The sequence below is a fragment of the Pseudomonas sp. 9.2(2024) genome (genome assembly GCF_039695385.1).
In the GTDB taxonomy this organism is placed as follows: domain Bacteria; phylum Pseudomonadota; class Gammaproteobacteria; order Pseudomonadales; family Pseudomonadaceae; genus Aquipseudomonas; species Aquipseudomonas paraglycinae.
Genome location: NZ_CP155585.1, coordinates 5,736,519 through 5,791,739, shown reverse-complemented (window position 1 = coordinate 5,791,739; position 55,221 = coordinate 5,736,519). Strand labels below are relative to the sequence as shown.

Annotated in this window: 57 protein-coding genes (1 of these 57 cut by a window edge); 30 read left to right on the top strand and 27 right to left on the bottom strand. The window is 61.9% G+C overall.

Annotation, left to right across the window (positions count from 1 at the left end):
- The 9 genes from secY to bfr form a co-directional block, all read left to right on the top strand.
- Positions 1-215, top strand: partial view of a preprotein translocase subunit SecY gene (gene secY, locus ABFB52_RS26190; protein ID WP_003228718.1) — the 3' portion only. Its footprint begins 1,114 nt before the window's first position; the window shows 215 of its 1,329 coding nt (coding positions 1,115-1,329); the start codon falls outside the window, past its left edge; the stop codon is at positions 213-215.
- A gap of 27 nt (positions 216-242) precedes the next feature.
- Complete coding sequence (gene rpmJ, locus ABFB52_RS26185; RefSeq protein WP_002555468.1) at positions 243-359, top strand: 50S ribosomal protein L36; 117 nt, start codon at positions 243-245, stop codon at positions 357-359.
- A 130-nt stretch (positions 360-489) separates the two neighbouring features.
- Positions 490-846: a 30S ribosomal protein S13 gene (rpsM, locus tag ABFB52_RS26180; protein ID WP_009045849.1), complete on the top strand. Its 357-nt coding sequence runs from the start codon at positions 490-492 to the stop codon at positions 844-846.
- Positions 847-876: 30 nt separating this feature from the next.
- A complete protein-coding gene (rpsK, locus tag ABFB52_RS26175) occupies positions 877-1,266 on the top strand; it encodes a 30S ribosomal protein S11 (RefSeq protein WP_002555466.1) in 390 nt (129 codons plus the stop codon).
- An 18-nt stretch (positions 1,267-1,284) separates the two neighbouring features.
- Positions 1,285-1,905, top strand: a complete 621-nt coding sequence (rpsD, locus tag ABFB52_RS26170; protein WP_003176404.1) for a 30S ribosomal protein S4 — start codon at positions 1,285-1,287, stop codon at positions 1,903-1,905.
- 22 nt (positions 1,906-1,927) lie between these two features.
- A complete protein-coding gene (gene rpoA / locus ABFB52_RS26165) occupies positions 1,928-2,929 on the top strand; it encodes a DNA-directed RNA polymerase subunit alpha (RefSeq protein ID WP_003186012.1) in 1,002 nt (333 codons plus the stop codon).
- A 42-nt stretch (positions 2,930-2,971) separates the two neighbouring features.
- A complete protein-coding gene (gene rplQ, locus ABFB52_RS26160; protein ID WP_007955635.1) occupies positions 2,972-3,358 on the top strand; it encodes a 50S ribosomal protein L17 in 387 nt (128 codons plus the stop codon).
- 238 nt (positions 3,359-3,596) lie between these two features.
- A complete protein-coding gene (locus tag ABFB52_RS26155; RefSeq protein ID WP_129972523.1) occupies positions 3,597-5,051 on the top strand; it encodes a catalase in 1,455 nt (484 codons plus the stop codon).
- A gap of 149 nt (positions 5,052-5,200) precedes the next feature.
- Entirely contained in the window at positions 5,201-5,668 is a 468-nt protein-coding gene (gene bfr, locus ABFB52_RS26150) for a bacterioferritin (protein ID WP_007955633.1), read from the top strand.
- 65 nt (positions 5,669-5,733) lie between these two features.
- Here the strand turns inward: bfr and uvrA are convergent, their stop codons facing one another.
- Positions 5,734-8,568: an excinuclease ABC subunit UvrA gene (gene uvrA / locus ABFB52_RS26145; protein ID WP_129972522.1), complete on the bottom strand. Its 2,835-nt coding sequence runs from the start codon at positions 8,566-8,568 to the stop codon at positions 5,734-5,736.
- Positions 8,569-8,759: 191 nt separating this feature from the next.
- Between uvrA and ABFB52_RS26140 the strand changes: the two genes are divergently transcribed.
- Complete coding sequence (locus ABFB52_RS26140) at positions 8,760-10,157, top strand: MFS transporter (protein WP_085747594.1); 1,398 nt, start codon at positions 8,760-8,762, stop codon at positions 10,155-10,157.
- Positions 10,158-10,166: 9 nt separating this feature from the next.
- Positions 10,167-10,685: a single-stranded DNA-binding protein gene (locus ABFB52_RS26135; RefSeq protein ID WP_003228709.1), complete on the top strand. Its 519-nt coding sequence runs from the start codon at positions 10,167-10,169 to the stop codon at positions 10,683-10,685.
- Positions 10,686-10,761: 76 nt separating this feature from the next.
- Here ABFB52_RS26135 and ABFB52_RS26130 read toward each other — a convergent pair whose 3' ends face one another.
- The 7 genes from ABFB52_RS26130 to ABFB52_RS26100 form a co-directional block, all read right to left on the bottom strand.
- Complete coding sequence (locus ABFB52_RS26130; protein ID WP_085747595.1) at positions 10,762-11,919, bottom strand: glutathionylspermidine synthase family protein; 1,158 nt, start codon at positions 11,917-11,919, stop codon at positions 10,762-10,764.
- A gap of 2 nt (positions 11,920-11,921) precedes the next feature.
- Entirely contained in the window at positions 11,922-12,614 is a 693-nt protein-coding gene (locus ABFB52_RS26125) for a DUF1190 domain-containing protein (protein WP_085609134.1), read from the bottom strand.
- Positions 12,615-12,631: 17 nt separating this feature from the next.
- The gene (locus ABFB52_RS26120) at positions 12,632-13,057 is read right to left on the bottom strand and encodes a DUF350 domain-containing protein (RefSeq protein WP_007955627.1); all 426 of its coding nucleotides are present in this window, start codon (positions 13,055-13,057) and stop codon (positions 12,632-12,634) included.
- A 13-nt stretch (positions 13,058-13,070) separates the two neighbouring features.
- Entirely contained in the window at positions 13,071-13,721 is a 651-nt protein-coding gene (locus ABFB52_RS26115; protein WP_085747596.1) for a DUF2491 family protein, read from the bottom strand.
- Positions 13,722-13,846: 125 nt separating this feature from the next.
- Positions 13,847-14,545 (bottom strand): PspA/IM30 family protein, encoded by a 699-nt coding sequence (locus ABFB52_RS26110; protein WP_085747597.1) that lies wholly within the window; start codon positions 14,543-14,545, stop codon positions 13,847-13,849.
- Positions 14,546-14,562: 17 nt separating this feature from the next.
- Complete coding sequence (locus tag ABFB52_RS26105; protein ID WP_085747598.1) at positions 14,563-15,231, bottom strand: YjfI family protein; 669 nt, start codon at positions 15,229-15,231, stop codon at positions 14,563-14,565.
- Between the two features lie 153 nt (positions 15,232-15,384).
- Positions 15,385-15,939 carry a cysteine hydrolase family protein gene (locus tag ABFB52_RS26100; RefSeq protein ID WP_085747599.1) on the bottom strand — a complete coding sequence of 185 codons (555 nt, stop codon included), beginning with the start codon at positions 15,937-15,939 and terminating at the stop codon, positions 15,385-15,387.
- A 101-nt stretch (positions 15,940-16,040) separates the two neighbouring features.
- On the opposite strand from ABFB52_RS26100, the gene ABFB52_RS26095 reads away from it, so the two are divergent.
- The 3 genes from ABFB52_RS26095 to ABFB52_RS26085 all read left to right on the top strand — a co-directional run bounded on the left by ABFB52_RS26095 (position 16,041) and on the right by ABFB52_RS26085 (position 19,069).
- A complete protein-coding gene (locus ABFB52_RS26095) occupies positions 16,041-17,036 on the top strand; it encodes a GlxA family transcriptional regulator (RefSeq protein WP_129972521.1) in 996 nt (331 codons plus the stop codon).
- A 178-nt stretch (positions 17,037-17,214) separates the two neighbouring features.
- Complete coding sequence (locus tag ABFB52_RS26090; protein ID WP_085747601.1) at positions 17,215-18,321, top strand: DUF3182 family protein; 1,107 nt, start codon at positions 17,215-17,217, stop codon at positions 18,319-18,321.
- Positions 18,311-19,069: an alpha/beta fold hydrolase gene (locus ABFB52_RS26085; protein WP_007955615.1), complete on the top strand. Its 759-nt coding sequence runs from the start codon at positions 18,311-18,313 to the stop codon at positions 19,067-19,069. Before ABFB52_RS26090 ends, ABFB52_RS26085 begins: the two co-directional genes overlap by 11 nt.
- Here the strand turns inward: ABFB52_RS26085 and ABFB52_RS26080 are convergent.
- The 5 genes from ABFB52_RS26080 to ABFB52_RS26060 all read right to left on the bottom strand — a co-directional run bounded on the left by ABFB52_RS26080 (position 19,057) and on the right by ABFB52_RS26060 (position 24,370).
- A complete protein-coding gene (locus ABFB52_RS26080) occupies positions 19,057-20,058 on the bottom strand; it encodes a lysylphosphatidylglycerol synthase domain-containing protein (protein ID WP_129972520.1) in 1,002 nt (333 codons plus the stop codon). The genes ABFB52_RS26085 and ABFB52_RS26080 overlap by 13 nt on opposite strands.
- On the bottom strand, positions 20,055-21,341 hold the full coding sequence (clsB, locus tag ABFB52_RS26075; RefSeq protein WP_129972519.1) for a cardiolipin synthase ClsB: 1,287 nt from the start codon (positions 21,339-21,341) through the stop codon (positions 20,055-20,057). Before clsB ends, ABFB52_RS26080 begins: the two co-directional genes overlap by 4 nt.
- Positions 21,338-22,135 carry an endonuclease/exonuclease/phosphatase family protein gene (locus ABFB52_RS26070; protein WP_102716678.1) on the bottom strand — a complete coding sequence of 266 codons (798 nt, stop codon included), beginning with the start codon at positions 22,133-22,135 and terminating at the stop codon, positions 21,338-21,340. The genes clsB and ABFB52_RS26070 overlap by 4 nt, the downstream gene beginning before the upstream one ends.
- On the bottom strand, positions 22,132-23,058 hold the full coding sequence (locus tag ABFB52_RS26065) for a DUF72 domain-containing protein (RefSeq protein ID WP_129972518.1): 927 nt from the start codon (positions 23,056-23,058) through the stop codon (positions 22,132-22,134). Before ABFB52_RS26065 ends, ABFB52_RS26070 begins: the two co-directional genes overlap by 4 nt.
- A gap of 100 nt (positions 23,059-23,158) precedes the next feature.
- Entirely contained in the window at positions 23,159-24,370 is a 1,212-nt protein-coding gene (locus ABFB52_RS26060; RefSeq protein ID WP_102716676.1) for an MFS transporter, read from the bottom strand.
- A gap of 393 nt (positions 24,371-24,763) precedes the next feature.
- Here ABFB52_RS26060 and ABFB52_RS26055 point away from each other — a divergent pair, with 393 nt between their 5' ends.
- Complete coding sequence (locus ABFB52_RS26055) at positions 24,764-26,869, top strand: mechanosensitive ion channel family protein (protein ID WP_129972517.1); 2,106 nt, start codon at positions 24,764-24,766, stop codon at positions 26,867-26,869.
- On the opposite strand, the gene ABFB52_RS26050 is transcribed toward ABFB52_RS26055, so the two are convergent.
- Entirely contained in the window at positions 26,863-31,158 is a 4,296-nt protein-coding gene (locus ABFB52_RS26050; RefSeq protein WP_129972516.1) for a DEAD/DEAH box helicase, read from the bottom strand. The two genes, ABFB52_RS26055 and ABFB52_RS26050, sit on opposite strands and share 7 nt — an antisense overlap.
- Positions 31,159-31,336: 178 nt before the next feature.
- Here ABFB52_RS26050 and ABFB52_RS26045 point away from each other — a divergent pair, with 178 nt between their 5' ends.
- Positions 31,337-32,221 (top strand): sugar nucleotide-binding protein, encoded by an 885-nt coding sequence (locus ABFB52_RS26045; protein ID WP_011336149.1) that lies wholly within the window; start codon positions 31,337-31,339, stop codon positions 32,219-32,221.
- Positions 32,214-33,143, top strand: coding sequence for an NAD-dependent epimerase/dehydratase family protein (locus tag ABFB52_RS26040; protein WP_129972515.1), 930 nt, complete (start codon positions 32,214-32,216; stop codon positions 33,141-33,143). The genes ABFB52_RS26045 and ABFB52_RS26040 overlap by 8 nt, the downstream gene beginning before the upstream one ends.
- Before the next feature lie 177 nt (positions 33,144-33,320).
- On the opposite strand, the gene ABFB52_RS26035 is transcribed toward ABFB52_RS26040, so the two are convergent.
- The 5 genes from ABFB52_RS26035 to ABFB52_RS26015 all read right to left on the bottom strand — a co-directional run bounded on the left by ABFB52_RS26035 (position 33,321) and on the right by ABFB52_RS26015 (position 37,296).
- Entirely contained in the window at positions 33,321-34,019 is a 699-nt protein-coding gene (locus ABFB52_RS26035) for an OmpW family outer membrane protein (protein WP_074691639.1), read from the bottom strand.
- Positions 34,020-34,177: 158 nt separating this feature from the next.
- A complete protein-coding gene (locus ABFB52_RS26030) occupies positions 34,178-34,696 on the bottom strand; it encodes a DUF3299 domain-containing protein (RefSeq protein ID WP_129972514.1) in 519 nt (172 codons plus the stop codon).
- 11 nt (positions 34,697-34,707) lie between these two features.
- The gene (locus ABFB52_RS26025; protein WP_074691637.1) at positions 34,708-35,973 is read right to left on the bottom strand and encodes an ABC transporter permease; all 1,266 of its coding nucleotides are present in this window, start codon (positions 35,971-35,973) and stop codon (positions 34,708-34,710) included.
- A gap of 1 nt (position 35,974) precedes the next feature.
- Positions 35,975-36,685: an ABC transporter ATP-binding protein gene (locus ABFB52_RS26020; protein WP_129972513.1), complete on the bottom strand. Its 711-nt coding sequence runs from the start codon at positions 36,683-36,685 to the stop codon at positions 35,975-35,977.
- Between the two features lie 14 nt (positions 36,686-36,699).
- On the bottom strand, positions 36,700-37,296 hold the full coding sequence (locus ABFB52_RS26015) for a DUF2796 domain-containing protein (RefSeq protein WP_129972512.1): 597 nt from the start codon (positions 37,294-37,296) through the stop codon (positions 36,700-36,702).
- A gap of 135 nt (positions 37,297-37,431) precedes the next feature.
- Between ABFB52_RS26015 and ABFB52_RS26010 the strand changes: the two genes are divergently transcribed.
- On the top strand, positions 37,432-37,791 hold the full coding sequence (locus ABFB52_RS26010; protein WP_102686395.1) for a hypothetical protein: 360 nt from the start codon (positions 37,432-37,434) through the stop codon (positions 37,789-37,791).
- A 4-nt stretch (positions 37,792-37,795) separates the two neighbouring features.
- On the opposite strand, the gene trxA is transcribed toward ABFB52_RS26010, so the two are convergent.
- The 3 genes from trxA to ABFB52_RS25995 are packed head-to-tail and all read right to left on the bottom strand — an operon-like array spanning position 37,796 to position 39,825.
- Entirely contained in the window at positions 37,796-38,668 is an 873-nt protein-coding gene (gene trxA, locus ABFB52_RS26005; protein WP_129972511.1) for a thioredoxin, read from the bottom strand.
- Between the two features lie 39 nt (positions 38,669-38,707).
- Entirely contained in the window at positions 38,708-39,364 is a 657-nt protein-coding gene (locus ABFB52_RS26000) for a 50S ribosomal protein L11 methyltransferase (protein ID WP_102686394.1), read from the bottom strand.
- Complete coding sequence (locus tag ABFB52_RS25995) at positions 39,361-39,825, bottom strand: YbaY family lipoprotein (RefSeq protein ID WP_007955577.1); 465 nt, start codon at positions 39,823-39,825, stop codon at positions 39,361-39,363. Before ABFB52_RS25995 ends, ABFB52_RS26000 begins: the two co-directional genes overlap by 4 nt.
- A 128-nt stretch (positions 39,826-39,953) precedes the next feature.
- Here ABFB52_RS25995 and nrdR point away from each other — a divergent pair, with 128 nt between their 5' ends.
- The 12 genes from nrdR to ABFB52_RS25935 all read left to right on the top strand — a co-directional run bounded on the left by nrdR (position 39,954) and on the right by ABFB52_RS25935 (position 48,660).
- Positions 39,954-40,418, top strand: a complete 465-nt coding sequence (gene nrdR, locus ABFB52_RS25990) for a transcriptional regulator NrdR (protein ID WP_003228656.1) — start codon at positions 39,954-39,956, stop codon at positions 40,416-40,418.
- The gene (gene ribD / locus ABFB52_RS25985) at positions 40,415-41,548 is read left to right on the top strand and encodes a bifunctional diaminohydroxyphosphoribosylaminopyrimidine deaminase/5-amino-6-(5-phosphoribosylamino)uracil reductase RibD (RefSeq protein WP_129972510.1); all 1,134 of its coding nucleotides are present in this window, start codon (positions 40,415-40,417) and stop codon (positions 41,546-41,548) included. Before nrdR ends, ribD begins: the two co-directional genes overlap by 4 nt.
- A gap of 47 nt (positions 41,549-41,595) precedes the next feature.
- Positions 41,596-42,273: a riboflavin synthase gene (locus ABFB52_RS25980; protein ID WP_085609113.1), complete on the top strand. Its 678-nt coding sequence runs from the start codon at positions 41,596-41,598 to the stop codon at positions 42,271-42,273.
- A gap of 16 nt (positions 42,274-42,289) precedes the next feature.
- Positions 42,290-43,381, top strand: a complete 1,092-nt coding sequence (gene ribBA / locus ABFB52_RS25975) for a bifunctional 3,4-dihydroxy-2-butanone-4-phosphate synthase/GTP cyclohydrolase II (protein WP_007955569.1) — start codon at positions 42,290-42,292, stop codon at positions 43,379-43,381.
- A gap of 91 nt (positions 43,382-43,472) precedes the next feature.
- Entirely contained in the window at positions 43,473-43,949 is a 477-nt protein-coding gene (gene ribE, locus ABFB52_RS25970; protein WP_003228649.1) for a 6,7-dimethyl-8-ribityllumazine synthase, read from the top strand.
- Complete coding sequence (gene nusB / locus ABFB52_RS25965) at positions 43,946-44,446, top strand: transcription antitermination factor NusB (RefSeq protein WP_024014489.1); 501 nt, start codon at positions 43,946-43,948, stop codon at positions 44,444-44,446. Before ribE ends, nusB begins: the two co-directional genes overlap by 4 nt.
- A 27-nt stretch (positions 44,447-44,473) precedes the next feature.
- Complete coding sequence (thiL, locus tag ABFB52_RS25960) at positions 44,474-45,439, top strand: thiamine-phosphate kinase (protein ID WP_129972509.1); 966 nt, start codon at positions 44,474-44,476, stop codon at positions 45,437-45,439.
- Positions 45,436-45,939 carry a phosphatidylglycerophosphatase A gene (locus ABFB52_RS25955; protein ID WP_085697647.1) on the top strand — a complete coding sequence of 168 codons (504 nt, stop codon included), beginning with the start codon at positions 45,436-45,438 and terminating at the stop codon, positions 45,937-45,939. The genes thiL and ABFB52_RS25955 overlap by 4 nt, the downstream gene beginning before the upstream one ends.
- 28 nt (positions 45,940-45,967) lie before the next feature.
- Positions 45,968-46,693 (top strand): transporter substrate-binding domain-containing protein, encoded by a 726-nt coding sequence (locus tag ABFB52_RS25950; RefSeq protein ID WP_085747617.1) that lies wholly within the window; start codon positions 45,968-45,970, stop codon positions 46,691-46,693.
- A gap of 133 nt (positions 46,694-46,826) precedes the next feature.
- Complete coding sequence (ribA, locus tag ABFB52_RS25945) at positions 46,827-47,444, top strand: GTP cyclohydrolase II (RefSeq protein WP_007955551.1); 618 nt, start codon at positions 46,827-46,829, stop codon at positions 47,442-47,444.
- A complete protein-coding gene (locus ABFB52_RS25940; RefSeq protein ID WP_129972508.1) occupies positions 47,441-47,860 on the top strand; it encodes an MFS transporter in 420 nt (139 codons plus the stop codon). The genes ribA and ABFB52_RS25940 overlap by 4 nt, the downstream gene beginning before the upstream one ends.
- Entirely contained in the window at positions 47,860-48,660 is an 801-nt protein-coding gene (locus tag ABFB52_RS25935) for a cobalamin-binding protein (RefSeq protein WP_129972507.1), read from the top strand. The genes ABFB52_RS25940 and ABFB52_RS25935 overlap by 1 nt, the downstream gene beginning before the upstream one ends.
- On the opposite strand, the gene ABFB52_RS25930 is transcribed toward ABFB52_RS25935, so the two are convergent.
- The 5 genes from ABFB52_RS25930 to ABFB52_RS25910 form a co-directional block, all read right to left on the bottom strand.
- Positions 48,657-50,474 carry a TonB-dependent receptor gene (locus tag ABFB52_RS25930; protein WP_129972506.1) on the bottom strand — a complete coding sequence of 606 codons (1,818 nt, stop codon included), beginning with the start codon at positions 50,472-50,474 and terminating at the stop codon, positions 48,657-48,659. The two genes, ABFB52_RS25935 and ABFB52_RS25930, sit on opposite strands and share 4 nt — an antisense overlap.
- Before the next feature lie 154 nt (positions 50,475-50,628).
- Positions 50,629-52,527, bottom strand: a complete 1,899-nt coding sequence (gene dxs, locus ABFB52_RS25925; RefSeq protein ID WP_129972505.1) for a 1-deoxy-D-xylulose-5-phosphate synthase — start codon at positions 52,525-52,527, stop codon at positions 50,629-50,631.
- 91 nt (positions 52,528-52,618) lie between these two features.
- Positions 52,619-53,506 carry a (2E,6E)-farnesyl diphosphate synthase gene (gene ispA, locus ABFB52_RS25920; protein WP_085747622.1) on the bottom strand — a complete coding sequence of 296 codons (888 nt, stop codon included), beginning with the start codon at positions 53,504-53,506 and terminating at the stop codon, positions 52,619-52,621.
- Positions 53,503-53,745 carry an exodeoxyribonuclease VII small subunit gene (locus tag ABFB52_RS25915; protein WP_007894317.1) on the bottom strand — a complete coding sequence of 81 codons (243 nt, stop codon included), beginning with the start codon at positions 53,743-53,745 and terminating at the stop codon, positions 53,503-53,505. The genes ispA and ABFB52_RS25915 overlap by 4 nt, the downstream gene beginning before the upstream one ends.
- A gap of 88 nt (positions 53,746-53,833) precedes the next feature.
- Entirely contained in the window at positions 53,834-54,979 is a 1,146-nt protein-coding gene (locus ABFB52_RS25910) for a Fic family protein (protein WP_085747623.1), read from the bottom strand.
- Between the last annotated feature and the right edge of the window lie 242 nt (positions 54,980-55,221).

Sequence of the window (55,221 nt, the reverse complement as noted above, 5' to 3'; positions counted from 1 at the left end):
GTGCTCTTTACATGACGGCCGTGTGCTTGTTGCCCCAGTTCCTGGTGGTTGCAGCAAACGTTCCGTTCTACCTTGGCGGGACCTCGTTGCTGATCGTGGTCGTGGTTGTGATGGACTTCATGTCCCAAGTACAATCGCACCTCGTTTCGCACCAGTACGAATCCCTGATGAAGAAAGCCAACCTGAAGGGTTACGGCAGCGGCATGTTGCGCTGAGTACCCATAAGGTTCGAGGAGTTGGTGATGAAAGTTCGTGCATCGGTGAAAAAGCTGTGCCGTAACTGCAAGATTATTCGCCGCGAAGGTGTTGTTCGAGTAATTTGCAGCGCGGAACCGCGTCACAAACAGCGCCAAGGCTGAGTGTGATTGTGCTTCAAGCCCGGTAGCTAGTGCGCTACCGGGTTGATTATTTGTTATTACAGCGATATTATCTCGCGCCCTATTTCTTGGCTTCCGGGGCGTAGGTAGCTGTCAATTGGAGTCCCACTGAATGGCCCGTATTGCAGGCGTTAACATTCCAGATAACAAGCATACTGTTATCTCGCTGACCTACATCTATGGTGTTGGTCGCACTACTGCACAGAAGATCTGTGCAGAGACTGGGGTAAACCCAGCCGCAAAGATCAAGGATCTGAGCGACGAGCAGATTGAACAGCTGCGTGGCGAAGTGGCGAAGTTCACCACTGAAGGTGACCTGCGTCGCGAAATCAACATGAAAATCAAGCGCTTGATGGACCTCGGTTGCTATCGCGGTCTGCGTCATCGTCGTGGTCTGCCAGTACGCGGTCAGCGTACCAAGACCAACGCGCGTACCCGTAAAGGTCCGCGTAAGCCGATCCGCAAGTAATCGCCCCAGCGAATCGACAGGAATTTAATCATGGCAAAACCTGCTGCTCGTCCTCGTAAAAAAGTTAAAAAGACAGTGGTTGATGGCATCGCCCACATCCATGCTTCTTTTAACAACACCATCGTGACCATCACCGACCGTCAAGGTAACGCTCTTTCCTGGGCTACCTCCGGTGGTTCGGGTTTCCGCGGTTCCCGCAAGTCCACCCCGTTCGCTGCTCAAGTAGCTGCTGAGCGTGCTGGTCAAGCTGCGCTGGAATACGGCCTGAAAAACCTCGACGTGAACGTCAAGGGTCCAGGTCCAGGTCGTGAATCCGCAGTCCGCGCTTTGAACGGCTGTGGCTACAAGATCGCCAGCATCACCGACGTGACGCCAATCCCGCACAACGGGTGCCGTCCGCCGAAGAAGCGCCGCGTGTAATCCAGGAGATTGTAAAGAATGGCTCGTTACATTGGTCCAAAATGCAAACTCGCTCGTCGCGAAGGCACCGATCTCTTCCTGAAGAGCGGCGTGCGCGCGATCGAATCGAAGTGCAACATTGAAGCAGCACCTGGTATCCACGGCCAACGCCGCGGTCGCCAGTCCGACTACGGCACCCAACTGCGTGAAAAGCAGAAGGTCCGTCGTATCTACGGCGTTCTCGAGCGTCAGTTCAGCGGCTACTACAAAGAAGCTGCTGGCAAGAAAGGTGCAACTGGTGAAAACCTGCTGCAACTGCTCGAATGCCGTCTGGACAACGTTGTATACCGTATGGGCTTTGGTTCGACTCGTGCCGAATCCCGTCAGCTGGTATCGCACAAGTCGATCAGCGTTAACGGTCAGACCGTAAACGTTCCGTCCTACCAGGTTCGTGCTGGTGACGTGGTTGCTGTTCGCGAGAAAGCAAAAAACCAACTTCGCATTGTCCAAGCTCTCGATCTGTGTGCCCAACGTGGCCGCGTAGAATGGGTAGAAGTAGACACTGAGAAGAAGTCGGGCGTTTTCAAGAACGTTCCTGCTCGCAGTGATCTGTCCGCCGACATCAACGAAAGCCTGATTGTCGAGCTCTACTCCAAGTAAGGGCTAGAAAATAGGTGCATCCATGCAGATTTCGGTAAATGAGTTCCTGACACCCCGCCACATTGATGTGCAGGTTGTCAGTCCAACCCGCGCCAAGATCACTCTCGAGCCTCTCGAGCGTGGTTTTGGCCACACCCTGGGCAACGCGCTGCGCCGCATCCTGTTGTCCTCAATGCCCGGCTGCGCAGTAGTCGAGGCCGAGATTGACGGTGTGCTCCACGAGTACAGCGCCATCGAAGGTGTACAGGAAGACGTAATTGAAATCCTGTTGAACCTTAAAGGTCTGGCCATCAAGCTGCACGGTCGTGACGAAGTTACGCTGACCTTGTCGAAGAAGGGTTCGGGGGTGGTTACCGCTGCCGATATTCAGCTGGATCATGATGTCGAGATCGTTAATCCCGATCACGTAATCGCTAACCTGGCGTCTAACGGCGCCCTGAACATGAAGCTCACCGTAGCTCGTGGTCGTGGTTATGAACCAGCAGACTCGCGTCAGAGCGATGAAGACGAAAGCCGCAGCATCGGTCGCTTGCAGCTTGACTCTTCGTTCAGCCCGGTTCGCCGTATCGCATACGTGGTGGAAAACGCCCGTGTCGAGCAGCGCACCAACCTGGACAAGCTGGTTATTGATCTGGAAACCAACGGTACTCTGGATCCTGAAGAGGCTATCCGCCGCGCTGCAACCATTCTGCAACAGCAGTTGGCTGCGTTCGTCGACCTCAAAGGTGACAGTGAGCCAGTGGTTGTCGAGCAGGAAGACGAGATCGATCCGATCCTGCTTCGCCCGGTTGACGATCTGGAACTGACTGTACGTTCGGCTAACTGCCTTAAGGCGGAAAACATCTACTACATCGGCGACCTGATTCAGCGTACCGAAGTAGAGCTGTTGAAGACTCCGAACCTGGGCAAGAAATCCTTGACTGAAATCAAGGACGTTCTGGCCTCCCGCGGTCTGTCCCTCGGCATGCGCCTCGACAACTGGCCGCCTGCAAGTCTTAAGAAGGACGACAAGGCGACTGCCTGATCGTCGTAATCACCGAACGTAGTGTTTGGTAAGGAATGAACCATGCGTCATCGTAAAAGTGGGCGTCACCTGAGCCGCACCAGCTCGCACCGCAAGGCCATGTTCCAGAACATGGCGGTGTCGCTGTTCGAGCACGAGCTGATCAAAACTACTCTGCCAAAAGCCAAAGAACTGCGCCGCGTTGCCGAGCCGCTGATCACTCTGGCCAAGACAGACAGCGTTGCTAACCGTCGTCTGGCTTTCGACCGTACTCGTTCGAAAGCTATCGTTGGTAAGCTCTTCAACGACCTGGGCAAGCGTTACGCTACCCGTGAGGGTGGCTACCTGCGCATCCTCAAGTGCGGTTTCCGCGCTGGCGACAACGCGCCTATGGCGTACGTCGAACTGGTTGATCGTGCTGTCGGCGGTGAAGCTGTATCCGCTGAGTAAGACATCAGTCTGAAACAAGGAACCGGGCCTAGTGCCCGGTTTTTTGTGCCTGTAAGAAATGCGCTATTCGTACAAGCTTCTACTTTGTTTGGTTCTGCACTATATGCCAGGATTTATCGTTAGTTTTTATCTATTGATAGTCATGAGTTAATGAATTTGTGGCTGTCATATTGATGATCGATACTCCCTAACAAGCCGATTAGCCGGCAGTTCAAGACCGATAGAGGATGAAGATCGCATGAGCCAGAACAAGACGCTTACGACCGCCAGTGGCGCACCTGTCGCTGATAACCAGAATTCTCGCTCCGCTGGCCCTCGTGGCCCGTTGCTGCTCGATGATTTCCATCTGATCGAGAAGCTTGCTCACTTCAACCGGGAAAACATTCCTGAGCGTCGTGTACACGCCAAGGGTTCGGGCGCATACGGTACTTTCACGGTCACTCGCGACATTACGCAGTGCACCAGCGCCAAGCTGTTCTCCGCTGTCGGCAAACAGACGCCGACCTTCCTGCGTTTTTCAACGGTCGGTGGCGAGCGTGGCTCGGCCGACACCGAGCGCGATCCACGTGGCTTCGCCCTCAAGTTCTATACCGAAGAAGGCAACTGGGACATCGTCGGCAACAACACGCCGGTGTTCTTCATTCGTGATCCGCTGAAATTCCCTGACTTTATCCACACCCAGAAACGCCTGCCGCAAAGTAACCTGAAAAGCGCGCAGATGATGTGGGACTTCTGGTCGCATTCTCCTGAAGCGCTGCACCAGGTCACGATCCTGTTCTCCGATCGCGGCATTCCGGACGGCTATCGCCACATGCACGGCTTCGGCAGCCACACCTACAGCCTGATCAGCGCTCAAGGCGAGCGCCACTGGGTGAAGTGGCATTACAAGACCAAGCAAGGAATCAAGAACCTGGCGCCGGCAGACGCGGCACGTTTGGCGGGCACAGATCCCGACTACGCCCAGCGCGATCTGTTCGAGGCCATCGAACGTGGTGACTTCCCGAAATGGAGCGTGTGCATCCAGATCATGACCGAGGCCCAGGCCGCTGCGCACTACGAGAACCCGTTCGACGTGACCAAGACTTGGTCGCAGAAGGAGTTTCCACTGATTGAAGTGGGTGAGCTGGAACTGAACCGTAATCCGCTCAACTACTTTGCTGAAGTCGAGCAAGCTGCGTTCGGTCCCAGCAACATGGTGCCTGGCGTAGGTCTGTCGCCGGATCGCATGCTGCAAGGTCGTGTGTTCGCATACGCCGACGCTCACCGCTACCGTGTAGGCACCAACCACCAGCAACTGCCGGTGAATGCCCCACGCAGCCCGGTGAATACTTACCAGCGTGATGGTTCGATGGCTTTTGGCAGCAATGGTGGCGCAGCGCCTAACTACGAGCCGAACAGCTATGTAGAGTCGCCGAAGCAAGCGCCGCACTATGCCGAGCCTGCACTGGCCCTGAGCGGCGCGGCTGATCGCTACGATCATCGTGAAGACAGCGACTACTACAGCCACGCCGGTGCGCTGTTCCGTTTGATGAGCGACGAGCAGAAAGCATTGCTGGTCAGCAACATCGCCGGCGCGATGGCGGGTGTATCGAGTGATGTCGTCGACCGTCAGTTGCAGCATTTCCACAAGGCCGATCCGGCGTACGGAGAAGCAATCGCAAAGCTGCTCAACGTACAGCTTAACGAAGTCTAAACGAGAAGCAGAACCGCCCTCATTAGGGCGGTTTTTGCGTTATTTAGGCTGCTTTTCTCAGAATATCTTCGCTTTTATTGCGCGAAGTGAGTGACCTTCCAGTCAGGTTGGTTCAAACTACAGACTTTCAAGCAGGGAGATGTAGGGCGATGCAAGGCCACCCAGACGTTATCGATTACCTCAACACGTTGCTGACCGGCGAACTGGCCGCGCGTGACCAATATTTCGTTCACTCGCGGATGTATGAGGACTGGGGATTCACCAAGCTCTACGAACGAATCAACCACGAGATGGAAGAAGAAGCCGGTCACGCCGATGCGCTGATGCGCCGCATTCTGATGCTCGAAGGCACTCCGCGCATGCGCCCGGATGACCTGGATGTTGGGACCACGGTAGAGACCATGCTCGAGGCGGATCTGCGTCTTGAGTACAAGGTTCGTGCTGCACTGTGCAAAGGCATCGAGCTGTGTGAAAAGAATGGCGACTATGTAAGCCGCGATATCCTCAAGCTTCAGTTGCACGATACCGAAGAAGATCACACCTATTGGCTTGAAAAGCAGTTGGGCCTGATCAAACTGATCGGTATCCAGAACTACCTGCAGTCCCACGCGTCCTGATTGCAGCCGATACAAAAAAGCCCCTGTCACTGATGAAGTGGCAGGGGTTTTTTCATGCCCGGCGATCAGGCCCGATCGCGGAGCAACAGCGGCTTGAGGTAATGGCCGGTGTGAGACTGTTTCATCTCGGCCACTTCCTCCGGCGTGCCGGTGGCGATGATCTGCCCACCTTTCGAGCCACCCTCGGGGCCGAGATCCACTAGCCAGTCGGCGGTCTTGATCACGTCGAGGTTGTGCTCGATCACCACCACGGTGTTGCCGTGGTCGCGCAGGCGATGCAGTACGTCGAGCAGTTGCTGGATATCCGCGAAGTGCAGACCGGTGGTCGGCTCGTCGAGGATGTACAGGGTCTTGCCGGTATCGCGTTTGGACAGCTCGCGAGACAACTTGACCCGCTGAGCCTCACCACCGGACAGCGTGGTCGCCGACTGCCCGAGCTTGATGTAGGACAGGCCTACATCCATCAGCGTTTGCAGCTTGCGCGCCAGCGCTGGTACCGCATCGAAGAACTCCCGCGCTTCCTCGATGGTCATCTCGAGGGTTTCGTGGATGCTCTTGCCCTTGTATTTGATCTCCAGTGTTTCGCGGTTGTAGCGCTTGCTCTTGCACACGTCGCACGGAACGTAGATGTCCGGCAGGAAGTGCATTTCCACCTTGATCAGACCGTCGCCCTGGCAGGCTTCGCAACGACCACCCTTCACGTTGAACGAGAAACGCCCCGGGCCGTAACCACGGGAGCGGGACTCGGGCACGCCGGCGAACAGTTCGCGGATCGGCGTGAACAGCCCGGTATAGGTTGCCGGGTTGGAGCGTGGTGTACGGCCGATCGGGCTCTGGTCGATGTCGACAACCTTGTCCAGATGTTCCAGGCCTTTGATGCTGTCGTGGGCTGCGGCTTCCAGGGTGGTCGCGCCATTGAGTGCCGTTGCGCTCAGCGGGAACAGCGTGTTGTTGATCAGCGTCGATTTGCCGGAGCCGGAAACGCCGGTCACGCAGGTCAGCAGGCCGATCGGGATTTCCAGGTCAACGTTGCGCAGGTTGTTGCCACGCGCGCCCTTGAGCGCCAGCACCTGTTTCTTGTTGCGCGGCGTGCGCTTGGCCGGCACTTCAATCTTCACCCGGCCCGACAGGTATTTACCGGTCAGCGAGTCCGGGTGTGCCATGACTTCGTCCGGCGTGCCTTCGGCGACGATCTGCCCGCCATGAACCCCGGCGCCCGGGCCGATATCCACTACGTAGTCAGCGAGACGAATCGCGTCTTCGTCATGCTCGACCACGATCACCGTATTGCCGATGTCGCGCAGGTGCTTGAGGGTGCCGAGCAGGCGGTCATTGTCGCGCTGGTGCAGGCCAATGGACGGCTCGTCGAGGATGTACAGAACACCCACCAGGCCCGCGCCGATCTGGCTGGCCAGACGAATCCGCTGTGCCTCGCCGCCAGATAGCGTGTCGGCACTGCGATCCAGCGACAGATAGTCGAGACCGACATTGACCAGGAATTGCAGGCGCTCGCGGATTTCCTTGAGAATCTTGTCGGCGATCTCGCCACGGCGCCCGGTCATCTTCAGCGCGCCGAAGTAATCGCAAGCGTCGCCGATCGGCAGGTTGGTCACCGCCGGCAGGGTTTTCTCGCCGACCCACACGTGCCGCGCTTCGCGACGCAGGCGGGTGCCACGGCAATCCGGGCAGGACTGGGTGCTGAGGAACTTCGCCAGTTCTTCGCGAACGCTTGCCGATTCGGTTTCGCGGTAGCGGCGTTCGAGATTCGGCACGATGCCTTCGAACGGGTGCGAGCGCTTGACGATGTCGCCCCGGTCGTTGAGGTATTTGAAATCGACGTTCTGCGAGCCGCTGCCGTGCAGGATGTACTTCTGCTGGTCGGCCGGCAGCTCGTTGAACGGCTGCTCCAGGCTGAAGCCGTAATGCGCGGCCAGCGAGCCGAGCATCTGGAAGTAATAGACGTTGCGCCGATCCCAGCCACGAATCGCGCCCTCGGCCAGCGTGAGTTCACCGTTGACCAGTCGCTTGATGTCGAAGAACTGCTTCACGCCCAGACCGTCGCAGGTCGGGCAGGCGCCGGCCGGGTTGTTGAAGGAAAACAGCTTGGGTTCCAGCTCGCTGATCGCGTGGCCGCAGATCGGGCAGGCGAAGCGCGCGGAGAAAATCATCTCTTCGCCTGGCTCGTCGTCCATCGGCGCCACCAGCGCGATGCCGTCCGCCAGCTTCAGCGCGGTCTCGAAGGATTCCGCCAGACGCTGCTGCAGATCCGCGCGAACCTTGAAGCGGTCGACCACGACTTCAATCGTGTGCTTCTTCTGTTTATCCAGTTTCGGCAGTTCGTCCAGCTCGCAGAGCCGGCCGTTGACCCGGGCCCGGACGAAGCCCTGGGCGCGCAGTTCTTCGAACACCGACAGATGCTCGCCCTTGCGCTCGCGAATCACCGGCGCCAGCAGCATCAGCTTGCGGCCTTCCGGCTGAGCCAGCACCAGGTCGACCATCTGGCTGACGGTCTGGGCTTCCAGCGGAATGTCGTGATCCGGGCAGCGCGGCGTACCGACGCGGGCATACAGCAGACGCAGGTAGTCGTAGATTTCAGTGATGGTGCCGACCGTGGAGCGCGGGTTGTGCGAGGTCGACTTCTGTTCGATGGAGATCGCCGGCGACAGGCCTTCGATGGTGTCGACGTCGGGTTTTTCCATCATCGACAGGAACTGTCGGGCATAGGCCGACAGGGATTCGACATAGCGGCGCTGACCTTCGGCGTACAGCGTGTCGAAGGCCAGGGACGACTTGCCGGATCCGGACAGGCCGGTGATGACGATCAGTTTGTCCCGTGGCAGGGTCAGGTCGATGTTCTTCAGGTTGTGGGTGCGGGCCCCACGAATCAGGATCTTGTCCAAAATGGCCTCGCTCGGCGGGCGTCGAAAACACAGGAGTATACGGCCAAATACTGGATGGATGCACACTATCAAGTTAAGGGTTTTTTGCCTTACATGAAGAGAGTTTCATCTGTACGCGTCAAAGCGTCGCGATATACCCCGTCTCTCGATGGGACTGGTAGAATCGCCGCCGGTTCACACGAGGTTTTTCCATGCACGATCCCCACAGCGAACGCATGAGTGGCAGCGAGACCCGCGCGGCGAGCGGTCTGGCCCTGGTGTTCGCCTTCCGTATGCTTGGCATGTTCATGGTGTTGCCGGTACTGGCGACCTACGGCATGGATCTGGCGGGAGCGACCCCGGCCCTGATCGGGCTGGCGATCGGCGCTTACGGCCTGACCCAGGCGATTTTCCAGATTCCGTTCGGGATCATTTCCGACCGCATCGGTCGCCGTCCGGTGATTTACCTGGGGCTGATCGTCTTCGCCCTCGGCAGCGTGCTGGCGGCTCAGGCCGATTCGATCTGGGGCGTGATTGCCGGGCGGATCCTGCAGGGCGCCGGCGCTATTTCTGCGGCGGTCATGGCCTTGCTCTCCGACCTGACCCGCGAACAGCACCGCACCAAGGCAATGGCCATGATCGGCATGACCATCGGCCTGTCGTTCGCCGTGGCGATGGTGGTCGGCCCGCTGCTGACCCGTGCATTCGGCTTGTCCGGCCTGTTCCTCGCCACCGGTGGCATGGCACTGGTCGGGGTCGTGATCGTTATGTTCATGGTGCCGAAATCCACCGGGCCGTTGAGCCATCGCGAGTCCGGCGTTGCACGGCAGGCGTTGATGCCGACACTCAAGCACCCGGACCTGCTGCGGCTGGACCTGGGCATTTTTGTGTTACATGCGATGTTGATGTCGAGCTTCGTCGCACTGCCTTTGGCGTTGGTTGAAAAGGCCGGTCTGCCCAAGGAACAGCACTGGTGGGTCTACCTCACCGCACTGCTGATTTCTTTCTTCGCCATGATCCCGTTCATTATCTACGGCGAGAAGAAACGCAAAATGAAACGAGTTTTGCTCGGCGCCGTGATGACGCTGATGCTCACTGAGCTATTCTTCTGGCAGTTCGGTGACAGCCTGCGGGCTCTGGTGATCGGGACGGTGGTGTTCTTCACCGCGTTCAATCTGCTGGAAGCTTCGCTGCCGTCGCTGATCAGCAAGGTTTCACCGGCAGGTGGCAAAGGCACGGCCATGGGCGTGTACTCCACCAGTCAGTTCCTCGGTTCGGCACTCGGCGGTATTCTCGGCGGCTGGATGTTCCAGCATGGCGGTCTGTCGGTTGTGTTCCTCGGATGTGCCGGGCTGGCTGCACTTTGGCTGGCCTTTGCTGTTACCATGCGCGAACCTCCCTACGTGACGAGCCTGCGCCTGCCGTTGTCGCCCGAAGCGATCCGCGAAGCGGGTCTGGTCGAGCGTCTCAAGGCCCTCGTAGGGGTAACTGATGCAGTGATAGTCGCTGATGAAGCGGCGATCTACATCAAACTGGACACCGAATTAATGGATCGCACCACTCTCGAACGCCTGGTGAACAACCCGGCGCAGACTGCGTGCGAAGCCTAGGAGAACGTTATGGCCCGTGGGGTTAACAAAGTCATTCTGGTCGGTACTTGCGGCCAGGATCCCGAAGTACGCTACCTGCCCAACGGTAACGCCGTGACCAACCTGAGTCTGGCGACCAGCGAGCAGTGGACCGACAAGCAGACCGGTCAGAAGGTCGAGAAGACCGAGTGGCACCGCGTATCGATGTTCGGCAAGGTTGCCGAAATCGCCGGCGAATACCTGCGCAAGGGTTCGCAGGTTTACATCGAAGGCAAGCTGCAGACCCGTGAGTGGGAAAAAGACGGTATCAAGCGTTATACCACTGAAATCGTGGTCGACATGCAAGGCACCATGCAACTGCTCGGCGGCCGTCCACAACAGGGCGACCAACAAGGCGGTGGCAACAACTACCAGCAGCAGGCGCCACGCCAGCAGGCTCCGCGTCCGCAGCAGTCGGCACCTCAGCAGCGTTCGGCCCCGGCTCCACAGCAGGCCGCACCGCAACCGGCTCCGGATTTCGACAGCTTCGATGACGACATTCCGTTCTGATTCGCTGCTGTATCCGCGCTAAACAAAAAAGGCCCGTCGCTGAATGCGACGGGCCTTTTTCATGCACGCAGGTTTTTCAATCAAGAATCAGATGTGGCAGAAACCGGCTCGAATCCTTGGTGATAAGGCTGTTGTCTTCGCGTACGCCAATCCCCGCCGCCTGATCACCGATTACCCACGAACCGATCAACGTGTAGCTGTCGTCGAACTTCGGCAAAGGGGCAAACTCCTGCAGGATGAAGGGCGCGTCGGTGTAGGGCCCATCCTCTTTGACGATCAGACCTTCGGCGGTCTGCAGCTCGATGTTGGCGCCTTCCCGAGAGAAGTACGGTTTGCGTACCCAACCCTTTGGCACCGCGCTGCCCGGGTTCGGGTCGAGGTGCGCGGCGAGCAGATTCGGGTGGCCCTTGTGAAACTCCCATAGCAGGGGCAGGGCGCCCTTGTTGGAGAGGATCGACTTCCACGCCGGTTCGAAAAACTGCGTGTCGCACTCGGCAATCGCCGCGCCGAACGGCTCGTGGAAGATGAATTCCCAGGCGTGCAGTTTGAACAGGTGCGGGATCCAGCGATCTTCGAGATCCACGAAGCGGCCGTCAGCGCTCAGGCCGATGTCTTCAATATCGATGTGCCGCGATTCGATGCCGACCTTCTCTGCGATCAGCCGCAGATAATCCGTGGTGCCCTTGTCTTCGACCGAGTCTTTCATCGAGGCGAAGTAAAACGGCCGCTTCAGTTTCAGTTGAGCAAAGGCTTCGTGCAGCCGGGTGTCGATGCTGTTGAACTGGTCGGCATGGCGCGGCAGCATTCCGCGCTCGATGCATTGCTCCAGCCAGCCCCACTGGAACGCCGCCGCTTCATAAAGGCTGGTGGGCGTGTCGTAGTTGAGTTCGAGCAGCTTCGCAGGGCCGTTGCCGCTGTAGGAGAAGTCCATGCGCCCGTACAGATGCGGATGACCTTCCAGCCAGGACGTTCGGATCATGTCGTAGTACGGTGCCGGAATGCTCAGACGATCCAGCAGTTCTTCGCTGTGCACGACGCGGTCGACCAGATCCATGCACATCTCGTGCAACTCGGTGGTCGGATCCTCCAGATCGTTTTCGATCTGCGCGAGCGTGAACTGGTAGTAGGCGCGCTCGTCCCAGTACGGCTCGTCGTCGATGGTATGAAACAGAAAACCGAGGCTTTCGGCGGTCTGTTTCCAGTCGTGGCGCTCGGCGCAGTGGATCTTCTTCATGGTCAGCTGCTCGAACGGCCCCAGCCGCCCCAACCGCTGCGTGCGCTGGACTGGCTGCCGAAACCGCCACGGGAAGTGGACGAGGCGACGTTGACCGGTTTGCGGTAATCGCTGTCGTAGTCCCGCTGGCTGCGGCTCGGTGCCGACTCGATTCGACGGTTCAGCGTCGAGGTGTCGTAGGTCTGGCGGGTATTGCGCTCACGATAAACCGGCCGCGAGTCGCTCGCGCGGTTGTTGCTCATGGCATTGCCGATCAGCCATCCGGTGAGCCAGCCGTTGCCTGCACCGCTGGATGAGTGCGAGGTACTTGTCTGATTGCTCTGCACGGCAGCCGCATCACCCGCCGGCATCTGTGCATTGGCGATCGCATCGAGGTTCTGCGCCGGCTCACCGTCCTGCGGCACCTTGAAGCCACCGAGTTTCGGCACGAAACGGCCGGCGGAATTTTTCTGACACCAGTCAGCAGCAAAGTCCGCGTCGCAGGCAGCCTTGTCGTCGTAGGCCGGGGAGATCCGCCGGTGTTCGGCCAGGGCGGCGACGTAGGCATTCGAGCAGACATCCGGCGCCAGTTCGGCGTCGACGCATTGTTCGACACTCTGGAAGTTGCGTTGCTGTTCCTGGGCGGCCACTTCACCGGAAATCGCCAGGGCCACCGAAGCGGCCAGGGACAGTTGAACGTACTTGCTTCGTTTCATCTCAGGCTTCCTGCCGATCAGTAGGACGGGGTCATGCACGCGGCGTTGAGCATGCCGACGCTGATTGCCACCGCCGCCACATAAATGCCCGCGGCGATTTCACCGTTGGCGATGCGTTGGGACGTGCCTTTGAGCACCAGCCCGGTCGCCAGGAAGGCCAGCAATTGCACCACAGCCGCGATCACCGCCCAGAGCACGAAGTCGAGCACGTTGATCGAATGGGCGATCACGTTGCTCGCCGGAATCGCGAAGCCGATGATCGCGCCGGACAGGGCAATGGCGGCGGCGACGTTGCCGGAACGAATCAGCTCGAATTCCTTGTGCGGCGTGACGCGGGTGTAGACGAACTGAAACAGCATGAACAGCAGCACGGCGCCGATCAGGTAGGCAACGAAACCGACCAGCGCGGCTTTGTTCAGGGAAATGGACAACGCTTCCAGCATGGAAAACTTCCTTTTAGATAGTGCTCAAATCGGTGGTGTACAGCGAGATGCCCAGCGAGGTGCTCAGGCTGACGGTGCCTTCTTCGTCCTGTTCGACGGAGAACAGCAAGAGCTCGCGGCGATCGGTCAGGCCGGTCTCGCGGGCGTAGAGCATCGAGTGATGGTTGATGGTGTAGGACTCGTCGGGGTTGATCACCTGTTCGGTGAGCGGCACCAGTTCGGTCTGGCCACGTTCGGTGCCCCATTCACGAGTGTATTCGACACCTTCGTGGCGGTAGGTCGGCAGGCCGATCAGGCTGTTCGGGCCGGCCAGGCGCTGCAGTTCGGCGTCACTGTTGACCGTCACATAGCTGACGTAATTGAACAGCGTCACCGACTCGATCTGGTCGTCGCCGGTGACATGGACTTGTACCCAGAATTCTTCATCGTTCAGATAGTAGCGATGCAGTTTGTTCGACTGACCGAGGTCGATCCAGCCGGCGCTCCAGATGGCCTGGGCGTCGGGAACACGTACCGAGGTGCTGCCGTCGAGCAACAGGCCGAGGGTCGTGTCGAAGCGGATCGCCTTGCCCTGCGCCAGTCCGAGCGGGCCACCGGCAGACTCGGAGGTCGACGCCGCCGACTGCCGGTTGCTGGTGCCGAGCAAATCTTTGAACCATCCCATGGGTACATTCCTTGAAGCGGGTGGAGGTATTCGTTGGCAAAACGCCGCTAGTGTACCGGGCCGCGCGGCGAACGAGCAGGCAAAAAAAAGAAGGGCACGCGGTGCCCTTCTTTTTCTGGCCGCCGTTACTGGGCGGACTTCTGCTTCAGACGCTCGAGGATGGCGTTGGCGCTGCCTTCGTTCGGCGTGATGCCGGCTTCGCGCAGCTTGCGGTCCAGGTCGTTGCCGGTCGTGGCATCGGCCAGTTCGTCCTGAGCATTCAGCTCGGCGGCACGTTGCTTTTGCTTTTCCTGCAGACGGTTCAGGGTGCCGACGGCGGTTTCCAGTTTGCCGTTGGCGCCGCCGCTGGCGATCGAAGCGCTGACCTGAGCCTTCTGCACGCTTTCACGGGCCTTAGCCATGTCCACTTGCTGGCGCAGGCTCTTGATCCGCGCTTCGGCCTTGTTGATGTCCTTGCGCATGTTGTCGGCGTAGGTGCCGAACTCGTCGCTCTGGGCCTTCTCGGTGGTCAGGTCGTTGGTCAGGGTCGAAATTGCTTCGGCCACTTCCATCGCCAGATCTTCGCGGCCGGCGTTCAGGGCGGAAACAGCCTTGGCTTCCAGGTCCTTGATCTTGGCGTCGTACTCGCTCACGCGGTCGGCGGACAGCTTGTGCTTGGCCATGATGGTGACCAGTTCGCGACGGGCGTTGGACAGGGCGCTGTCGGCGTCACGGATTTCCTGATCGAGGATGCGCAGGGCCTGTTGGTCAACGATCGCTTCGCCGACTTCATTGGCGCCGCCGCGCAGCGCGGTGAACAACTTGTTCCAGATGGACTGAGTCATTGGATTTTCCCTGTTGATTACTTGAAGAAGTGTTCGAAGGCTTCGCTGGCGCGCTGCACGTTGTCGACCAGGGTTTTCACCTCGGTGACTACGTTGGTCAGGCTCGAATCGGCACTCAGTGCACCGAACATGTTGTAGACGGTCTGGCCATTGGGCATGGTTTCGATGCCGATCGACGACAGCGGGAACATTTCCCGGCTGCGCAGCACGGCGTCGTTGAACGCGCGTACGTCGGTGATCGAATCAATGTCCACCAGCACGGTGTCGACGATGATCTGCTGGCCGGCGATGGCGATGTGAATCGGCAGACCGCCGAATTCGTTCATTTCCAGCTTGAGGCTGGGTTCGGAGCTCTGGATCAGAGACAGCGTGATTTCTTGCGAAGCCACCTCGTCCAGCGCCTTGAAAGCGTTGTAGAGGCTATCGATGTTCCAGTTGTTGCCTGCGCTCATGTAATTCTCCGACATGAAAGAGCCAGCCAGAATCGGTTGGCGTAGCTGTTGCTCCATTTGCTTGAGCAAGCTTCGGTTTTCCGGAAGCACCCAAGTTTCGTGTTTCACATAACCGGCGGCAGCCAGGCCCGCGCGCATCTGCTTCATGTAGAAGCTCGACGGTTTTTTCGCGGACGGTGTCGAGCGCACTCCCTTTGGGCTCTCTGACGCTGTAGCGGGGGAGCGGCTTTTCATGGCGATGACTCCGTTATGAACATCTCACGCGTGAGCAACACTACAACCAAATCAAAATGCCATCAATGGCTCACGCGTGAGATTTTCATGACACGCGAAAAAACGCCCGCAACGAGGCGGGCGCAGGTTTTTCTGGTTGTATCAGAGCAGGGCTCAGTGGCTGGCGACGAGGAACTCGTCGGTGGACACCACGCTGGCGTAGGCAAACCCCAGCGCCGACATGAACGCCGCATGCACGTGGGCGGCGGGAACGGTCATGCCGTTGAATTCCAGATCGCGGCTGGCGCAGGCATCGTGGATCACCGTGACGGTGTAACCCAGATCTGCCGCTGCGCGGGTGATGCCGTCGACGCACATGTGGCTCATGCTACCGACCACTACCAACTCTTTGATGCCTTGTTCATCGAGGATCGATTGCAGCTCTGTTTCGCGGAATGAATTGACGAAGTGCTTGAGCACTACCGGCTCATCGGCGCGGTTGAGCACTTTCGGATGCAGTTTCGCGCCTTCAGAGCCCGGGGTGAAAAACGGTGCTTCGGGCGAAGTGAATTCGTGGCGGATGTGCACCACCGAATCACCGGCCTCGCGGAACGCCGCGATCAACCGGGCGGCGTTGTCCGCTGCGGCGTCGGCACCGGCCAGCGGCCACTTGCCTTGGGGGAAGTAGTCGTTCTGGATATCGACTACGATGAGCGCTTGCTTGGCCATGGGTGTGTCCTCGAAGTGAACGTTGGGTGTGGGCTCAGTATTGGCGCTGGCCACGTTTTCGAGGATTGGCCGCACCGACAATACACAGGGGAAAACTGACAATGGACGCGAAACCGGCGGTCGTCGAACTGGGTGTGCTGATCTATCCCGGCGCGCAGCTGGCGGCGGTGCATGGTTTGACTGACCTGTTCGCGGTGGCCAACCGGGTCGCTGCCGAGTACCAGAGTGCGCAGTTGCCGCGCTTGCGCGTCAGCCATTGGCAGGTTGAGGGCGATCAGCCGCCGGTACGGGTCCACGACAGCGACCCCGGCGCCGAAGCGGGTCTGGTGGCGGTCGTGATTCCGCCGTCCATTGGTGGTTTCTCGGCGGCCCAGGTGTCCGTCGGGTTGATTCACTGGCTGCGCGAGCAACACGCCCGCGGCGCCACCCTCGGCGGGGTGTGCGTGGGTTCTCTGCTGCTGGCCGAAAGCGGTCTGCTCGACGGTCGCAGCGCCACCACGCACTGGACGTCAGCCAAGGCGTTTGCCGAGCGTTATCCGCACATCAAACTCAAGGCCGACACACCGATTGTCGATGACGGCGACCTGATCACCACGGCCGGATTGATGGCCTGGTCGGAACTGGGGCTACGGCTGGTCGATCGTCTGCTCGGGCCGAGCATCGCCAGCGCGACCGCGCGGTTCCTGGTGGTGGAACACAGCGACAGCGCCAGTGCCTGCGGCAGCAATTTCGCCCCGATCCTCAATCATGGCGACGCGGCGATTCTCAAGGTTCAGCACTGGCTGCAAGGCAATGGCGCGACCGATGTCTCACTGACGGCGATGGCCGAGCGCGCGGGCCTTGAGGAGCGCACGTTCCTGCGTCGTTTCCGCGCGGCGACCGGCCTGAAGCCAACCGAATACTGCCAGCACCTGCGGGTCGGCAAGGCCCGGGAAATGCTCGAGTTCACCAATGGCACTATTGACCACATCGCGTGGACGGTGGGCTATCAGGATCCGGGAGCCTTTCGCGCGACGTTCAAGAAAATCACCGGGCTGGCGCCGAGTGAATACCGCACGCGATTCGGCGTGAGTCCGCCGCCAGCCGTGGCGAAGTAATACGCACCCGTCGTGCAAAATGCCGGAGCCCACAGCGCAGTCGTGCAGATTGAAATAGGCGCGGTGCCAGCACGGGTTTTTCAAGTGGCTGATTTGCAGGGCGTTTCCGGCGAACCCCGGTTGGCCTGATCTCTGCACCCTCTGACCTACATTCAACCCGCCGTTGGAAGGGGGACGCATGACCCCGACATCCCGCAGGAAAGTGGTCGTCGCCCACTCGGTTCGACCCGGCGCACCACAACATGAAGTGCAGACCAACAAGGCCCTCGCGCGATGGCTGGCGCAGATCCTCGGTCTCAAGTTCGGCGGCAGTTACGACGCCGAAAAACATCGCGGCCGGGATATTTATCTGCTGCCGACCCAGACCCTCGTCGGCGCGGCGGCCCGCGAATTGGGTGTGAGCGGCCCGGATGATCTGTGGGGCGGTTTCGTCGAGCACGATTTCATCTGCACCAAAGCCATCAGCCACGGTCTGCGCAGCCATCAGGCCCATGCGCCGCAAGGCTGGTCGCCACTGTTTTCCGAGCGGGTGCGCACCGTGGTGCTGGACGGGCTCAGCGTCTTTGCGCTGGAAGATGCCCGGCCTGCCGCTGAACATCTGTTGTACAGCGGACCGATCCGGATCAAGCCGATTCACGCCTGTGCCGGGCGCGGACAGGAAGTGATCAAGAGCCTGGATGCGTTCGACGAAATTCTCGCCCGACCCGAGGCCGGAGAACTGTTCAGCGATGGCGTGGTGCTGGAGCAGGATTTGAGTCAGGTGGTTACCCACAGCGTCGGTCAGTCGTTCATCGGCGGCAGGGTGCTGAGTTACTGCGGTGATCAATACTTGACCAAGGACGCCCACGGCGAAGAGGTGTACGGAGGCTCGAACCTGCTGGTGGTGCAGGGCGGTTACGAGGATCTGCTGGCGCTGGATCTGCCCGACGACGTGCGTCTGGCCATTCAGCAGGCGCAGGTGTTCGACCGGGCGGCGGACGAAGCCTATCCGCGTTTCTATGCCTCGCGGCGCAATTACGACATCGCCCAGGGCCTGGACAGCGAAGGCCGGCCGCGCAGTGGCGTTCTCGAACAGTCCTGGCGCATGGGCGGCGCCAGCAGCGCGGAAGTGGCGGCGCTGCAAAGCTTCGTCAACGATCCTTCGATGCGCGCGATCCGCGTGTCGTCGGTGGAAACCTATACCGATCAGGCCCTGCCGGCGGATGCCATCGAGGTGTATCGCGGGCCGGCCGAGAACAGCGACTTTCTCCTCAAATACGTAACGGTCAAATCCTATGACGGCTAGAAGCGAAAGCATTCAAATCGACATTGATGATGAACAGATGAGCGGGACGTTTCTCAGTCCCAAATCGAAAGTCCCCGGCGTGTTGTTCGTGCACGGCTGGGGCGGCAGTCAGGAGCGCGATCTGGAACGGGCTAAAGGCATCGCCGGCCTGGGCTGCGTGTGCCTGACGTTCGATCTGCGCGGGCATACCGGCGGCACCGGCATTCCGCTGAGCCGGGTCACCCGTGAAGACAACCTGCGTGACTTGCTGGCGGCCTACGACCGGTTGCTCGCCCATCCGGCGCTGGACACCTCGGCCATTGCGGTAGTGGGCACCAGCTATGGCGGTTACCTCGCCTCGATTCTCACCTCGCTGCGTCCGGTGCGCTGGCTGGCGCTGCGGGTGCCGGCGCTGTACCGCGACGAACAATGGCACACGCCAAAACGCGATCTGGACAAGGCCGACCTGCGCGATTATCGCGGCACCCTGGTGCGCGCCGACAGCAACCGCGCCTTGCACGCCTGCTCGCAATTCACCGGGGACGTGCTGCTGGTGCAGTCGGAAACCGATGACTACGTGCCCCACGCGACGATCATGAGTTACCGCGCCGCGTGCCAGCAGACCCACTCGCTGACTCACCGCATCATCGACGGCGCCGACCATGCCCTGAGCGACCCGACCTCGCAGCAGGCCTACACCTCGATCCTGGTCGACTGGATCACCGAGATGGTGGTGGGTGAGCGGTTGAGCATCATTCAGTCGCGCTGATCAGATTTGGGTTTCTTCTCGATCCGCAATGCCTTGGCCTTGGCTTCCACCACCAGGTACATCAGCACGGTGATCAGCAGCGGCAGCAGGAAATAGATTGCCCGATAGGCCAGCAATCCTGCCACCAGACTGCCGCGCGAAGCCTCGTGTTGCAGCAGCGCCACGAACACTGCTTCCAGCACGCCGAGCCCGGCGGGAATGTGGGTGATGACCCCGGCAATCGCACTGATCAACAGCACCCCGAGCACCAGCGGATAGTCGAGTTTGCTCGGTAGCAAGGTGAAAATCACCGCCGCCATCAGCGACCAGTTCAGCGCCCCGAGCAGCAATTGCAGGACCGCCATGCGCAGCGACGGCAGGTTGATCTCCACCCCGCGAATCGACCACTCGCGCCGTCGGGAAAACTGGCAGGCGACCAGATAACCGGCGCTCACCAACAGCAGCAACACACCAATGCCCTGCAACGCATCGCTGCTGACTTTCCAGCCCGGTGGCATGCGCACCAGTCCGCTGCTGAACACCACGCCGGCGATGGTCATGTAGCCGAACCAGTTGGTCGCCAGGCTCAGGCCGAGGATCTTGGCGATGTTGCTTTTGCTCACCCCGAGCCGCGAATACAGGCGATAGCGCATGGCGATTCCGCCGACCCATGCGCTCAAGTTGAGATTGAAGGCGTAACTGATGACGCCCACCGGCAGGATCTGTTTCCAGGTCAGATCCTGGCGGATGTAAGTGCGACCGATCAGGTCGAAACTGGCGTACACCAGAAAGCTCAGCAGGGTCAGGCTGGAGGCAATGATCAGCGTGCGCACCTTGAAGTCGGCGAGGGTTTGCAGCACCTCGGCCCATTCGATACGACTGGCGAACATCGTCAGCAAAACGATCAGCGCAAGGAAAAACAGCAGGGTCAGCGGACGTTTCCAGCGGCTCCAGCGGGACTTGTCCGCCGGTGCCGGATGCACCGCCGCGTGGGCTTCGGAATGGCTCATGACGGATCGCTCCCGGCGGCGTGGGTGAAGGGTTTGAGCCGTGGCTTGTGCGCCGGCAGCCAGCCGGCCATCGCCGGGAAATGCCGCAGGAAGTGAAACACCAGAAAGCCCACGGTCATGTGCCAGATTCGCCCGCGCGGCGACTTCGCGGCGTCCATCGCCTTGCAGTGGTTGTGGCTGAGGTCTTCGAGGCGTTCGAACAGGTGGCGATTGAAGGCGCGGTCGCGGATCAGCACATTGGCTTCCAGGTTCAGCGAAAGGCTCAGCGGATCAAGATTGCTCGAGCCGACAGTGCTCCATTCCTCGTCCACCAGCGCCACTTTGCCGTGCAGCGGCCGCTCGCAATATTCGTGAATCTGCACCCCGGCCTTGAGCAGGTAGTCGTAGGTCATGCGCGCGGCGAGTTTGGCCACCAGCATGTCCGGCTGGCCCTGCAGAATCAGCCGCACTTCGACCCCACGCCGGGCCGCATTGCGGATTTCGCGCAGCAGGCGATAGCCGGGAAAGAAGTAAGCGTTGGCGATCACCACCCGCCGTTGGGCGCGGCGCAATACCTGCAAATAAACGTCTTCGATATCGGTGTGGTGCCGGTCGTTGTCGCGGAACACCAGACGCACCTGACCGTCGTGATCGTCGAACGCCATCTCGGCACGCCGTTGCCGGCGACGCTGCCACCAGAATCTCGCCCGTCCCGGTCGGCCGCTTTGCAGCAAAGCGAAATGATGGATGTCGGCCACTGCCGGGCCCTGAATTTCCACCGAGTAATCCTGCTTCGCTTCGGGACCGAAATCGGCCAGGTGATCACCGGAAAAATTGATCCCGCCAATGAATGCGACCAACCCGTCGACCACCACAATCTTGCGATGCAACCGCCGGAACCAGTTGGTGCGAATGCCCAGGTGTTTGGGGGCCGGATCGAAGATTTGCAGATGCACGCCGGCTTCACTCAGCGCGGCGAGATAGCCGGTGCTCAATTCGCCGCAACCGAAGCCGTCGAAGCTGACGGTGGTGCGCACACCACGCCGGGCGGCATCGATCAGAATCTCCTGCAATTCCTTGCCGACCTTGTCTTCGAAGACGATGAAGGTCTCCAGCAGGATTTCGCTTTTCGCCGCGCGCATCGCTTCGAACACCCGGGGGAAATATTCCTCGCCGTTTTCCAGCAGCTCGATCCGGTTGTTGCCCTGCCAGCGATACTCGACATCGACGGTGCCCGGCTCGCGCACGGGCGGGGTGATGCTGACGGGCTCCACAGCAGATTTCTCCAACGGTGCACTGCTCATAGTTCAATCTCCACCGATAGCGGTGCGTGGTCGGAAAGGTGTGACCAGGGACGGTTCGCCAGCACTTTTGGCTGACTGGCCTTGAGGTTGCGTACGTAGATCCGGTCCAGGCGCAGCAATGGCAGACGTGCGGGAAAGCTGCGCGCCGACCGGCCGTGATGCGCCGCAAATACTTCACGCAGGCCACAGGGTTCAAGCAAGGCATCGGCGCGCTGGCGCCAGTCGTTGAAATCACCGGCGACGATCACCGGCGCGTCATCAGGCAGTTCGGCCAGACGTTCTCGCAGCAGGCGCAGTTGATCGTTGCGATGACTTTCGCGCAGGCCCAGATGGACGCAGATCGCATGCACTTCACGGTCATCTCCCGGCAGGCGCAGCACGCAGTGCAACAGGCCACGGTTTTCGTGGCCGCTGATCGAAACGTCGAGGTTGTCATGGCGCACGATCTGGAATTTCGACAGCACTGCATTGCCATGATCGCCCTCCGGATACACGGCGTTGCGCCCGTAGGCGAACTGCGGCCAGAGACTGTCCGCGAGAAATTCGTACTGCGGCATCGTCGGCCAATTGTTGTAGCGCTTGGGATGATGTTCGTGGGTGCCGTGGACTTCCTGGAGAAACACTACATCGGCGGACACGCTGCGCACCGCTTCGCGCAATTCCGGCAGGATGAAGCGCCGGTTCAGCGCGGTGAAACCCTTGTGGGTGTTGACCGTCAGCACGGTGAAACGGCGCACCGTGGTGATGACTGTGGACTGCTCGTCGGTGAAGCCGAGCGGCTCGGGAATGCTCATGCGAGTACCCCTTCGGCGGCTGGCTCACCGGGCACGGTTTCAAGGTTTTTATCCAGATCGAAACGCTGCAGGAGACTGCGGGCATCGAACGGCGCGCGGACCTTGATGTCGTTGTCGAAGTAGCAGAACACCTCGCGGGATTTACGGGTCCGAGGCTTCAGGCGCGGCGCGATCAAATGGGCGTCGCCCGGTTGCCGGCCGTGGTGCCAGGCGTCGATCCGCTCGGCCCAGCGTTGCAGGGCGGCACGGGTGTAACCGCTGGCGTAAAGTTCTTCGGCACCGTGCAGGCGCAGGTAGACGAAATCGCTGGTGAGGTCTTCGCGGTACGGCCATTTCCCGGCGGTGTCGGCGATCACCAGCGCGGTGTTGTAGCGTTTGAGCAGGCGCACGAAGTCGGGGTCGATGAAACTGTCGTTGCGGATTTCCACGGCATGGCGCAGCGGTTTTTTGCCGTAGGCCTTCAGGCTCGCGTGGCCGTGCAGGTGTGAGTCGTGCTGGCGGGCGAGGGCGGCGGCAGCCTGGGTGTCGTTGGGCAACTGGTCGAGAAAGGCTTCGAAACGCTCGGGGTCGAATGTGAAGTTGGGCGGGAACTGCCAGAGGATCGGGCCGAATTTTTCCTTCAATTCCAGCACCCCGGGGGCAAAGAAATTGGCCAGGGGTTTTTCGATATCGCGCAGGCGGCGGATGTGGGTGATGAAGCGCGGCGCCTTGATGCTGAACACGAAGTCATCCGGCGTTTCGGCGTACCACTGGGCGTAGCGTTCCGGCCGTTGCAGGGCGTAGAACGATCCGTTGATTTCGATGCTGTTGACCGCCCGTGCGGCGAACTGCAATTCGCGTTTCTGCGCCAGCCCCTTCGGGTAAAAGTCCCCGCGCCACGGGGCGTAACGCCAGCCTGAAATACCGATGTGAATCGTAGCCATGCCGCCTCCCGTCGAAAGTCCCCATACGGCCTCTGTCTGTGGATGACTGCGGGCGGTTCGGGAAAGTTTCGACGGGATTACGGACGGTCGGGCTGCCGGATCAGTGCCCAGTGACAATCCGGGCCGAGCCTTCGGCGGGTTCGGCGTACACCGGGCCCAGGCGATCGAGGCGACCGCTCCAGGCGGTCAGGGCCAGCGCCACCAGCACCACCAGGCCGCCAATCCACGCGGTATGGATCAGGCCGATGTGCTCGACGATCAAACCACCACCCCACGCGCCACCGGCAATTCCGAGGTTGAACGCGGCAATGTTCAGCCCCGAGGCCACGTCCACGGCGTGCGGTGTGTGATGTTCAGCCTGACGCACCACATACACCTGCAAGCCCGGCACGTTGCCGAAGGCGACCGCACCCCAGACCAGCACGGTGGCCAGCGCCAGCCATGGATTTCCTGCGGTGAAAGTAAGCACGAACAGCACGGCGGCGAGCAGGGCGAAGATGATTTTCAGCGCGCTGATCGGCCCGCGTTTGTCCGCCAGTTTGCCGCCCCAGAGGTTGCCGACCGCCACCGACACGCCGTACACCAGCAACACCAGGCTGACGGTGCCGGCGCTGAAGCCGGAGATGTCTTGAAGGATCGGCGCCAGGAATGTGAAGGCGATGAACGAACCGCCGTAACCGATGGCCGTCATGGCGTACACCAGCAACAGGCGCGGTTGCTTGAGCACCTGCAATTGCTGCAACAGCGAGGCGGGTTTGCTGTGGGCGATGTTTTTCGGCACGTACAGCAAGCTGCCGATGAACGCGATCACGCCGAGTGCCGACACGGCGAGGAAGGTTTCACGCCAGCCGAAATGCTGACCGATGAACGTGCCCAGCGGCACGCCGGTGACCAGCGCCACGGTCAGGCCGGTGAACATGATCGCAATCGCACTGGCGGCTTTTTCCTTGGGTACCAGGCTGGTCGCGATGGTCGAGCCGATGGAGAAGAACACGCCATGGGCCAGACCCGTGACGATCCGCGCCAGCACCAGTGATTCATAACTTGGCGCCAGCCAGGCCAGCAGGTTGCCGAGGGTGAACAGCACCATCAGCGACAGCAGCAACAGTTTGCGCGGGACTTTGCCGGTGAGGGCGGTCAGCACCGGCGCACCGATGGCTACGCCGAGGGCATAGAGACTGACCAGCAGACCGGCGGACGGCAGGCTGACGCCGAGATCGGCGCCGATGGTAGGAAGCAGGCCAACGATGACGAACTCGGTCGTCCCGATGGCGAAAGCGCTGAGGGTCAGCGCGAGCAGGGCAATGGGCATCACGGCACTCCGGTGGGGGATTGAATGAAGCGCAGTGTCGGGGTTTGGTGGGGGTGAAAAAATACAGGGATGGGCATTTGATATTTGACCTGAGAGCAAAGATCAAAAGCCCGCCCTCACCCTAACCCTCTCCCCGAGGGAGAGGGGACTGATCGATGTGCCCTTTTAAGTTACGCCGACGTGATACACCGAGCCGTACTCAGGTTTCGACACAGCACAGACCGGCTCTCGGACTTGAGATCAAAACGAACCTTTCAGGTCGATGTAACTATTGAAAACAACTCAGTCGGCTCCCTCTCCCTCTGGGAGAGGGCTGGGGTGAGGGGGCTCTTGAACTTTGCCGGCCAAATGTCGATCAGTTCCATACAGGTTCAACCAAGGGAGCTCTGCGTTTTGACCAGGTTCAGGATCGCGATTCTATTGGGGGCATTGCTGTTGTTCGGCGGCAATGCAGTGCAAGCCGCCAGCTTGCCGGGCGTTCCGGCGGCCAGTGAAGAGCCGGCCAAACCGGAGCCGATCGTGCAGGGCGGGCTGCTCGGCGCCATCAGTTCCAGCATCGACGACGTGCAGGACAAACTCGATCTCAACGAGCATCTGGTCGACGCCTGGCGCCTGCGCGCCGACCGGGCGGCGGATGAAGTCGACAGGCTGGTCAACCAACCCTCGAACCGCTCGGGCTGGAGCGTGGCGGGGGATTTCCTGATGCTCTCCGGCGTGTGGCTGGGCACCTTTGCCGTGTTGACCGTGCTCGGCAGCGTGCTGGGCAAACGCCTGCGGGAAGGGCGCTGGCTGCGCACCCGCCAGCGCAGTCAGGACCTGCTCGGTTACCTGTTGCCCTACACGCTGCCCGCGCTCATCTGTCTGCCGCTGACCCTGTACGTCAGCCATTTTTTGTCGGCTTCGGTCGGCCGGGCGCTGGCGCTGTGTTTTGCCTACGCCACCAGCAGCGGGATATTTTCCACGTCGATGCTGTTGTGCGTGGTGGTGATGTTTAATGTCGGCCACAAGCGCCGCGCCGTGCAGATCATTCGCGACTACTGCCCGAAACCGCTGTTCCTGATCGGCTTTCTTGCCGCGTTGAGTGACGCCCTGACCAGCCCGCAGATCGCCCGGCAACTGGGCGGCAACATTACCAGCAGCATCGCCGTATTCACTGGCTTGCTGGCGTCGATCATCTTCGGTCTGCTGGTGATTCGCCTGCGTCGGCCGGTGGCGCACCTGATCCGCAATCGTCCGCTGGCACAGCGCCTGAAACAACCGTCGCTGCAGGAATCGCTGCGGATTTTTTCCGGGCTCTGGTACTGGCCGATCGTGCTGATGGTGCTGGTCTCGGCGGTCAACCTGATCGGCATTGGCGAGGACAACCAGAAAGCCCTGCGCTGCGCGTTGCTCACCACGGTGCTGCTGATCGGCACAGTGTTTCTCAGCACTGTGCTGCAACACCTGTTCAAGTCGCGCAGGGCCGAGGCGATCCAGCGCAGCAGTGCCTACAAGGAACGTTTCCTCAGCCTGTTGCACGCCTTGCTGCGGATCGTCGTTGCGATTGCGTTCATCGATATCCTCGGGCGGATCTGGGGTGTGTCGCTGCTCGACTTCGCGCAAAGCAGCACGGTCGGTCGGGCGATCAGCAATGCCCTGAGCAGCATCGGCCTGATCTTCCTCGTGACGTGGCTGCTGTGGGTGGTGCTCGACACGGCGATCCAGGAAGCACTGAAACCACCGGTCAGCAAACGCTCGGCTCGCCAGCCCAGCACCCGGGTGAAAACCATCCTGCCGCTGCTGCGCAACGCGATCAAAATCATCCTGGTGGTGATCTGCGCGATCACCACCATGGCCAATCTTGGGATCAACGTCGCGCCGTTGCTGGCCGGTGCCGGGGTGGTCGGTCTGGCCATCGGTTTCGGCTCGCAGCAACTGGTGCAGGACGTGATCACCGGGCTGTTCATCATCATCGAAGACACCCTGTCGATCGGTGACTGGGTGGTGCTCGATTCCGGGCATGCCGGCACGGTCGAGGGCCTGACCATTCGCACCCTGCGCCTGCGCGACGGCAAGGGCTTCGTGCACTCGGTGCCGTTCGGTCAGATCAAGGCTGTGACCAACCAATCGCGGCAGTTTGCGTTCGCGTTTTTCTCGGTGCAGTTCACCTACGACACCGATGTCGACAAGGCTATCGAGCTGATCCGCGAAGCGGGCGATTCGATTCGCGAAGACCCGTTCCTGAAGTACAACCTGCAAGGGCCGCTGGATGTCTTTGGCGTAGACAAGATGGACCTCAACGGCGTGGTACTGACCGCGCAATTTCGCACGGTTTCCGGTGGGCAATATGCGGTGAGCCGCGCATTCAACCAGCGTCTGAAAAAGCTTGTGGATAACAGCCCGTGGGTGCATTTCGCGCAGACTTATCCACAGCAGGTTTTGCTGCCCAAGCGACAGGAAGAAGAGGTGGCGCCGGCGCATTCGTCGGTGGTGTTGCCGGAGCAGGCGCGCACTCAGTGACGGGTCAGCCTGTTGCGGATTTCGCTCATGGCGGCGGAGTCCAGCTCCACCCAGAATTGCGGCTTGCCCGCGACCTCGGCAGCGACCGGCAACCCATCGCGATACACCAGCCGATTGCTCGCCAGCGCCGGCACTTTCGCCCCCGGCAGCAAGGTGCCGGCGAGGTTCAGCGGGTCGACACCGCACACCGCGATCAGGCTGCCGTCATGGGGCCGACGGCGGACTTCGCGCAACAGCGGAATCGCCTCGGGCAGGGCGAATTGCTCGCCCGCCAGACCGCTGACAAACCGCCCGCCACGAATCTCGCCGCGCGCCTCCAGTCGATGGAACGTGCGCAGCAGTTCGCGCCAGCTCGGCAGCCAGTCGGCCTCACGTTCCAGCAGGCGCCAGAACACCACGCCATAGCGACGCAACAAGGTCATGGCGATGTGTTCGAGGGTTTCGGGCGACGCTGTTTGACGGTTTTCCACAACCGGCCCGCGACGCAATAACGCCCAGCGCCCGGCATCGTCCATGCCACCGACAAACGCCCCGCGTCCGCGTCGACTGCTGCGCTGCTGGCGCTTGCTCGCCGGGGTGATCAGCGCCCGCAATCCGGCAAAGCTGTCGGCATTCACCAGCCCGGCGCCGACCAGTTCCTGCAAGGCGATTTCCAGCTCGGTGCGCAGCAGGTGCGCTTCATGAATCAGCTCATCGAAAAACAGCGCGCCGTGCTGACTCAGTGCGTCGAAAACCTTGCGGGTCTTGGGCGACAGTTCGCTGACCGGCGTCTGCTCGGCCAGTGCACTCCACAAGCCAACCTGACTGCGCGCCAGCAACACGATCGGTGTGCTGCGCAACGCCGTGCCGCTGATGTTTTGTCGGGCGCTTAGGCGCGTCCATACCAGCTTGCCGCTGCGACACAGATCGTCCAGCCAGGTCGGTGAATAGTCCTTGAGCCGCGCGGGAAGGAGGTCGCTGTCCCACGCCGAAGCGGCAGCCGGGTAGCCTTCGAACTGACCGACAATCGCTGGCAAGACGGTGTTGCCCTGACCACGGGTAGACGGAGACAAGTGCTGCCAGTCGAACAGAAACCGCATGAAATCCTGCAACGCCACCGGCTCGATTTCCCGGCGCAGACGCTTGACCGTGTAGCGGTGAATGCGCGCCAGCAGATGGCGTTCGCACCATTCCTCAACGGGCGATCCCGGCGTGAACTGGCCGCGCAGTACGTAACCTTCGCGCTCCAGATGAGCGAGGGCTTGATGAACAGAGGCCGGCATCAAGGCCAGCGGCTCGGCAATCGCCGCCAGCGGTAGCGGGCCGAATGCGCCGAGCCGCGCGCGGATCACTTCGATCAGTGCGTCATCGGCTGTCCATGGTTCGTCGAAACCGGGCAGCGTGGGGAGTGCCGACTGCGCCTGTGGATAAAGCGCTTGCAGACAGGTCAGGCGTTCTCTCGCCAGCCACAGTGAGTGCTCGGGATCGATCTGCAATCGGCAGGCTCGCCCGGTTTCGGCCAAAGCATTCAGCCACTCGCGCCATTGCGGATTGGCCGCGACTTCGCGGTCGCTGATGCAGGCCAGGCTCATCAGCGCTTCGTGCATTTCATCGGCACTGTTCGGCGTCGGCCACGCCTCTTCGCGCACGGCGTTGATCGCATCGGCGTCCAGTGCACCGAGATCATCGGTGGATTGCGGATCGCTCCAGCGGCGGTTGAGCACGGCCTGGGTGCGACGCTCTTCCAGCGGCGCATCGTCGAGAAAGGTATAGGGCCGGGCGCTGAGGATTTCCGCCGCCAGCGGCGAGGGCGCCGGCAGGTCACGGGCGATCAGGCGCACTTCGCCGCGCTCCATGCGCCGTAGCAGTTCGAGCCAGCCCTCGCTGTCCATCGCTTCGTGCAGGCAATCGTCGAGGGTCTGTTCCACCAGCGGATGCGCGGGGATTTCCCGTTCGCCGGCGAGGTTTTCCAGGCAGGCGATCTGATCGGGAAACACACTGGCGATCAGGTCTTCGCTTTTCATCCGCTGCAATTGCGGCGCGACTTTGCGTCCGCCGGTGTAGCGCGGCAAGGCCAGCGCCACGCCGGCATTCCAGCGCCAGCGCACGCCGAACAGCGGCGCATCCAGCACCGCTTGAATCAGGATGTGCTCGGCGCTGTTGCTGTGCAGGTAACGCCAGACCTCGTCGAGTTCGAAACTGTGACTGGTGGACAGCGACAGCACGATCGCGTCTTCGCTGGCGGCGGCCTGCAATTCAAAGTTGAAGGTGCGGCAGAAACGCTTGCGCAGGGCCAGGCCCCAGGCGCGGTTGATTCGACTGCCGAACGGCGAATGAATGATCAGCTGGGTGCCGCCGGACTCGTCGAAAAAACGCTCCATCAGCAGTGTGTCCTGGGACGGCAAGGCGCCGAGGGCGAGGCGGGCGCGGGCCAGATAATCCACCAGTTGCTCGGCGCTGGCCAGGTTCAGGCCGAGGGTGTCGGTCAGCCAGTCGAGGGCCGGTTGCAGGTTGCCGGGGCTGGCGCTGAGCAGTTGATCGAGCTGCGCGTGCAGGCGCGCCACGGCCGCCGACAATTCGTCGCTGCGCCCCGGCGCCTCGCCGAGCCAGAACGGAATGGTCGGTGGCTGACCCTGGGCATCCTCGACCCGCACCTTGCCGGTTTCCACTCGCAGGATGCGATAGGAGGCGTTGCCGAGCTGGAACACGTCGCCGGCAATGCTTTCCACGGCGAAGTCTTCGTTGACGCTGCCGATGTTCAGGCCCTGAGGTTCGAGCAAAACGCTGTAGTCAGCGTTGTCGGGGATGGTGCCGCCGCTGGTGACGGCGGCCAGCCGTGCGCCGCGTCGTCCGCGCAGGGTTCGGCTGACGGCGTCGCGGTGCAGGTAGGCGCTGCGGATGCCCTGGCGGCCGTTGTAGCCCTCGGCGAGCATGCTCAGCAGCGCCTGATAATGTGTTTCGTCGAGGCGGGCGTAGGGCTCGGCCCGACGGAACAGCGCGAGCAAATCGTCCTCGGCCCATTCCTGGCAACTGACCTCGGCGATGATCTGCTGCGCCAGCACATCCAGCGGCGCCTCGGGGATGTGCAGTGTATCGAGTTCACCCCGGCGCACGCAGTCGAGCAGCGCGGCGCATTCGATCAGGTCGTCGCGGGTGGTGGCGAACAGGCGCCCCTTGGGGGTGCCGCCGACCTGGTGCCCGGAACGACCGACCCGTTGCAGAAAGCCGGCGATCGAACGTGGCGAGGCGATTTGACACACGAGGTCGACTTCGCCGATGTCGATCCCCAGTTCCAGCGACGCGGTGGCGATTAGTACTTGCAACTCGCCACGCTTGAGCCGCTGCTCGGCGTCGAGGCGAAACTCCTTCGCCAGACTGCCGTGGTGCGCGGCCACCGCGTGTTTGCCGAGGCGTTCGCTCAGGTGCCGGCTCAGGCGTTCGGCCAGGCGTCGGGTGTTGACGAAAATCAGCGTGGTGCGGTGTTCACGGGCCAGTGCGGCGAGGCGGTCGTAGACCAGTTCCCAGACGTCATTGGCCATCACCGCCGACAACGGCACCGGCGGCACTTCGATGCCCAGATCCCGTGGGCGGGCGTGGCCGATGTCGATGATTTCGCACGGGCGCTCATGGCCGACCAGAAAACGCGCAACCGCATCGATCGGTTTTTGCGTGGCTGACAGACCGATGCGGGTCAGTGGTTCAGGACACAGCGACTGCAAGCGTTCGAGGCTCAAGGCCAGGTGACTGCCGCGTTTGCCGGCGGCGATGGCGTGGATTTCATCGACGATCACCGTGCGCGTGGTACCGAGCATTTTGCGGCCGGACTCGGAGCCGAGCAGCACGTAGAGCGATTCCGGGGTGGTCACCAATATGTGCGGCGCGCTCTTGCGCATGGCGGCGCGGTCTTTCTGCGGGGTGTCGCCGGTGCGCACGGCGGTGGTGATTTCCAGCGCCGGCAGATCCATTTGGCGCAGCTGGTCGGTAATCCCGGCCAGCGGGTTCTGCAGATTGATGCGGATGTCGTTGGACAGCGCCTTGAGCGGCGAAACGTAGACCACCAGGGTTTCGTCCGGCAGACCGTCCGGGGTTTCCAGGCCACGGTGGACCAGTTCGTCGAGCACCGCGAGGAACGCGGTGAGGGTCTTGCCGGAGCCGGTGGGCGCGGCGATCAGCGTCGAGCGGCGTTGGCGGATCAACGGCCATGCGCGGGCCTGGGCGGCGGTCACCGTCGGGAATGTGCTGCTGAACCAGGCGCTGACGGCGGGGTGGAAGCCTGCCAGGGCCGCGTCCTTGGGGAGGGGCAGATTCATGCCTTCAGTTATGCGGGTGGGCGGGCGAAGTTGCAAGTACCGCTCGGGATCTACACTTTACGGGTGACGGTTGCGCACTAAACCCGCAAAATGCAACGATTCCGGCAATTATCGACGACGCTGCCACGAGCATCGTCGCCAAAGCCATCGTTCCAATCAGACTGGGCCTGCTGACTCTATGCGAATGCGCCTTATGTTACTGGGCGGCGGAAATGCCCTTGGGCAGGCGCTGATTCGCCTCGGTGCGGAGGAAGACATCGGTTTCCTCGCCCCCCGCCCGCCCGAAGACGGCTGGGATGCCGCGAGCCTGACCCAATTGCTCGACGACACCCGTCCCGATGCATTGATCAACCTTGCCTACTATTTCGACTGGTTCCAGGCCGAGGCCGTCAGCGAAAGCCGTCTGGCCGGACAGGAACGCGCGATCGAGCGTCTGGCCGAACTGTGCCAGCACCACAACATCGTGCTGGTGCAGCCGTCCAGTTATCGGGTGTTCGACGGTTCTCGTGCCACTGCCTACAGCGAAAAGGACGAGCCAGTGCCGCTGGGCCTGCGCGGTCAGGCGCTGTGGCGGATCGAGCAGAGCGTACGTGCCACCTGTCCGCAACACGTGCTGCTGCGCTTCGGCTGGCTGCTCGACGACAGCCCGGAGGGGATCCTCGGGCGCTTCCTGGCCCGTGCCGAACAGCCTGAAGAACTGCTGCTGGCCGATGACCGCCGTGGCAATCCGACACCGGTCGACGATGCGGCGCGGGTGATCATTTCGGTGCTCAAGCAACTCGATTGCGCCGCGCCGCTGTGGGGCACTTACCACTACGCCGGCCACGAGGCGACCACGCCGCTGGCGCTGGGCCAGGCGATTCTCTCCGAGGCGCGCAGTCTGCACCCGCTGGCCATCGAAGCGCCGACCGCCCAGGCCCACGCCGCGCGGCCGGATGCCGCTGAAGAACCGCAACACGCGGTACTCGCCTGCAAGAAAATTCTGCACACCTTCGGGATCAAGCCGCGTGCCTGGCGTGCCGCGCTCCCGGGCTTACTGGATAGGTTTTATCGTCATGGCTGAAGGCCCTGTTCTCATCACCGGCGGCGCCGGTTTCATCGGCTCGCACCTGACTGACGCGTTGCTCGCCAACGGCCATTCGGTGCGGATCCTCGATGATCTGTCGACCGGCAAGCGCAGCAACCTGCCGCTGGATAATCCCAAGGTCGAACTGATCATCGGCGATGTGGCCGATGCTGCTCTGGTCGCACAAGCGATGCAGGGTTGCAGCGCTGTCGCCCATCTGGCCGCCGTCGCGTCGGTGCAGGCGTCGGTGGACGATCCGGTGAAAACCCACCAGAGCAATTTCATCGGCACGCTGAACGTCTGCGAAGCCATGCGCGAGGCCGGCGTGAAGCGTGTGCTGTACGCCTCCAGCGCAGCCGTCTACGGCAACAATGGCGAAGGCGAGTCGATTGACGAAGACACGCCCAAGGCGCCGTTGACGCCTTACGCGTCGGACAAACTGGCCGGCGAGCAGTACTTCGATTTCTACCGTCGCCAGCACGGTCTGGAACCGGCGATCTTCCGCTTCTTCAACATCTTCGGCCCGCGTCAGGATCCGTCCTCGCCGTACTCCGGGGTGATCAGCATTTTCAGCGAACGCGCGCAGAAAGGCCTGCCGATCACTGTGTTCGGCGATGGCGAGCAGACCCGGGATTTCATGTACGTCGAAGATCTGGTCGACGTCCTGGTGCAGGCGATCGAAAAGCCGCGAGTGGACGTCGGTGCGGTGAACGTCGGCTGGAATCAGGCGACCAATCTCAAGCAGATGCTGGCCGCGCTCGAAGCGGTGGTCGGCGAGTTGCCGCCCGTCAGCTACGGCCCGGCGCGCTCCGGTGACATCCGTCATTCGCGGGCGAACAACCGCCGGTTGCTTGAGCGATTCAAGTGCCCGACGCCAACGCCGATGAACGTCGGCCTGGCCCGTCTGCTCGGCCGCTGAGCTTCTTGCGGACATGAAAAAGGCGCCTTTTGACAGGCGCCTTTTTCACGGCCGGAATTCGGCTTTCAAACCGGTTTCCTGTAGCGAGGGAGCTTGCTCCCCGGTCGATGGCGTAACATCGCCGCCAGTTCTGAGCTGCCCGCCACCAAGCCTCATTCACCACCACGTGAACGTTCTTTAGAACTTGTAGCCTAGACCAACCATGTAGATGAAGGGATCAACGTCCACATTCACCCGTGCACGGGTGCCCGGGGCCACGGCGTTGTTTTCGACGGTGGCGCGGGTATCGATGTCGATGTAGCGCACCTGGGCGTTGAGCATGATGTTGTCGGTCAGCATGTAGTCGGCGCCGACCTGCCAGGCCAGGCCCCAGGAGTTTTTCGCCTTGAAGTTGCTGAAACCGTTGGACTGGGCTTCGCTGCCGACGTGCTCGTCGTAGATCCAGGTGTAGTTGATGCCGCCGCCGATGTACGGCTGGAACGGCGACTTCGCGTCCAGCGGGTAGTAGACGACGCTCAGGGTCGGCGGCAGGTGTTTCAGGGTGCCGAGCTTGCCGTTGGCGGCTGGCAGGGCAGTGCCCTTGAGCTTCACGTCATGTTCGAACGGGGACGCGGCCAATAGCTCGATACCGATGTTGTTGGTCAGCATGTAGGCGAAGTTCAGACCCAGTTGGGTGTCGCTGCTCATGGTCGCCTTGCCGCCCAGGTTGGTGCCGCTCAACGGACCCTGATCGACCTTGACGCTGGAGCTGTCGGCCTTCGGGTTGACGGTGATCGCACCGGCACGAACGATGATGTCGCCGGCTTCGTGGGCGTGGGCGAGCGGGGCTGCGAGCGCGAGGGCAAACAGCGAGGCGCTGAGCAAGGACTTGTTCATGGAAGCTCCCAAAGGACGTTAAAAATGTTTGATGTCCTATGGTACGAATCCGTCTGATACGGTCTTTTGACTCAGCTCAATGAAACAGTGATGGGCGGTTTTTTTGTGGAACCTTTGCTCGCAAAGCCAGTGGAGAGGGCTATAACTGACTGCCGGACTTACTCCGGCAGCTCGTACACATAAATCTTGTCCGCTTCCATCTGATACCCGGCATCGGCCAGTTCGCTGGTGGACTGCTTGACCTGCAACGGCCCCTCGACCCAGTACGGCTGATACAGCTCGTCGAGCTTCACGCCGAGTTCGCTTTTTACGTGCACGATCTGGTTCGACGGTGGCGGCGGCACGTGGATGCAGGCGCCGAAGTACGGCACCAGCAGGAAGTCCGTGGTGCGGCCTTCTTCGCTGACTTCCAGCGGTACGATGTAACCCGGCAGGCGGATGTTCTGGCCGTCGAGACTTTGCACCACGGGGGCGTTGGGCATGTCCTGTTTGGCCGCTGGCGCGGACTCGGCAGACAGTGCATCGCTCATCTTCGAGAGGTCGTGCAGCGGCGTCATGTTCGGCACTTCCGGCGCCGCGTCCGGCGGGACCATCTCCGACCAGGTCAGGTCTTTCGGCGCCGCCGCCCACACGGGCAGGGCGACCAGCAACAGCAGCGCAAGCACGGCGCGGGGCATGGTGAACATCCTCATAAACGGATCGACAGGCCATCGGCCAGAGATTGGCGATACGCGCGCCAGGCCGGCACGCTGCCCATCAGCAGCGCGGCAGCCAGAATGCCACCGAGCAGCGTCCATTCATACTCGCTTGGCCAGGCCAGCGGCAGATACAGCCCGTAATTGGCCTGCACATAACCTTGTGCCGCAGCGATGCCGAGGTACAGCAACGCCAGCCCGGCGATCACCCCGGTCAATGCCAGCGCAAAGGCTTCCAGCACCAGCAGGCTCGCGATATGCCACGGCCGCGCGCCCACCGAACGCAGGATCGCCATCTCGCGGCGGCGTTCGTTGAGGCTGGTGAGAATCGCCGTGAGCATGCCGATCAACCCGGTCAGCACCACGAACAGCGAGACCACGAACAGCGCTTTTTCGGCGGTGCTCATCAGGCTCCACAACTCCTGCAAGGCCACACCCGGCAGGATCGCCAGCATCGGCTCGCCACGGAATTCGTTGATCTCCCGTTGCAGGGCGAAGGTCGAAATCTTGCTGTTGAGGCCGAGCATGAACGCAGTGATCGCTTGCGGCGTCAGGTCCATGTTGCGCGCCTGATCGGCGCTGATCCGGCCGTTGCCACGGGCCGGCACACCGTTGTGCCAGTCGATGTGGATCGCCTCCATGCCGCCGAGGCTGATGTGCAACGTGCGATCCACCGGGGTGCCGGTGCGCTTGAGAATGCCGACCACGGTGAACGGCTTGTCATCGTGCTTGACCAGACTGATCGCCGCCACGCCATGGGCCAGCACCAGTTTGTCGCCGAGCTTGTAGTGCAGCGCCTCGGCCACTTCGGCACCGAGCACCACTTCGAACGGATCGGTGGCGAAGGCGCGGCCGTCCGCCAGTTCCAGGTGCTGCTGGCGACCGTACTGGTAATGCTCGAAATAGGCTTCGGTGGTACCCATCACCCGGTAGCCGCGATGGGAATCGCCGAGGGACATCGGGATCGCCCACTTCACCTTCGGGTTGCTGGCGAAGTGTTCGAAGCTGTCCCAGCGAATGTTGTTGGTGGCGTTGCCGATGCGGAATACCGAGTACAGCAACAGGTTCACCGAACCGGAACGGGCGCCGACGATCAGGTCGGTGCCGCTGATGGTGCTGGCGAAACTGGCCTTGGCTTCGGTGCGCACCCGCTCCACCGCCAGCAGCAGGCAGACGGAAAGCGCGATGGCGAAAGCGGTGAGCAGGGCGGTGAAACGCCGGTTGGCGAGGCTGGCCATGGCCAGACGGAACAGATACATCTCAAACCTCGGCAGACGTGGCGGCGCGATTGAGTTCGGCCAGGGACAGGTGACGGTCGAACAGCGGCGCCAGGCTCTGGTCGTGGCTGACGAACAACAGGCTCGAGCCGGCTTCGCGGCACTCGGCGAACAGCAGGCGAATGAAGTTTTCCCGGGCGTCGTAATCCAGTGCCGAGGTCGGTTCGTCGGCGATCACCAGTTCCGGCTGGCCGATCAACGCACGGGCCGCGGCGACCCGCTGTTGCTGACCGATCGACAGCGAATCGGCGCGGCGACTCAGGATGTTTTCGTCCTTCAAGCCCAAGTGGGCGAGCAGGGTGGCAGCAGCCTGATCGACGCTGCCGTGGCGTTGCTTCGCACGTTCGGCACGCAGCTTCGAAAAGTGGCACGGCAGCTCGACGTTCTCGCGCACCGAGAGAAACGGCAGCAGGTTGAACTGCTGGAAAATGTAGCCTGTGTGATCGACGCGAAAGCGATCACGGGCGCCGGCACCCAGTTCGGTCAGTTCCTGGCCGAGCAGGCGAATGCTGCCGCGGCCGGGTTTCTGCACCCCGCCGAGCAGGCCGAGCAGGGTGGTCTTGCCGCTGCCGCTGGGGCCCTTGAGGAACAGGGTTTCGCCGGCTTCCAGACGAAACGCCGGGATGTCCAGCAGCGGCGGGTGACCGGGCCAGTTGAAGCCCAGGTCGGACAGTTCGATGAGTGCTTGGGTCATGGCGCCGTTTCGTGTCAGAACTTCAGGGCGGCGGCCTTGGCCGTCACTTCCGTGCCTTGCTGGCCGCTCGGGCTGATCAGTTGTACCTGAATTTTCTGGGTGGCCGGGAAGGTATTGAACAGGTTCGCCAGATCCAGGGTTTTCAACGCACCCGGCGCCGCGCAGCTGAATTGGTAGTGGGCGTGGATTTCGCTGTGGTCGTGATGATGCTCGTGACCGTCCTTGCCGGCTTCTTCTTCGTCGTCGTGGTTGTCGGCATCCGGCTTGTCGCCGAACAGCGGGCTCTCCAGTTCCTGACTCGTGACTTTGCAACCGGCGGCGGCCGGCAGGCTGAACAGCGCCAGCGGTTTTTCCAGCTGCGCACGCGCGGCTGCGACCTTGGCCTTGTCGGCATCGCTGGTGGCGACGTGTTCGAAACCGATGAGGTTCATCGCCGGGCTTTCCAGCTCCAGCTCCAGGGTCTGGCCGTCGAGGGCGGCGTTCAGGCGACCGACGCCATGTTCGTGGGCACCGAGGCTGCCGTGCTCATGGTCGTGATCATGCTCATCGGCGGCATGGGCGATGGCCAGCGGCAACAGGGCAAACGGCAAAGCGAGCAGCAGACGACGCATGGCGGTCTCCGGGAAGTAAAGTGAAGAGTTTGTTATGTAATCTTATAACGAAAGTGCGCAGAGTTTGCCCGCCCGCTTGGCGTTACACAAGTCCCATGGGAGCATGCAGGTCAGAAATGTGCGGGAGCGAAGCTTATGTTGCGGATACGCGGAACCGTCGGCGAGTTGCCGGTGGATTTGACCCTGGAACTGGATGAAAGCGACTGGGCGCGACTCGGTGCGCAGTTTGGCGTGCAGGTGCAGACGGCCCAGCCGCAGACAGCAGCGGCGGCGCCGGTGGCGAAACCGGTGAATCAGGATGACGCGTTGTGGCAGGTCGCCAGGGATCTGTTGCGCAAGGCCGGACAACTCAGCGGCCCGGAGTTGCTGGATCAGCTCGAAGGGCTGACCGGCAGCGCAGCGGCGGGCAAGCGCTTGCTGGTGCGCCTGCGTCATTCATCCGATGTGAAAGTGGCGAGCGGCGGGGACACGCCGCTCTACAGCTGGGTCGAGTAAGCGCTTAGTACAGCGCGGCAAACACCTTGCGCCGGTAAGCGGTCACCAGCGGGTGATCGTTGCCCAGCAGTTCGAACACTTGCAGCAAGGTCTTGTGCGGCAGGCCTTCGCCGTAGCTGCGGTTGCGGATGAACAGCTTGAGCAGCGCGTCCAGCGCCGCTTCGTATTGCTGACGGGCCAGTTGCTGGATCGCCAGTTGATACACCGCTTCGTCGTCCTGCGGGTTTTGCGCCAGACGGCTCTTCAGGTCGGCGGCGTCCGGCAGGTCGCGGGCCAGACCAAGGAACTTGATCTGCGCCTTGGCGCCGGCCAGTGCGGCTTTGTGCTCGTCGCTCTTGACCGCGTCGAGCACGGTTTGCGCTTCGCCCAGCTCACCGCGTTCGGTCAGGCAGCGAGCGTAGAGGATCAGCGCCTTGGCGTTGGTGTTGTCTTCGCCCAGCAGCGTAACCAGTGCCGCTTCCGCGTCGGCGTAACGGCCTTCATCGAACAGTGCCTGAGCCTGTTCGAACGGATCGGCGGCGGACGGCGCCGGCATCTGCACATGCGGTTCGAGCAGGGCGCGCACGGCGGATTCCGGTTGCGCACCGGCAAAACCGTCCACCGGTTGACCGTCCTTGAACAGCACCACGGTCGGCAGGCTACGGATGCCGAAACGGGCGACGATGTCCTGCTCGATATCGCAGTTGACCTTGGCCAGCAGCAACTCACCCTGATAGCTTTCGGCGATGCCTTGCAGCATCGGCATCAGCGCCTTGCACGGTGCACACCATTCGGCCCAGAAATCCACCAGCACCGGTTTTTGAAAGGAAGCCTCGATCACCGACTGGTCGAAGTCGGCCGTCGTGGCGGCGAAGATGTACGGCGTTTGCTGACTCATGGGGTCTCTCGTAAAAGCGTGAATGGGGCAACTATACGGTCAGGCGCGGGCCGCATGGTAGAGGCTGACATGGCGAAACTCTTCGGGCTCGGCCAGATCCGGCAGAGTCATGGCTTCGAGCATTTCGATGCGCCGGTACAACGGATGGCGGAAATCGCGAACCCGCGAATCCGCCACCAGCGCTTCGCGTCCACGGCTCAGGAAGGCGTCGAGCAGCGGCAGGTTTTCCCGGTCGTACAAGACGTCGGCCACCAGGATCAGATCGAAGCGATCCGCCTCGGCGAAGAAATCCGTGGAATAGCTCATCTGCACAGCATTGAGTTCGGCATTCGCCCGACAGGCGGCAATCGCCAGCGGATCCAGGTCGCAGGCCACCACCTCCAGCGCACCGGCTTTCACCGCGGCGATGCCGGCGATTCCGGAACCGGCGCCGAAATCCAGCACCCGTTTGCCCCGAACCCACTCGGGAAACTCCGCCAGATAGCGCGCCACCGCCAGACCGCTGGCCCAGCAGAAACTCCAGTACGGCGGTTCATGCAGGATTCGTTGGGTTTCCTCCTGGCTGAATTCGCGCGCCATGTTGTCGCCGTCGATCAGCCACAGCTGCAAATCGGTGTCCGGCAACGCACAGGCCTTCAGTCGGGCGTCGCCGAGCAACTCGCCCAGCGACTGTTGCAGGTCTAGCGGTGCATTCATGGTGCTTTGACAAATTGCAGCTGGCCCAGCGCCTGGGTGGTCGGCTGAGTGATGGTCTGCGACGGCAGGTGCAGGATCAACTGGCCGGACTGGCTGGCGCGGCCGCGCAGTTCAACCCGCGCGCCCACCGGGAACGCGTCGGGGTTGAAGCGCAGATGGAACGGCAGAATCTGGTTGTTGCCGATCAGGCTGGAGCTGGCGAGCAATTGTTGCGGGCGATCCTTTGCGTCGATCACCAGCAGCGCCAGTTCGACTTCGGCGCCGGCCGGCACGCCTTGCAGGGTGCCGCTCAGTTCCCGTTGATACGCGGGCAGCGGGCCGAGGTCGGCGGCTTCCCGGGCTTTTTTCTGCGCCTGTTGCGGCGCCGGGCCCGGCGTGGGCGGCTGAGGCTTGGGCGCATCGCTGCCACAGGCAACCAGCAGGCTGAAAACACTGAGCAAAACGAGCGGTCGTAGGGACATTGGCGGCTCCAGCAAAATGAAATCCATGGATCAAACGATCATGGCAGTCTGTATACCGCAAAGCCTATGGCTTGTCTTGCCACCGGGATGCGCTACCATGGCCCTCCCTTTTTTTGTTGCCAGCCACCATGCACTGTCCCTTCTGCGGTGCCAACGACACCAAGGTCATCGACTCGCGTCTGGTCGCCGAGGGCGAACAGGTGCGCCGCCGGCGTGAATGCCTGGCCTGCGGCGAACGTTTCACGACGTTCGAGACGGCCGAACTGGTGTTGCCGCGCCTGATCAAAACCGACGGCAGCCGCCAACCGTTCGACGAAGAAAAACTCCGCGCCGGCATGCAGCGCGCCCTGGAGAAACGTCCGGTGAGCGTCGAGCGCCTCGAATCCTCTCTGGTCCATATCAAACACAAGCTGCGCGCCACCGGCGAGCGCGAGGTCAAGTCCCTCGTGGTCGGCGAACTGGTGATGGCCGAGCTGCAGAAGCTCGATGAAGTGGCCTACATCCGTTTCGCTTCCGTGTACCGCCGCTTCCAGGACCTCAACGAATTTCGCGAAGAGATCGACCGCCTCGCCCGCGAACCGGTGAAAGAATGACCACCGCCGTCGAGCAGGCCATCCTCGACGCCCACTTCATGGCCCGGGCCCTGGAGCTGGCGCGCAAGGGGCATTACACGACGCATCCCAATCCACGGGTTGGCTGCGTGATCGTGCGTGACGGGCAGATTGTCGGCGAAGGCTGGCATGAACGTGCCGGCGAACCCCATGCCGAAGTCCACGCCCTGCGCGCCGCCGGTGAACTGGCCCGGGGCGCCACGGCTTACGTGACTCTCGAACCTTGCAGCCACCACGGCCGCACACCGCCGTGTGCCGATACGCTGGTGAATGCCGGTGTCGGTCGGGTGGTCGCGGCGATGCGTGATCCGAATCCACAAGTCGCCGGACGCGGTCTGCAGCGTCTGGCCGATGCCGGCATCGCCACCGAAAGCGGTGTGCTGGAGGTCGAAGCCCGCAAGCTCAATCAAGGTTTTCTGAAGCGCATGGAGCACGGCTTGCCGTTCGTGCGGGTCAAGTTGGCCATGAGCCTCGACGGTCGCACGGCGATGGAAAGCGGCGAGAGCCAATGGATCACCGGCCCGGCCGCGCGTTCGGCGGTGCAGCGTCTGCGCGCCCAGGCCAGCGTGGTGCTGACCGGCGCCGACACGGTGCTGGCCGATGGCGCACGCCTGACCGTTCGCGGCGATGAGCTGGGACTGGATGCCGAACAAACCGCGCTGGCCCTGAGCCGTCCGCCGCTGCGGGTGCTGATCGACGGGCGTCTGCGGGTGCCGCTGGATGCGCCGTTCTTCAAGGCCGGTCCGGCGCTGGTCGCCACCTGCGTGGCCATCGAAGAACAGTACGCCCACGGTCCGGAATGCCTGATCGTGCCGGGCGATGACGGTCAGGTCGATCTGCATCAATTGCTGATCGAACTGGCCAACCGTGGCGTCAACGAAGTGCTGGTCGAGGCCGGTCCGCGACTGGCCGGCGCGTTTGCCCAGCTCGGTCTGGTCGACGAGTTCGTGATCTTCATTGCCGGCAAGTTCCTCGGCTCCACGGCGCGTCCGCTTCTGGACTGGCCGCTGGCCTATATGAAGGATGCGCCGGAGCTGAAAATCACTGAAATTCGCGCGGTTGGCGATGACTGGCGAGTCACTGCAATCCCTGTCTCATCGGCGAGCGTATAATTCCCGGCCATCGCGTTAGCGCTGGCTTCGTTCTCAAGGAGAACCCCATGTTTACCGGCATCATCGAATCCATCGGCAGTATCCGCGCACTGACCCCAAAGGGCGGTGATGTGCGGGTGCATGTCGAAACCGGCAAGCTCGACCTGAGCGACGTCAAACTCGGCGACAGCATCGCGGTCAACGGCGTGTGCCTGACCGCGGTTGAACTGCCGGGCAACGGCTTCGCCGCCGACGTCAGTCGCGAAACCCTCGACTGCACCGCCATGAATGACCTGAAAAGCGGCAGCCCGGTCAACCTGGAAAAAGCCCTGACCCCGACCACCCGTCTCGGCGGCCATCTGGTCAGCGGTCACGTCGACGGTGTCGGCGAAGTGGTCTCGCGCAGTGACAATGCCCGCGCCGTGGAATTTCGCATCCGCGCGCCGAAGGAGCTGGCCAAGTACATCGCCCACAAAGGCTCGATCACCGTCGATGGCACCAGCCTGACCGTGAACGCGGTCGATGGCGCCGAATTCCTGCTGACGATCATCCCGCACACCCTGAGCGAAACCATCATGGCGTCCTACAAGCCAGGTCGCCGGGTGAACCTGGAAGTCGACTTGCTGGCGCGTTATCTGGAGCGTCTGCTTCTGGGCGACAGGGCCGCTGAGCCTGACTCTTCACAAAAGCCTGGCGGTGGCATCACTGAAAGCTTTCTGGCCGCCAACGGCTACCTCAAATCCTGACTGAAGGGGGTGCCTTGTGGCGCTCAATAGCATCGAAGAACTGGTTGAAGACATCCGCCAAGGCAAGATGGTCATCCTCATGGATGACGAAGACCGCGAAAACGAAGGCGACCTGATCATGGCCGCCGAATGCTGCAAGGCCGAGCACATCAACTTCATGGCCAAGCACGCCCGTGGCCTGATCTGCATGCCGATGAGCCGCGAGCGCTGCGAAACCCTGAAGCTGCCGCTGATGGCTCCGCGCAACGGTTCCGGTTTCGGCACCAAGTTCACCGTCTCGATCGAAGCCGCCGAAGGCGTGACCACCGGCATTTCCGCCGCTGACCGTGCGCGCACCGTGCAAGCGGCCGCTGCGAAAGACGCGAAAGCCGAAGACATCGTCAGCCCGGGCCACATTTTCCCGCTGATGGCTCAGGCCGGTGGCACCCTGGCCCGCGCCGGTCACACCGAAGCCGCCTGCGACCTGGCGCGCATGGCCGGTTTCGAGCCGAGCGGCGTGATCTGCGAAGTGATGAACGACGACGGCACCATGTCCCGTCGCGCCGAACTGGAAGCCTTCGCGGCTGAACACGACATCAAGATCGGCACCATCGCCGACCTGATTCACTACCGGATGATCCACGAACGTACCGTTCAGCGGATTGCCGAGCAGCCGCTGGACAGCGAACTGGGCCAATTCAACCTGGTGACCTATCGTGATTCCGTGGAAGGCGACGTGCACATGGCACTGACCCTGGGCACCGTTTGCGCCGAAGAACCGACCCTGGTTCGCGTGCACAACATGGACCCGCTGCGTGACCTGCTAATGGTCAAACAACCGGGCCGCTGGAGCCTGCGCGCCGCCATGGCTGCGGTTGCCGAGGCCGGCAGCGGTGTGGTGCTGTTGCTCGGTCACCCACTGGATGGCGACGTGTTGCTGGCGCACATCCGCGAAACCGGCGATCAGGCGGCGGTGAAAAAACCGACCACCTACAGCATCGTTGGTGCCGGTTCGCAGATCCTGCGTGACCTCGGCGTGCGCAAAATGCGACTGATGTCGGCGCCGATGAAGTTCAATGCAATATCCGGTTTCGATCTGGAAGTTGTAGAATACGTGCCCTCCGAATAATGACCGGTTGTTTCCGGCTCCGAATTCGCGGCAAATAAATCACTGAGGGACGCGAAACAGACGCGTCCCGGCTCTTTAAGAGATCTGACGAATGACCCTGAAGACCATCGAAGGTACCTTCATCGCCCCTAAAGGCCGCTACGCTTTGGTAGTGGGCCGCTTCAACAGCTTCGTGGTTGAAAGCCTGGTCAGCGGTGCAGTTGATGCCCTGGTTCGCCACGGCGTGAGCGAAAGCGACATCACCATCATCCGCGCACCTGGCGCCTTCGAAATCCCGCTGGTTGCGCAGAAAGTCGCCCAGAAAGGCGAGTTCGCAGCAATCATCGCCCTGGGCGCGGTCATTCGTGGCGGTACTCCGCACTTCGAATACGTAGCGGGCGAGTGCACCAAGGGCCTGGCCCAGGTGTCCATGGAATTCGGCGTACCGGTCGCTTTCGGCGTCCTGACCGTTGATTCCATCGAGCAAGCCATCGAACGTTCCGGCACCAAGGCCGGCAACAAAGGTGCTGAAGCTGCCCTGTCCGCTCTGGAAATGGTCAGCCTGCTGGCGCAGTTGGAGGCCAAGTGATTAGCGACGAAAGCGATCGTTTCAACCCGCGCGATCCGAAACCTGCGGATGCCGGCAAGCCATCGAAAAGCGCCAAGCGCCGCGAAGCCCGTCAGCTCGCGACCCAGGCCCTGTATCAGTGGCACATGGCTCGGCAGTCGTTGAACGAGATCGAAGCGCAGTTCCGGGTCGATAACGATTTCACCGATGTCGACGGGGCTTACTTCCGCGAAATCCTGCACGGGGTTCCGCAGTTCAAGACCGAAATCGACACCGCGCTCACGCCTTGCCTGGACCTGGCGATCGAAGAGCTGGACCCGGTTGAACTGGCGGTTCTGCGCCTGTCCACCTGGGAACTGCTCAAGCGCGTCGACGTGCCGTACCGCGTTGTGATCAACGAAGGTATCGAGCTGGCCAAGGTGTTCGGTTCGACCGACGGCCACAAGTTCGTCAACGGCGTGCTCGACAAGCTGGCTCCGCGCCTGCGTGAAGCTGAAGTGAAGGCGTTCAAGCGCTGATCGGCGCTTGAATACTTTTTCTCAGCCATGGGCGAGTTTGAGCTGATCCGCAATTTCTTCGCCGCCGCGCCTTGTGCGCAGGGCGGCGAAGGCGTTGCACTGGGGATCGGTGACGACTGCGCCTTGCTGGCGGTCCCTTCCGGGGAACAGCTGGCGGTTTCCACCGATACGCTGGTGGCCGGTGTGCATTTCGCCGACCCCTGCGATCCGTTTCTGCTCGGTCAGCGCTCGCTGGCCGTGGCGGTCAGCGACCTCGCTGCCATGGGCGCCACGCCCGTCGCTTTTACCCTTGCCCTGACCTTGCCGACGGTGACCGCCGATTGGCTGCAAGCCTATGCCCGCGGTTTGAACCGCATGGCACAGGGCTGTGGCGTGGCACTGGTCGGCGGCGACACGACGCGCGGGCCGTTGAGCCTGACCGTTACCGTGTTCGGCCGCGTCCCGGCCGGCAAAGCGCTGACCCGCAGCGGCGCCCGGCCTGGCGATCTGCTGTGTGTCGGCTGCGAACTGGGCAATGCCGCCGGGGCCTTGCCGCTGGTGCTGGGTCAGCGAGACGCCGAACCACACATCGCCCAGCCGCTGCTTGATCATTACTGGTCGCCGCAACCGCAACTCGCTCTCGGTCAGGCCCTGCGTGGCAAGGCCACTTCGGCGCTGGACATCTCCGATGGGCTGCTCGCCGATTGCGGTCACATCGCATTGGCCTCGAAGGTCCGCCTCGAAGTCGAGCGCGAGCGCGTTCCGTTGTCGGAGGCGCTGGTGGCGTTTCTCGGTCAACGCGGCGCCGAACGTGCGGCGTTGAGCGGTGGCGATGACTACGTGCTGGCCTTCACCCTGCCGGCCGTCGAGTTGCCGGCGCTGCTCGCCGATGGCTGGCCGATCCATGTGATCGGTCGTGTGACGCAGGGCCAGGGCGTGGTGCTGCTGGATCGCGACGGGCACGACATCACCCCGCAAATCCGGGGTTATCAACATTTTCAGGAGTCACCGTGACAGATCACCCGAAACAGGTTCCGGCCGAATTCGTTCCGCCGTCGGTCTGGCGCAATCCCTGGCATTTCCTCGCGTTCGGCTTCGGCTCGGGCACCTTGCCCAAGGCGCCGGGCACTTGGGGCTCGTTAGTTGCGCTACCCTTTATCCCGTTGTGGCAGATGCTGCCCGACTGGGGTTACTGGCTGATGCTTGGAATCACCATGCTGTTCGGCTTCTGGCTGTGCGGCAAAGTGGCCGACGATCTGCGGGTGCACGACCACGAAGGCATCGTCTGGGACGAAATGGTCGGGATGTGGATCACTCTCTGGCTGGTGCCGGAAGGCTGGTACTGGTTGCTCGCCGGGTTCCTGGTGTTCCGCTTCTTCGACATTCTCAAGCCGTGGCCGATCCGCTGGATCGACCGGCATGTTCACGGCGGCGTCGGCATCATGCTCGACGACGTGCTGGCCGGCGTATTTGCCTGGCTGGCGATGCAGGGACTGGTGTGGCTTTTCGCCTGATTTCCAGGCGTGGATGAGGGACGCAGGGATGACTCGACGCTGGTTGGCGATAGTGGTTTTGACCTTGCTTGGCGCCATGGCCCAGGCACAGGACGCACCGCCGTCGGTCATTCACCTGGCCAGCGAAGACTGGGAAGACTACACCGCCGCCGATGGTCATGGCCTGGGCTGGGACGTGTTGCGCAAAGTCTTCGAGCCGGCCGGCGTGACCCTGGATATTCGCACCGTGCCCTACACCCGCTCGGTCGGGCTGGTGCAGTTGAAGGAAGCCGACGCACTGGTCGGTTCCTATCGCGGTGAAGCCGAACAGGTGCTGTACCCGAAATGGAATTTCGATTCCGACCACATCTACGCGCTCGGCCTGGCCAGCAATCCCTCGCCGACCCAGGCGACGCTGGGCAAATACCGACTGGCCTGGGTGCGCGGCTATCGCTACGAAACCTACCTGCCGAACGTCAAACGCTTCAACCAGATCGAGCGTCGCACCGGCATCCTGTCGATGCTCAAACAGGGGCGGGCGGATTACTACATCGATGCGCTGACGGAAATAGAAGCGGTGGTGAGAAACGCCGCCGACCCGTCGCAGTACCGTTATTCACATCTGGCGGAATTGCCGCTGTACCTCGGTTTCGCCGACACCCCGCAAGCCCGTGCACTGATGTCGATCTACGACCAGCGCATGGAGCAACTGGTAAAGAACGGCGAGTTGAAGCCGATCTTCGAGCGCTGGAAGCAGCCGTATCCCTTCGAATGAACGCGATAAGGGCGAGCCTGTTATCAAACTTTTTGATCGTTATGGCCGATAATTCAGCCTAAGCGCCTGCGGGAACCTGCTGTTACAATGCCGCCCAGCGAATCTTCAGACTTTTCAGATCAGGAGCACACCGGTGCCTGTCGTTTTTGTCGCCGCTTCCAAGCTGCCAACGCCTTTTGCGCAATTCACCATGCACGGTTTTCTCGATGAAGCCACCGGCCGCGAGCACGTCGTGCTGAGCCTGGGTGAGATTGCCGACGGTGCCCCGGTACTCGGCCGTCTGCACTCCGAATGCCTGACCGGCGATGCCTTGTTCAGCCAGCGTTGCGACTGCGGTTCGCAACTCGAAGGCGCTCTCAAGGCCATCGCTCGCGAAGGTCGTGGCGTGTTGCTGTACCTGCGTCAGGAAGGACGCGGTATCGGTCTGTTGAACAAGATCCGTGCCTACGAATTGCAGGACGGCGGCGCCGACACCGTTGAAGCCAACGAGCGTCTGGGCTTTGCCGCCGACCAGCGTGACTACGCCATGTGCCTGCCGATGCTGGAGCATCTGGGCGTCAAATCCCTGCGTCTGATGACCAACAACCCGCGCAAGGTCAAAGCCTTGACCGATATGGGTATCGTTGTTGCCGAGCGCGTGCCGCTGCACACCGGCCACAACCCGCACAACAAACTCTATCTGGCGACCAAGGCCAGCAAGCTCGACCACATGATGGGCAACGAGCATCAGGGCGAGGTAGACCGGGCGTGACCCGCGGGCAAGTGCGGCGCCGTCTGTCGATCGCCTGGTGGAAATACCTGGCGCTGGCGCTGGTGCCGCTGTTCGTGATCAACGCTGTGTTCGGCCAGGGCGAGGCGATTCTGCCGGTGCTGGCGATGCCTTTCTTTATCGCTGGCGTGGCCTCGATGTTTGTCAGCCTGAAGTTTTTCGGGCGCTACAAACATGCGCTGATCGCCACGCAAAAAGCCCTCGATACTCCTGAAGAGCCCGCTGCCTGGATTGCCCTGGCGGCCTGCCTTCGCAGTGCATACGTGGTCGCGGCGCTGCCGGCATGGATTGGTGCGCTGGCGGTGTTCGTTGGCCTTGAAGCGGTGCCGCTGATGTTGCTGGCGCTGTCCACGGCGGTGCTGTTCTACCTCTACCGTATCCCGCGTCAACTCGCTTGATGCGTCGTCTCTGGCTGGCGGTTCTGCTGCTGGCCGTCAGCGGTGAAACGCTGGCCGCTCTGCGGGTGGTCAGCCTCGCGCCATCTCTGTCCGAAATCGTGGTTGAACTGGGTTCGGCCGACCTGCTGGTCGGGGTGCTGGATGCCGGTGAGCGTCCTTCCGCGATCAAGGACGTGCCTTCGGTGGGCCGTTACGGCCAGCTCGACATGGAGCGCCTGCTCAGCCTCAAGCCTGACTTGTTGCTGTTGTGGCCCGGCAGTGTCGGCCCGGCTCAACGTGATCAGCTCAAGCGCCTGAACATCCCGACGTTCGTTGCCGAGCCCCACAGTCTCGAACAGCTGATTGCGCAGATTGAGGGCATCGCGATACAGCTCGGTCGTCCTGAGCGTGGGATCGCGCGGGCCAGCGAGTTGCGGCAAAAACTCGATAAGCTGCGCCAGCGCTACCGCCGCGAAGTACCGCTGCGGGTGTTCTATCAGGTTTGGGACAAGCCGCTGTACACCGTCGGTGGCGGACAAATCATCAGCGATGCGCTTGAAGTGTGTGGCGCACGCAATGTGTTCGCCGACCTGAGCCTGTCAGCGCCACAGGTGAGCATCGAAGCGGTTTTACAGCGTGATCCCGAAGTGATACTGGCCGGCGATCAGCCGCAACTGGAGGCGTGGAACGCCTGGCCACAAGTGGCAGCGGTCAAGCACGGGCAGTTGCTGCTGGTCACCGATAAAGGCCTTGAGCGTCCGAGCGGGCAGATGATCGAGGCGACCGCCAAGCTCTGCCAGCTGATCGCGCCAGATCGTTAGAGCTGCGGCGTCCAGGTCACGCCGAACATGAACGCCCGACCTTCCTCGCGATAGTCATACTGACTGCCGTCATGGCTGTACAGCGCCCAGCTGCTGCGCAGTCCGAGCAGTGCATAACCGCCCAATGGTTGCTGATTGTTCAGATCGTCGTAACTGCTGCTGACGGCCTGCCAACTGGCGCCGAGGCCAAGGCGATCGAACTGTCGATCCAGATCCCAGCTCAGGGTGCGACGGGCACGCCGTGCCAAAGTGTGGCCGGTGTCGCGGTCGCGGGGATCGATGATCGCCACGCCGAGGTTGCTCTGCCAGCCGAACAGCTCCTGTTTCAGCGCTGCTTCGAAGCCGTTGATTCGCGCCGAGGCGACGTTTTCCGGGCGTGAGTTGCTGCCGAAGATGATCGCGTCTTCCAGATCGGTCCGGTACAGCGAGGCTTCGAGGCGAGTGCTGTCGCTCAACTGGCTGCGCCATTGCAGCTCGTAGCTTTTCGAGGTTTCCGGTTTCAGGTCGGGGTTGCTGAAGTCCGGGTAATACAGATCGTTGAAGGTCGGCGCGCGGAAGCCTTCGCTGTAGCTGAGCAGCAGATCGTTGTCCGGGTTGCCCGGCAAGGTCAGCGTGCCGCTCCAGCTGTTCTGGCCGCCGAACTGCTGGTTGTCGTCACGGCGCAGGCCCAGTTCGGTGGAGAAACTGTCGGCCTGGAAGCGATGCTGGATGAAGGCTGCGCGGTTCCAGCGGCTGTCTTCGTCGAACGCGGTGCTGCTGTTGATCCGGTCTTCGTACCAGTCGCCGCCAAGGATCAGGCTGTTGCGTGCATCGAGGGTCAGGTCGTTCTGCCAGGTCACCGAATCACGGTAGGTGTTGAACACCGAGCGCTCGTCGCTGAGCTTGTCGAAGGACTTCTCGCGGTTTTCGCTATGGCCGAGTTCCAGGCGCGACTTCCAGCGCTCGTTGATCCGCGCGTCGATGTAGCTGCTGAAACTGCTGACGGTGAAATCGCTGTACGGTTGCTGCTGCACAGAGTCGAAGGTCACCGGGTCGAAGCGTCCGAACGGGTTGTCGAACTCGCTTTTGCCACGGTTATCCAGCAGATTGGCGCCAACTTCGATGTCATCGGTCAACGCATGGCTGAGGCTCAGGCTGATGGATTTGTTGCGGTAGGCGTCATGGTCGCTGTCGCTGGGGTAGGACTCATGGGTGCGGTCGAGGCCGGCGGTTTCATCGAGGCTGGCGCCGAGGTTGAAGCGGGTTTTCTCGTCTCCGCCGGAGAGGCCAATACTGCGTTCCCAGGTCTGGTTGCTGCCGAATCCGACATGCATCCGGGGCTGCAAGCCTTGTTCGCTGCCGCGCCGGGTGAAGATCTGAATCACCCCGCCAATTGCATCGCTACCGTAAATCACCGAGCGCGAACCGCGCAGCACTTCCACGCGCTCGATCTGCTCGATGTTGAGGTGTTGCAGGTTGCTGTCGCCGGAAGTGGAGTTGCCGATGCGCTGGCCGTCGACCAGCACCAGGCTCTGCGCCGATTGCGTACCACGAATGTAGATCCCCGGGAGGCTGCCACGTCCGCCGGTTTGCGCGACTTGCACGCCCGGCACCCGCTGCAGCAGATCGGTGACGCTGCGCGGTTGCAGACGCTCGATGTCTTCGCGGGTGAACACGGTGTTGGCGGCGCTGCTGTCGTTGCGCGCTTCGACCTGGCGGTTGGCGCTGATCAGCACGTCCGGCAGCTTCAGGGCCTGATCACGTTCGAAATTGTCAGCGAGGGCGTTGGCGGAGGGCAGCAGCAGGAGGGGCAGGGCGAGGCGCGAGAGGTTCATCGGTATTCCGTTGGTATTTCTGGTGTGCACTAGATTTCCAGCGACACAAAACACTGTGGGAGCGGGCTTGCCCGCGATGGCGTCGGTACATCCAACATCAATGTTGACTGTGCCGACCTCATCGCGGGCAAGCCCGCTCCCACAGGGATGGTGATTACTTGTTGAGCAGAGTCAGGCGCTCACGCACTGCCGCTTCGATCCCCACTTCATCCAGCCCGCACTCGGCCAGCATCTGCGCCGGCTTGGCGTGCTCGACGTAAACGTCCGGCAAGCCCAGGTGCAGCACCGACTTGAGGATGTTCTCGCGGGCGAGGAATTCGCTGACCGCGCCACCAGCGCCGCCCATGATCGCGTTTTCTTCGATGGTTACCAGCAGATCGTGGCTGTTGGCAATCTCGCGCACCAGCGCTTCGTCCATCGGCTTGACGAAACGCATGTCGACCACGGTCGCGTCCAGCGTCTCGGCGACCTTCAGGGCTTCGGCCATTTGCACGCCGAACACCAGCAGGGCGACCTTGCTGCCCTGACGACGCACCACACCCTTGCCGATCTCGATCGGTTCGAGGTCTTTTTCGATGGTCGCGTTCGGGCCGTTGCCGCGTGGATAGCGCACCGCCGCCGGGCCGTTGTACAGGTGGCCGGTGGTGAGCATTTTGCGCAGTTCGTTTTCATCGCTCGGGGTCATGATGACCATGCCCGGGATGCAGCGCAGGAACGACAGATCGAAACTGCCGGCGTGGGTCGGGCCGTCTTCGCCCACCAGACCGGCGCGGTCGATGGCGAACAGCACGTCGAGGTTCTGCACCGCGACGTCATGCACCAACTGGTCGTAACCGCGTTGCAGGAACGTCGAGTAGATCGCCACCACCGGTTTCGCGCCTTCGCAGGCCATGCCGGCAGCGAGGGTCACGGCGTGTTGCTCGGCAATCGCCACGTCGAAGTAGCGCAGCGGGAAGCGTTCGCTGAACGCCACCAGATCCGAGCCTTCCTTCATCGCCGGGGTGATGCCCACCAGACGCGGGTCGGCAGCGGCCATGTCGCACAGCCATTCACCGAACACGCCGGAATACTTCGGCCCGCCGGCCTTTTTCGGCGCAGCGGCCGGGGCGTCCAGCGGTTCGAGCTTGGTGATGGCGTGGTAACCGATCGGGTCGACTTCCGCCGGGGCGAAGCCTTTGCCCTTTTTGGTGACGATGTGCAGGAACTGCGGGCCTTTCAGATCGCGCATGTTGCGCAGGGTGGCGATCAGGGTCGGCAGGTCGTGGCCATCGATCGGGCCGATGTAGTTCCAGCCCAGTTCTTCGAACAGGGTGCCGGGAACCAGCATGCCCTTGGCATATTCTTCGGTGCGGCGGGCGATTTCCCAGGCGCCGGGCAGGCGCGACAGCACTTTCTTGCTGCCTTCACGCATGCTCGCGTAAGTGCGGCTGGAAAGGATCTTCGCCAGATAGTTCGACAGCCCGCCGACGTTGCGCGAGATCGACATGTCGTTGTCGTTGAGGATCACCAGCATGTTGGCGTCGACTTCCGGCGCATGGTTCAGCGCCTCGAACGCCATGCCGGCGGTCAGTGCACCGTCGCCGATCACCGCAATCGCCTTGCGATCACTGTTCTGCAGGCGGGCGGCGATGGCCATGCCCAGCGCTGCGCTGATCGAGGTGCTGGAGTGGCCGACGCCGAATGTGTCGTACTCGCTCTCGGAGCGGCGCGGGAAGGCGGCGATGCCGTCCTTCTGGCGCAAAGACTCCATGCGCTCGCGACGACCGGTGAGGATCTTGTGCGGATAAGCCTGATGACCGACGTCCCACACCAGCCGGTCGTCCGGGGTGTCGAAGACGTAATGCAACGCGATGGTCAGCTCGATGACGCCCAGGCCGGCACCGAAATGCCCACCGGTCTGGCCGACCGTGTAGAGCAATTCCAGGCGCAACTCATCAGCCAGGGTTTCCAGCTCGGCTTCGCCTAACCGGCGCAGGCCGTCCGGCGTGTTAGCGCGGTCGAGCAGGGGCGTGGTCGGGCGCTTGCGGGGAATCTCATGAAACGTCGTGGGCATCAGGCGAATCGTTATAGGTATAAAAGATGCGGCAGTTTACCTGATGCATCGCCCCCTGCCCACGCGTTGGTCTTTTTTGGCTGATTAGCCTTCAGTTACGCCGATCGACGATATACCGGGCCAGATCGCGCAACGGCTCGGCAGCCGCGTCAAACGGTCGCAGCGCGTGCAGGGCCTGATCGCGCAGCTCCAGCGCATAGGTCTTGGCGGCGTCGAGGCCGAGCAGGGCCGGGTAGGTCGGCTTGTCGCGGGCGATGTCGGCGCCCTGGCGCTTGCCGAGGGTTTCGGTATCGCTTTCGACGTCGAGGATGTCGTCCTGGACCTGGAATGCCAGACCGATGGCCTGTGCATAAGTCTGCAGGGACTTGAGTTCATCCTTCTCGGCACGGCCGCTGGCCAGGGCGCCGAGCTTGACGCTGACTTCGATCAGCGCGCCGGTCTTGTGCCGGTGCATCTGTTCCAGCGCTTTCTGGTCGAGCTTGAGGCCGACCGAACCGAGGTCGATGGCCTGACCGCCGACCATGCCCGCCGGGCCCGCCGCGTGCGCCAGCGCCGTGACCTGTTGCAGGCGGATGTCCGCGCTCAGGTCGCTCAGACGCGGGTCGAGCAGGGCGCTGAACGCCAGGCTCTGCAAGCCGTCGCCGGCGAGGATTGCGCAGGCTTCGTCGAATTTCTTGTGCGTGGTTGGCTGGCCGCGGCGCAGATCGTCGTCGTCCATCGCCGGCAAATCGTCGTGCACCAGCGAATACGCGTGGATCAGCTCAACCGCACACGCCGCGCCGTTGGCCTGTTCGGCTTTGCCGCCGAGGGCTTCGCATGCCGCGTAGGCCAGCAGCGGACGCACGCGTTTTCCGCCGTTCATCACGCTGTAGCGCATGGCTTCGTAAAGCCGCGCCAGTTCTGGCAGCGGGGCGTTGAACAGGGTTTCCAGTGCCGCGTTGACCCGCGCCTGGCTGGTGGCCGAATACGCTGCAATCATTCTGGCTGATCCGCGTCGAAGGGTTCCTCGGCGAGTTCGCCATCGCGTTCCAGCAACACCTGGACCTTCTGCTCGGCCTGGGCCAGCGCCGCCTGGCAGTCACGGGTCAGGCCGATGCCCTGCTCGAAAGCGGTCAGCGAGTCTTCCAGCGACAATTCACCGTTCTCCAGACGCTCCACCAGCGTTTGCAGGTCGGCGAGGGACTGTTCGAAATCCAGTGCAGCTTTTTTGCGGGCCATGGCGGCTAATTCCGGTTGACGTTAAACCGGCGCGACACTAGCAGATAGGGGGGGTATGGGCAAATGAGCGGGCCGACGGACAAGGGTGTCAGTCGGTCAATTCGCCAGGATATTGAATCTGATACCGAGTGCTGCGTCCGCCGCCCGGAAGACGTTGCAGGCAGCCCTTTTCCAGCAGTTCCGCCAGATGTCGGGTGGCCGTGGCTTTGGAGACCTTGGCCACACTCTGGTATTGCGCTGCGCTGATACCGTGCTCGAAACCGCGCTCACCACCGTCGAGCAAACGATTGAGCACTTTGATCTGCTCCGCCGACAGCCCGGATTCCCGGTGCGCCTGCCAGAAGCGTGATTTTCCCAACACACTTTCAATCCGCGCAATGGCCTGTTGCAGGCTGCGCAGCAGGGTTTGCAGGAACCATGCGAGCCAGTCGGTGATGTCCAGCGTGGCTTTCTGGCTGGATTCGAGAATCCGGTAATAGCCCGCGCGGTCGTCGAGAATGCTGGCGGACATCGCATAAAAACGAATCGCCTGCGCTTCGCCCTGAGCCAGTGCCAGATCGGTGAGCGTGCGGGTAAGACGGCCGTTGCCGTCATCGAACGGGTGCAAGGTGACGAACCAGAAGTGCGCGATGCCTGCCCGCAGTAAAGGATCGAGGCCTGCCTGGTGCTGACTGGCGTCGAACCACTTGAGAAAACTGTCGAGTTGTCGCTCAAGCCCTTGTCGCGGTGGCGCCTCGAAATGCACGGTCGGGCGGTCGATTCGCCCGGAAACCACCTGCATTGGCTCATCGCCGCGTAGAGCGCCGACATTGATTGCTCGCGAAAGGAAACCACTCTCCTGTTCTGGAAACAGCCATGAATGCCATTCCAGCAATCGTTCCAGCGTCAGCGGTTCGGCAAAACGTTGAGTGGCATCGAGCATCAGTTGCGCCAGCCCCTCGCTGCGCTTGCTGACGTTGTCGCCATCCGGTGATTCCAGCCCCAGACGTCGTGCCAATGAAGAGCGCACGGATTCAACATTCAACTGCTCCCCCTCGATGGCCGAGGAGGTCACGATGTTTTGCAGCAAAGCGTCCAGCTCTGTCTGCGCGCTCAGTGAATGGCTCACCGATCCCGCCATGCCCATCAATTGACCTTGTGCCTGAACACACTCGCGCAACAACGGTGCCAGGCATTCCGCCTGCCAGTTGAAGTCCGGCCAATCAGGCTGCTGCCAGATCCAGTGAGTCGCCATTAATTGCTGATCCTGAGTGCGTGAGCCGATTGGAAACGCTATTCGGCTCATTTCGTGAGCCGAATATGACGCCTAATCGGCTCATCGTCCACTGGTCGCCGTGATTCCCACCGCAAATCCAGATGTATCCGATTGTTAAAAAACTGCCGAATCGCTAACCTTCGCGCCTTCTACGACCCGACAGTCACGGGTCTTTCAGACGAAACGCAGTTTTCACCGCTGTGAAGTACCGAGGATCGGGT

Coding starts and splice junctions, on each gene's coding strand:
- rpmJ (WP_002555468.1), top strand. CDS start 243: ATGAAAGTTCGTGCATCGGTGAAAAAGCTGTGCCGTAACTGCAAGATT.
- rpsM (WP_009045849.1), top strand. CDS start 490: ATGGCCCGTATTGCAGGCGTTAACATTCCAGATAACAAGCATACTGTT.
- rpsK (WP_002555466.1), top strand. CDS start 877: ATGGCAAAACCTGCTGCTCGTCCTCGTAAAAAAGTTAAAAAGACAGTG.
- rpsD (WP_003176404.1), top strand. CDS start 1,285: ATGGCTCGTTACATTGGTCCAAAATGCAAACTCGCTCGTCGCGAAGGC.
- rpoA (WP_003186012.1), top strand. CDS start 1,928: ATGCAGATTTCGGTAAATGAGTTCCTGACACCCCGCCACATTGATGTG.
- rplQ (WP_007955635.1), top strand. CDS start 2,972: ATGCGTCATCGTAAAAGTGGGCGTCACCTGAGCCGCACCAGCTCGCAC.
- ABFB52_RS26155 (WP_129972523.1), top strand. CDS start 3,597: ATGAGCCAGAACAAGACGCTTACGACCGCCAGTGGCGCACCTGTCGCT.
- bfr (WP_007955633.1), top strand. CDS start 5,201: ATGCAAGGCCACCCAGACGTTATCGATTACCTCAACACGTTGCTGACC.
- ABFB52_RS26140 (WP_085747594.1), top strand. CDS start 8,760: ATGCACGATCCCCACAGCGAACGCATGAGTGGCAGCGAGACCCGCGCG.
- ABFB52_RS26135 (WP_003228709.1), top strand. CDS start 10,167: ATGGCCCGTGGGGTTAACAAAGTCATTCTGGTCGGTACTTGCGGCCAG.
- ABFB52_RS26130 (WP_085747595.1), bottom strand. CDS start 11,919: ATGAAGAAGATCCACTGCGCCGAGCGCCACGACTGGAAACAGACCGCC.
- ABFB52_RS26125 (WP_085609134.1), bottom strand. CDS start 12,614: ATGAAACGAAGCAAGTACGTTCAACTGTCCCTGGCCGCTTCGGTGGCC.
- ABFB52_RS26120 (WP_007955627.1), bottom strand. CDS start 13,057: ATGCTGGAAGCGTTGTCCATTTCCCTGAACAAAGCCGCGCTGGTCGGT.
- ABFB52_RS26115 (WP_085747596.1), bottom strand. CDS start 13,721: ATGGGATGGTTCAAAGATTTGCTCGGCACCAGCAACCGGCAGTCGGCG.
- ABFB52_RS26110 (WP_085747597.1), bottom strand. CDS start 14,545: ATGACTCAGTCCATCTGGAACAAGTTGTTCACCGCGCTGCGCGGCGGC.
- ABFB52_RS26105 (WP_085747598.1), bottom strand. CDS start 15,231: ATGAAAAGCCGCTCCCCCGCTACAGCGTCAGAGAGCCCAAAGGGAGTG.
- ABFB52_RS26100 (WP_085747599.1), bottom strand. CDS start 15,939: ATGGCCAAGCAAGCGCTCATCGTAGTCGATATCCAGAACGACTACTTC.
- ABFB52_RS26095 (WP_129972521.1), top strand. CDS start 16,041: ATGGACGCGAAACCGGCGGTCGTCGAACTGGGTGTGCTGATCTATCCC.
- ABFB52_RS26090 (WP_085747601.1), top strand. CDS start 17,215: ATGACCCCGACATCCCGCAGGAAAGTGGTCGTCGCCCACTCGGTTCGA.
- ABFB52_RS26085 (WP_007955615.1), top strand. CDS start 18,311: ATGACGGCTAGAAGCGAAAGCATTCAAATCGACATTGATGATGAACAG.
- ABFB52_RS26080 (WP_129972520.1), bottom strand. CDS start 20,058: ATGAGCCATTCCGAAGCCCACGCGGCGGTGCATCCGGCACCGGCGGAC.
- clsB (WP_129972519.1), bottom strand. CDS start 21,341: ATGAGCAGTGCACCGTTGGAGAAATCTGCTGTGGAGCCCGTCAGCATC.
- ABFB52_RS26070 (WP_102716678.1), bottom strand. CDS start 22,135: ATGAGCATTCCCGAGCCGCTCGGCTTCACCGACGAGCAGTCCACAGTC.
- ABFB52_RS26065 (WP_129972518.1), bottom strand. CDS start 23,058: ATGGCTACGATTCACATCGGTATTTCAGGCTGGCGTTACGCCCCGTGG.
- ABFB52_RS26060 (WP_102716676.1), bottom strand. CDS start 24,370: ATGCCCATTGCCCTGCTCGCGCTGACCCTCAGCGCTTTCGCCATCGGG.
- ABFB52_RS26050 (WP_129972516.1), bottom strand. CDS start 31,158: ATGAATCTGCCCCTCCCCAAGGACGCGGCCCTGGCAGGCTTCCACCCC.
- ABFB52_RS26045 (WP_011336149.1), top strand. CDS start 31,337: ATGCGAATGCGCCTTATGTTACTGGGCGGCGGAAATGCCCTTGGGCAG.
- ABFB52_RS26040 (WP_129972515.1), top strand. CDS start 32,214: ATGGCTGAAGGCCCTGTTCTCATCACCGGCGGCGCCGGTTTCATCGGC.
- ABFB52_RS26035 (WP_074691639.1), bottom strand. CDS start 34,019: ATGAACAAGTCCTTGCTCAGCGCCTCGCTGTTTGCCCTCGCGCTCGCA.
- ABFB52_RS26030 (WP_129972514.1), bottom strand. CDS start 34,696: ATGCCCCGCGCCGTGCTTGCGCTGCTGTTGCTGGTCGCCCTGCCCGTG.
- ABFB52_RS26025 (WP_074691637.1), bottom strand. CDS start 35,973: ATGTATCTGTTCCGTCTGGCCATGGCCAGCCTCGCCAACCGGCGTTTC.
- ABFB52_RS26020 (WP_129972513.1), bottom strand. CDS start 36,685: ATGACCCAAGCACTCATCGAACTGTCCGACCTGGGCTTCAACTGGCCC.
- ABFB52_RS26015 (WP_129972512.1), bottom strand. CDS start 37,296: ATGCGTCGTCTGCTGCTCGCTTTGCCGTTTGCCCTGTTGCCGCTGGCC.
- ABFB52_RS26010 (WP_102686395.1), top strand. CDS start 37,432: ATGTTGCGGATACGCGGAACCGTCGGCGAGTTGCCGGTGGATTTGACC.
- trxA (WP_129972511.1), bottom strand. CDS start 38,668: ATGAGTCAGCAAACGCCGTACATCTTCGCCGCCACGACGGCCGACTTC.
- ABFB52_RS26000 (WP_102686394.1), bottom strand. CDS start 39,364: ATGAATGCACCGCTAGACCTGCAACAGTCGCTGGGCGAGTTGCTCGGC.
- ABFB52_RS25995 (WP_007955577.1), bottom strand. CDS start 39,825: ATGTCCCTACGACCGCTCGTTTTGCTCAGTGTTTTCAGCCTGCTGGTT.
- nrdR (WP_003228656.1), top strand. CDS start 39,954: ATGCACTGTCCCTTCTGCGGTGCCAACGACACCAAGGTCATCGACTCG.
- ribD (WP_129972510.1), top strand. CDS start 40,415: ATGACCACCGCCGTCGAGCAGGCCATCCTCGACGCCCACTTCATGGCC.
- ABFB52_RS25980 (WP_085609113.1), top strand. CDS start 41,596: ATGTTTACCGGCATCATCGAATCCATCGGCAGTATCCGCGCACTGACC.
- ribE (WP_003228649.1), top strand. CDS start 43,473: ATGACCCTGAAGACCATCGAAGGTACCTTCATCGCCCCTAAAGGCCGC.
- thiL (WP_129972509.1), top strand. CDS start 44,474: ATGGGCGAGTTTGAGCTGATCCGCAATTTCTTCGCCGCCGCGCCTTGT.
- ABFB52_RS25950 (WP_085747617.1), top strand. CDS start 45,968: ATGACTCGACGCTGGTTGGCGATAGTGGTTTTGACCTTGCTTGGCGCC.
- ABFB52_RS25935 (WP_129972507.1), top strand. CDS start 47,860: ATGCGTCGTCTCTGGCTGGCGGTTCTGCTGCTGGCCGTCAGCGGTGAA.
- ABFB52_RS25930 (WP_129972506.1), bottom strand. CDS start 50,474: ATGAACCTCTCGCGCCTCGCCCTGCCCCTCCTGCTGCTGCCCTCCGCC.
- dxs (WP_129972505.1), bottom strand. CDS start 52,527: ATGCCCACGACGTTTCATGAGATTCCCCGCAAGCGCCCGACCACGCCC.
- ispA (WP_085747622.1), bottom strand. CDS start 53,506: ATGATTGCAGCGTATTCGGCCACCAGCCAGGCGCGGGTCAACGCGGCA.
- ABFB52_RS25915 (WP_007894317.1), bottom strand. CDS start 53,745: ATGGCCCGCAAAAAAGCTGCACTGGATTTCGAACAGTCCCTCGCCGAC.
- ABFB52_RS25910 (WP_085747623.1), bottom strand. CDS start 54,979: ATGGCGACTCACTGGATCTGGCAGCAGCCTGATTGGCCGGACTTCAAC.